This is a genomic window from Tritonibacter horizontis (assembly GCF_001518015.1).
GTDB lineage: Bacteria > Pseudomonadota > Alphaproteobacteria > Rhodobacterales > Rhodobacteraceae > Epibacterium > Epibacterium horizontis.
The window spans coordinates 1-57,401 of sequence record NZ_LPUY01000064.1 but is presented as its reverse complement, the minus strand read 5'-3'; the positions used below and the strand labels follow the sequence as shown (position 1 = coordinate 57,401).

Sequence of the window (57,401 nt, the reverse complement as noted above, 5' to 3'; positions counted from 1 at the left end):
GGTCGGCTCGGCAATGGCGCCCTGTTCCGTGTCGTCGAGATGCAGCCGAACGGGTTCCCCAAAGTGATCTTTCCCGGCATTCCCTATCCGGCGATCCTGTTGCTTTTGGTTGCAATCGCGGCGGCCTACATGTTGTCGCGTCGTCAGATCGGGCGTCATATCTATGCCACCGGCTCGCACCAGGAAGCGGCGCGTTTGTCAGGGGTCCGGGTCGATCAGGTCAAGCTCTACGCTTACGTTATGTCGGGGGCGCTGGCAGGTCTGGCGGGCAATGTCCTGATGTCGCGTCTGGTGACGGCCCAACCGAGCGAAGGCGTGATGTACGAACTCGACGCGATTGCGGCGGCGGTCATCGGCGGGGCGTCCCTGTCGGGCGGTGTTGGCACCGTGTCCGGCACCATGATTGGCGCGTTCATCATCGGCATCCTGCGCAATGGCCTGAACATGGCCGGGGTGTCGGCCTTTATCCAGCAGATCGTGATTGGCGCAGTGGTGATTGGGGCGGTCTGGATCGACCAGATCCGCAATCGACCCTGACGCAAAACGAAATCGGCGCCGCAGACGGAGGGCGGCGCCGGTCAACGAGAAGACAAGATTAACCAATATCTCTTCAGAGGAGGAAATGAGATGCGGTCCCTTAAACTTGGAATGTTTGCGTCGGTCATGGCCCTGTCCGCAGGGCTGGCCCAGGCCGGTGAAATCGCGGTTATCGTCAAGACCACGAGCTCGAATTTCTGGCAGAACGTCAACAAAGGCGCGCAAGCGGCCATTGAAGCCCAGTCCGAGCACAGCTTTACCTTTGACGGTCCCGCGACCGAAAGCGCGGTGGCCGATCAGGTCAACATGGTCGAAAACGCGATCAACCGTGGCGTTTCCGGCATCGTGCTGGCGCCGTCGGACCCCGAGGCACTTGCCCCGGCTGTCAAGCGCGCGTTCGAAAGCGGGATCCCGGTTGTGATCATCGACAGCGCCCTGACCGACAGCGCCAAAGGCACCTATCAGGCGTTCCTGTCGACCGATAACTGCGCGGCCGGCGAAGAAGTCGCAAAGCGGATGATTGCCGAGGCAGGCACCGAAGGCAAAGTCGCCGTGATGTCCTATGTTGCGGGTGTTGGCTCTGAAATTGGCCGGGTTGGCTGTTTCTCCGAGTATCTGGCGGCGAATTCCAACCTGGAGATCGTCGGGCCCTACTACTCGCAGAGCCAGATGGCGCTGGCGCTCAACCAGACCACCGACATCCTGGCCTCCAACCCGGATCTGGTCGGTATTTTCGGGGCGAACGAACCAACCGCAGTCGGCATGGGCCGCGCAATCATGCAGGCCGGTAAAGCCGGCGAGCTGGTGGCGCTGGGCTTTGACGGCAACGAGGACCTGCAGCAGTTTGTCCGCGAGGGCCTGATGGAGGCCACAGCGGTCCAGGGGTCTTTCGCCATGGGGGAATTGGGTGTGAACGCGGTCATCGACATTCTCGCAGGCGAGAAGGTTGACAGCTTTATCAACACCGGCGTGGTGTTGGTCGATCAGGAAAACATCGACACCGACAAGGCACAGAACGTTCTGTACTGAGCCCGAACAGCGAGGGCGTTCGATGAACGCCCTCGTCCCATTGATGTGCAGACCCAATACGGCAGAAAGGCAGCTCATGTCGCAAACACCCTTGGTCGAGATGACCGGTATCGAAAAACACTTTGGTGGGGTGCGGGCCGTCGACAGGGTCTCGCTCGATCTTTATCCGGGCGAGGTGGTTGGTGTGCTGGGGCACAATGGCGCCGGGAAATCCTGTCTGATGCGCATTCTGGCCGGGGCCATGACGCCAAGCGCGGGCGAAATCCGCGTCAATGGCCAGACCGTCAGTTTTGAGGACCCCAACGATGCCCGCGATGCCGGGATCGAGACGATCTATCAAACGCTGGCGCTTGCGGACCATCTGGACGCCCCGTCGAACCTGTTTCTGGGCCGCGAACTGAAAACCCGTTTTGGCAATCTGGACGATGCCCGCATGTTGGAGGAATCCCGCAAGGTGCTGGCGCGGCTCAATCCGAATTTCAAGAACCTGTCCGATCCGGTCTCGTCGCTGTCGGGGGGCCAGCGGCAGGTGATCGCCATCGCGCGGGCGATCTATTTTGACACCCGCGTGCTGATCATGGACGAACCAACCGCAGCGCTGGGGCCGTCAGAGACGGCCATGGTTGCGGATCTCATTCGTCAGTTGCAGGCCGAAGGGATCGGGATCCTGCTGGTCAGCCACGATATGCACGATGTGTTCGACCTGTGTGATCGGATCGTGGTGATGAACAAGGGGCGTCTGGTTGGCGCGCATGGCATTGACGAGGTGACCAAGGACGACGTGCTGAGCCTGATCGTCAAAGGCGAACTGCCGACCGATTGGTCCGCCCGCAATCTGGAGGTGGCACAATGAAGGATCTTGCCCAGGACATCATGACATGCGGTGTGTGTGTCGAACCGGGCAGCTTTGCGCTGGAGGAACGGCCCAAGCCGCAGCGGGCGCCGGATGGTGCGCGTCTGGTGGATATCGCCGCGATTGGGATCTGCGGCACGGATTATCACATCTTTGAAGGCAAACACCCGTTTCTGAATTACCCGCGCATGATCGGCCATGAGCTGTCCGGCCATCTGGTGGACGGCCCTGATGCTGGGCAGCTGGTCGTGATAAACCCCTATCTTTCCTGTGGCACCTGCCGGGCCTGTCGGCGCGGCAAGCCCAACTGCTGCAGCGCCATTGCGGTTCTGGGGGTGCACACCGATGGCGGCATGTGCGCCCGGATCGCGGTGCCCGAAAGCAACCTTTACCCGGCGACGGGGCTGACCGCCGTGCAGGCCGCGATGGTCGAATTTCTGGCCATTGGCGCCCATGCGGTGTCGCGCTCGGGCTGCGGGGCAGGGGATCAGGTGCTGGTCACCGGCGCCGGGCCGATCGGGCTGGGGACCGCGCTTTTTGCACGGATCGCCGGGGCAGAGGTGCATTTGATGGACCTCAGCGCCCAGCGACTGGCGGCGGCCACGTCCCTGTTTGGGTTTGACCAGACCCATCTGGTCGGGGATGACATTCTGACCGGAGACCTTGCCGAAGGGTTCGATCTGGTTTTTGATGCGACCGGAAATGCCCAGGCGATCGAAGCCGGGTTCCCTCTGGTGGCGCATGGCGGCAGTAGCGTGCTTGTGAGTGTGGTGAAGGAAAACATCACCTTTGCCGACGCGGAGTTCCACAAGCGGGAGACCCGGATCATTGGCAGCCGGAATGCGCTGAAGGCGGATTTTGACCAGGTCATGGACGCCATCCGCCAGGGGTTGATTCCGACCGATGCGATTGCCTCGGATGTGCTGCCGCTCTCGGTCTTGCCAGACCGGTTTGGTGAACTCGCCGCTTCCCGCGACCACCTGATCAAGGTGCTTGTGACACCGTGAAAGACACGCCCATGACTGACCAGCCTTTTGCCCTGTGCCTGCATGACGCAGACAACGTTCTTGTTGCCCTTCGCACCGTGCCCGACGGGACGGCGCTGCCCGGCAACGTCACCGCACGAGAGGCGGTGCCCGCCGGACATAAGATCGCATTGCGCGCGATCTCCGCTGGCGAAAACATCCTGAAATATGGCCAGATTATCGGGACGGCCCTCGTGGATATCGCGCCGGGGGCGCATGTTCATGTTCACAACCTCGGGATGGGCGCGCACAAGCAGGACTATCAGTTCGGGGCGGCGGCGGTGGCTCTGCCGGACCCGGAGGGGCGTGCCGAGTTTCTCGGCTTCCATCGCCCTTCGGGACGTGTCGGGACGCGGAATTATATCGGCATTCTGACCTCGGTGAACTGCGCCGGTTCCGTCGCGCGCTTCATCGCGGAGGCGGTGGCGCGGGAAAACCTGCTGGATGAGTTTCCCAACGTCGATGGTATCGTGCCCATCGTGCACGGCTCTGGCTGCGGCATGTCGGGGAAGGGCGAAGGCTATGAAACCTTGTTCCGGACCCTTGCCGGATACGGCCATAGTGCAAATTTCGGCGCGATCTTGATGATCGGGCTTGGCTGCGAGGTGATGCAGATCCCGGATCTGGTGGACCGCAAGGCGTTGAAGGACAGCGCGCGGTTCAGATATATGACCATCCAGCAGCAGGGCGGCACCCGTGCCACGATTGACAAGGGGCGCGCCATCCTGCGCGAGTTGGCCGCCGAAGCGAACAAGGCGGTGCGCGAACCTGCCGCGGCTGCCCATTTGGTGCTGGGGATGCAATGTGGCGGATCCGACGGCTATTCCGGGATTACGGCGAACCCCGCGCTTGGGGTGGCCTCGGATCTGCTGGTGCGCCATGGCGGCACTTCGATCCTGTCGGAAACGTCAGAGATTTACGGCGCAGAGCATTTGCTGACCCGGCGGGCGGTGGATGAACCAACGGGGCGCAAGATTGTCGATCTGATCGACTGGTGGGAAGACTACACAGCCCGCAATTTCGGCGAGATGGACAACAATCCCTCGCCGGGGAACAAGCGCGGCGGTCTGACCACGATCCTGGAAAAATCGCTTGGGGCAGTGGCCAAGGGCGGTAGCGCGCCGTTGGCCGGGGTCTATAAGTTTGCCGAACCGATCGACCAGCCCGGCTTTGTCTTTATGGACAGTCCTGGCTACGATCCCTGTTCGGTGACCGGGCAAATCGCCTCTGGTGCGAATTTGATCGCCTTTACCACCGGGCGCGGCAGCGTTTCGGGGTACCAGCCCGTGCCCTCGCTGAAACTGGCCTCCAACCCAGATCTCTGGCGGCGGATGGAACCGGATATGGACGTGAACTGCGGCGATATTCTGGAGGGGGTGAGCCTTGAGGCAAAAGGGCAGGAGATCTTTGATCTGATGCTCAAGGTGGCGTCTGGTGCGCAGACCAAGAGCGAGGCGCAAGGCTTTGGCGCGGTGGAGTTCGTGCCCTGGCAAATCGGCGCGGTGATGTAAGAGCTGCCTAGAAGGAGAATGAAGATGACGGTCGATCTGACGGGCCAGAGGGTCCTTGTCACGGCGGCGGCGCAGGGCATTGGCCGCGCCAGCGCCGAGGCGTTTGTGCAGGCGGGGGCCGAGGTGCTGGCCACCGACATCAACGCCGAGGGCCTGGCGACATTGGCGGGCTGCACCACGGCGCGGCTCGACGTGCTGGACGCGACGTCCGTGGCCGAGGTCTGCGAGGCCTACGGGCGGATTGATGTGCTGTTCAACTGCGCCGGGGTGGTGCATGGCGGCACGGTTCTGGAGTGCACCGACGCGGAACTTGATCTGGCCTATGACCTGAACGTCAAGGCGATGGTGCGGATGGTGCGGGCGGTGCTGCCGGGCATGCGAGAGCGTAAATCCGGCGCGATCATCAACATGTCCTCGGTGGCGTCCTCGATCAAGGGCGTGCCGAACAGGTTTGTCTACACCACGACAAAGGCGGCGGTTCTGGGGCTGACCAAGTCAATCGCCGCGGACTATGTGGCCGAGGGCATCCGGTGCAATGCGATCTGTCCCGGAACGGTACAATCGCCCTCGCTGGATGAACGTCTGGCGGCAACCGGGGACTACGACGCCGCCCGTGCAGATTTTGTGGCGCGCCAGCCGATGGGGCGCATCGCACAGGCGCAGGAAATCGCCGATCTCGCCGTCTATCTGGCCGGTGCGACCTACACAACGGGCCAAGCCTATTGCATAGATGGCGGATGGACCATCTGATTAATTTGGGGACAAGACTATGAAACTGCTTCGTTATGGCGCTCCGGGCGCAGAAAAACCCGGCCTCTTGCACACGGATGGCACCATCCGCGACCTGTCCGGTCTGATTGATGATCTGTCTGGCGCGAACCTGGCGCCGGAGCGTCTGAAAGCGGTGGCCGATGCCGATGCAGACGCGCTGCCGATCGTGCCGGGCGAGCCGCGCCTTGGTCCGGTGGTTGGCCAGACGGGCAAATTCATCTGCATCGGTCTGAACTACGCGGATCACGCCGCCGAAAGCGGCCTTGAGGTTCCGCCAGAGCCGGTGATCTTCATGAAGGCCAGCTCCGCCATTTGCGGCCCGAACGATCCAATCATCATCCCGCGGGGATCTGAAAAGACCGATTGGGAGGTCGAACTGGCGGTGATTATCGGCAAGCCCGCCAAATACGTCTCCGAAGCGGAGGCAATGGACTATGTCGCGGGCTATGCAGTCACCAACGATGTCTCCGAACGCGCCTTCCAGATCGAGCGGGCCGGGCAGTGGACCAAGGGCAAGAGCTGCGACAACTTTGGTCAGCTTGGTCCCTGGCTGGTGACACCGGACGAGGTTGGCGATCCGCAGAACCTCAGCATGTGGCTGACCGTCAATGGCGAAAAGATGCAGGACGGCTCCACCAGCACGATGGTCTACGGCGTTGCGCATCTGGTGCATTACCTGAGCCAGTTCATGACCTTGCACCCCGGCGATGTCATTTCCACCGGTACGCCTCCGGGCGTCGGGCTTGGCATGAAGCCGCCGCAATACCTCAAGGCCGGCGACGTGGTCGAGCTTGGTATCGAGGGATTGGGCACGCAGCGTCAGGACGTGATTGCGGACTGACCCTGACAGATCGGAACATGGCGAGGCAGCAGGCAACCTGTGTCGACTGCTGCCCGCCATGCGCCTGCGCCAGAAGCAGATTGTTTCTAACACTTCGTTAAATTTCTTCCCCCAAGCGCCCCAGGTGTCGTAGCGTTAGCTCAATACGTTTGAGCGACTACGATTTTTTGCATTTTGGGGAGACTGCGCCATGGGGACGTTTGACGTTAAGGGTGGAGAACTAAAAAGCCTTATTAAAATGGCACGGAAGAAACCGCTGGCCTTTGGGTACAACCCCGGCAGCGGACCCGCCGATGACTATTTCGGCCTCGACCTGCGCAAACCGGCCAAGGTGGTCGGGAAAGCTGCCAAAGACGAAGGTGTCGGCAAAAAAGCCGCGTTTGGCACGGTCACTGTCGAAGGCAAGCTGATGTCGCTGACCTGCGACAAAGAGCTTCCTTCGATGGCCAAGAAGCTGAAGAAATATCTGAAATCCCAAAAGGTAAACCTGAATATCCAGATCCTCGGCCCGGATGGCAGTATCCTCGACAGCGATGTCGAGGAGGGGCTGCCCGACGATCCTGATTTGGCTGAAGCCCCGCCTGCTGTGGCGCCGACCGAAGCGCCGGTCGGACCCGAAACAGCGCCGACCCCGCCTGCAGCAGTCAGCCCTGAGCCGCTGGCCGAGGGCGATGTTCTGGTTCGGATGAAGGGCGATCTGAAGGCGCTGGGCGCGCGGGTGCAGGGGCTTGATGCGGATGCCCGCAAACCCTTCACCAAACCCTATACCCAACTTGTGGAGATGCTGAAGGCCAAAGAGGTCGAGAAACTGGAAGCGGGCCTGGCCAAGGTCAGCGCCGCCCTGGACAAGATTGTCGCCTCGGCAGGGGCCGGGGCGCCGCCGCCGCCGGACGGCCCACCAGCGGGCGACGGAGAAGCAGATCCGAACGCGGCGAAATGGCTGGCGATCAAGTCCAAACTGGAGGGCGAAGTTGCTGCGGCCCTGAAGCGCAACGCCGGTGACGTATCAAAGATCCGCGCGGTTTGGGGCTACGCGCTGGAACAGGCTGACGGCAACAAATTTGCGGTCGCGATCAAGGCTGCGGCGGAAGTGAACAAGCTGCTGCGCGAGGCCGAGAGCGCAGCCCCCGAGGGCGCGCGCGAGGGCACCGTCGAAACCCGCAAAAAAGAATTGCAGACTGGCAAGGAAATCCTGGCGGCGTTGAAATCCCTTGGCCCGGACCTCAAGGCGGCGATCAAGGTTTTACCTGAAAAGCTGAACGAGGCCAAAGGCTTTGCCGGTGAAATTCAGTCGGCGGTTTCCAGCAATGATCTGGATCTGGCGCGGGTCACGCTGACCAAGGTTGAGCTGCTGATCGCAGAGGCGGCGCGGCTGCGCCAGCGGGCGGCAGACGAGTTGATCGAGGTCAGCAAACTCTTTGATGCGGCGATTGAAAAGGGCACAGGCGATCTGGATGGCTTGCGCGCGGCCTTTGCCTTTGCCCAGGGGAAGCTGGAAAACGAGGAGTACGCAGCGGCCCTGGCGTCGTTTGAAAAGGTGCGGGAGCTGGCGGCCGCGGCGGCCGCGGCAGACACCTCCGATCAGCAGGATGCGGCGGCCGCAGGCGCGGAGATGGCCAAGACCATCGCGGCGTTGGAGGATGCCGCGGCACTGCGCGCGGAGCTGGAGGCCTACAAGGTCCGAATGGATCTTGCCCTGCCATTCATGCCCTATAAATCGGGCGATGCTGCGACGCTTTATACCGATGCAACGGCCGCATCGCGCACAGATGACCTGACCGGTGCAAAGGCAAAAGTCACCGCTTATGCGACGCTTCTTGCCGAGATCGAGTTCGAAAAGACCGTCATCGAGAAACGCAAGAAGAACCTATTGGAGTCACTTGCGAAACTGACAACGCCCGAGGGCGCGACGGAGGACGAAGCTGCCGCATTCGAAGCGCAGCGCACGAAAGTCACCGAGGCGCTGGCCGCTGTCGCGCCAACGTCCGAAGATTTTGGCCGGGCAACGGATGCGTTGCGGGCCTTTGACCAGCTGATTGCGCCGGCACAGGCGCGGGCAGCACTGCGCGCGGCACTGGCCAAGGTGGTGGCGGATCGCGACGCCAAATCCGCAGAGATCGACCAGTTGAAAGCGCTTCCGGGGGACACCAAACTTGCCCTGAAATTGCAGCGCGCGCTTGTGTTCCAGTCCGCCCAGATCGACAAGCTGACCGGGGCCGAGAAGCTCAAGCCCGCAGAGGCGATGCTGAAATCGCTGCTTGCGACCATCACGCAACTGCAGGCTGAAGAGGCTGAGATCACCAAGGCCGCAGCACTGAAGGAGCAAGCGCTGCGCGAGCATGGGGCGCTGAAGGGCGACCTGGATGTGGCCCGCACGATCTACGAGGTCTCGGCGGAGTTCAAAGCGGATGTAACCGCCTTCCAGAACGCCGATTCGATTGCGGGTCTGCGCCTGAACGGAAAAGAGTATGGCCGGGCACTTGCGGCGATTGACGTCCTGCGGCGGGCAACGGCCAAGCTGTTGGCTCGAAAAGCGGAATTCGATGTGCTTGTGGCCTTGCGCAAGACAGTCCTAGCCAAGTCTGGTGAGTTTGCCGTCAAATACGCCGAGGCCCAGCTGACTTTGGAGAACACCACCGAGGCTGCCCAGTTGTTCAAGGACACCGAAGCGGCAGCCAAGGCGGCAGAAGAAGCCGCGAAAGTGAATGACTGGCCAACGGTAGACGCCCAGATCAGTCAGGGGCTGATCGACGCGCAGCGCCTGATCGACCTGAAAGACACCTGCGCCGCCTTGCAGGCGGATCGGGACGACGCATTGCAGCGCTTTGTCGCAGTCCGCGACGGGACCGATGCGACACGAAGCAGAACCGGGGCGACACCTGACTTTTTGGCCTGTGTCGCGTCGATGAACGCGAAAATCGCAAGCTTTGTCGAGGCCTATAACACCGCCGGGGATGTGGCCAAATGCGTCGCACTGGTAGGCGAACTGGAAACGCTGGCGCAGGAACTGACGGGTCTGGACGCGGCAGATCAACAAGCTCAGGCGGACCGCCGCCTGATGCGTGATGAATACGCCAAGGTGCAAGCCAAGCTGAACGACGCCCATGCGGTCAAACCCTATACCGACAAGATGATGGGGCTTTTTGCTGCCTTCACGGCGGCATGGGATGTGTTGCTCGCTGCGGATAAAACGGCCGCGCCTGGTGCAATGGATGCGCTGACAGATGCCGTGGCGAAGGCCGATGCGGTGCTGGCGGAAAAGGCGGAGAGCGACAAGGCAAAAGCGGCGGCGCGGCAGGCCTGCGCGGACCGGGTTCTGGTGGTCGAGCCGGATGTCGATGATGCGTTGGATGAGACCGCGGACAATGCCCCGGATCTTGACACGTTCGACAGGCGACTGAATGACAAGTGGGTGCGATACGAAGACTTGCTGGCCGATGAACGATATCTCGAAGCGGTTGCCGTCCTAGACGAGCTAGCGGTGATTTCTGCGGAGACACAGGCCGCTGTCGCGGGGGCACAAGCGGCAAAGGGTCTGCGTGAAACCGAATTCGAAGCGAAATACAACGATGTGTTTGTCGCGCGTGTGGCAGCAGTGCTCCAGTTCAGTGACATCAATGATGAGATCAAAGACCTGAAAAAACAGGTCGATGACCTCTCGGATGAGTGTGATGACGCTGATGTAAAAGACAATTTCGTACTTGGCCTTGAAAAATTCGCGGCACTGGAACCGGTTCTGGTGAAGCTGGAAGGATTGAAGGCGGATCATGACAGGCTGGTCGCGGACAGAAAATGGTTCTCGGATGAATGGACGGCGCTGAAGACCGATCGGGATCTCGCAGATGCAATGGAGCCGGTTGACCGTGAAACAGAGGATAAAATCACGGTGTTTCGCGCCAGCCTCTCAGCCGCAGTTGGTCTCTTTCAGGCCAAGGAATACACCAAAGCCCGCGCCGCTTTCGCAGCCCTGAAAACCGCCCTCGCAGAGCTTTTGACGGTGAAGGCGCAGCACGATCTGCTCAAACCGAAACGCGATGCGGTTGCGGCCGAGTGGGCGAAGATCAGTGCGACCTATACCAAAGCGAATGCGATGCGTCCCCTGACGCCTGAGCTGGAAAAATTGGTTGCCCGGTTCGACGAGGTCATGGGGCTCTATCGCAAGGCCTTTTTCGGTCACGACTATGACGCGGCGCTGATCTTTGTTGCCGATGTCGGCAAGGCCGCAAATGCGCTGGTTGCAAAGGAAACCGATCATGCGGCGGCGGATCTGGCAGCCGCGCAAAAGGCGACCGTGGCCGAAACCCAGCTTGATGCCATCGACCCGGCCGATCTGAAAACAAAGACGACGGAAGAAAAAATCGACTTGCTGAACGCGCTTCGCGGTCAGAAAAAGAGCCTGACCCAGAAGCAGCGCGAATTGCAGATCAAGGTCTATATGTCGATGGAACTCGATCCGGATTTCATCAAGGTGGATGATGAACGGCGCGACAAGCTGAAGGAGGCGATCCGCGACGATCAGGAACTGCAGGCGGCGCGCGCCAATTGGGCAGATACCGATCCCGGCACGATGATTTCCGCCGAGCGCAAGGTCGCGTTGCTGACCAAGACGTTAAAGGCGGAATGCGAGATCTACGGAATGCCGGTGCCAACGGTTCAGACCTTTTCGGAGCCACCGGGCGATCTTGGGTCGTTCAACCCGTCGACCAATGTGATCAATATCAATACCCACGAAGAGGCGACGTTCGATGACTTCTTCGATACGATTGACACCATCGTGCATGAAAACGCCCACAACTATCAGGACTATCTGGTGCAGCGGTTGCAAGAAGGGCTGATCCTGCCGGGCGACCCCGAATACAAACAGGCGCTGATGTTTGCCGCCAACTCCGATCCCTACGGATATGTGGTCGGCAAGGAAGACAGGGATTGCTACCTGAAACAGCCGCTTGAGGAACACGCCTGGAAGACCGGTGGAGATGTGCAAAAAGCGCTGAAGCAAGCCCCGACCGTTTGACGCGGTTGCCGAGCAAAATGAACGAAGGAAAGCTGTTATGACAACAACTTCTATCGAGATCACCTATCTGTTTGACGACGGGCGTCGGGTTGCATTGGGAACTGGCACCATCGACGCGGCGGGTCACATCGACATCACCACCCCTGCGAGCGGTCAGGAGGCCTATATCGCGGCGGAAGTGGCGGAGCTGAACGCGCGCAGTTACGTGATCCTGAAGGAAATCCCGACCGATCCGGATTTGCCGCAGTTTGCCCTGAGCAAGCGAAAAGTCTACCGGGGAGATCCTGCGTTTCTGTCGGCGCTGAAGGATTATGGTCAGCGCGTCTATGCGATGGATTTTTCGTTTGATATCGAGGCGTTGCAACCGCCTGCGCCAGGGTTGACGGAGCTGCCGGCGGAGGAGGCACCGCAACCAGAAGCCGATATCAGCCCGTTGCAGCCTGGCCCTGATCCTGCGCCCGACACGGGGCCGGTCGCCCGTAAAAAGCGCAGCACGGCCTGACGGCGCTTTGACAGGGGGCGGGGCGTTGCGATCTGGGGCCACCGTCAGCCCCTAGCGGCGGCCCGGCTTGCATCCACATGGGGCGTCGGCGCGTCTGTCGGGCAGGCAAAACCGGCACAGGGGTTGAATTCGCGCGCAGTCGCCGTATTGCTGGCAGCTGACCGGTTGCTGAACCGGTTCTCATGACAGGGCTGGCAAAGGACGACGACATGAAGGCGAATCCGATCTCTCCGACCATTCCGCTGGATCAGGACGGCGTGCATCATGGCTTTCTGAAGCTGCCCTACAGCCGTGACGACAGCGCCTGGGGGTCGGTGATGATCCCGCTGACGGTGATCCAGAATGGCGAGGGCAAGACGGCGCTGTTGACCGGGGCCAATCATGGCGATGAGTACGAGGGTCCGGTCGCCCTGCAGGAACTGGCGCAGACCACCCGCGCCGAGGATGTGACAGGCCGCCTGATCATCGTGCCCTATTTCAATGCTCCGGCGTTTCGCGCCGGGACCCGGACCTCGCCCATTGATCGGGGGAACCTCAACCGGTCCTTTCCAGGGCGGCCAGACGGCACGGTCACGGAGAAGATCGCGGATTATTTCCAACGCACCCTGTTGCCGTTGGCGGATATCGCCGTGGATTTCCACTCGGGCGGCAAGACGCTGGATTTTGTCCCTTTCGCAGCCGCGCATATTCTTGACGACAAGCCCCTGCAAGTGGCCTGCTACGCCGCAATGAAAGCCTTCAACGCGCCCTATTCGGTGCAGTTGTTGGAGATCGACAGCGCGGGCATGTATGACACTGCGGTCGAGGACATGGGCAAGGTGCTGGTGACCACAGAACTGGGCGGCGGCGGCAGCTCGTCCGCGCGCAGCAATGCAATTGCCCGTAAAGGGCTGCGCAACGTGCTGATCCATGCCGGTATCCTCGCCGGAGAGATGCAGATCGCGCCGACCGTCAACCTCGATATGCCGGATGGCGATTGTTTTCTCTTTGCCGAAGGCGATGGGTTGTTCGAGATCATGGTGGATCTGGGAGAGACGGTCGAGGCTGGTGCGCTGATCGCACGGGTCTGGCCACAGGATCGGACCGGTGTTGCGCCGACCGGGTATTATGCCCGTCGCAGCGGGATTCTGATCAGCCGCCATTTCCCCGGACTGATAAAATCCGGCGACTGCGTGGCCGTGATCGGCGTGGTTGAGGACTGATATGCTTTTGGATCAGCGCGACCTGGAAATTCTGCGCGTTCTGTCTCATGATGGCCGCATCACCAAGGCGGCGCTGGCAGACAAGGTGGGCCTGTCGCCGACACCGTGCTGGGAACGCCTGAAAAAGCTGGAAAAAGCAGGCCTGATCGAAGGGTACAGCGCCCGGATCAACCTCAAGAAACTTGGCCCCCATGTGACGGTTTTTGTCGCCGCGGAACTGGCGGATCACACGGCTGCCAGTTTTCGGGCTTTCGAGGCCGGCATGCAGCGCTACGACGAGGTAACAGCCTGCTGGGCGTTGGGCGGCGGCTTCGATTACCTGCTACAGATTGTGACCTGTGACATCGACGCCTACCAACGTCTGATTGACGCGATGCTGGATGCCCGGATCGGGTTGAGCCGCTATTTCACCTATATCGTGACCAAGCCGGTCAAGGGTTTGGGCGCGCCTCCGTTTGAAATCTTGCTCGGTACAGGGTGAATCCTCTGCCGGGACGGGGATGTTCAGTCACATCTTCTGTTTCACAGGTGCAGACTCGCGGCATGTTCAAAGGAGGCTTCGACATGTCGGTATCTGCTCTTTCCGCCCGCGCGGAGATCCGTGATAAATCGCTGGTGCGGTCCTTTTCCTACGTGAATGGAAAATGGTGCGCATCCTCCACGGGCAAGGTCATCTCGGTAACGGACCCCGCGACGGGGGATGTCATCGGCGATGTCACAGCCATGACGGCCGAGGATTCCACCGCCGCTGTTGATGCAGCCCAGGCCGCATTTGCCGATTGGGCCGGTATTTTGCCGCAAGAGCGCAGCCGCATCCTGCGCCGGTGGTTCGATCTGATGATCGAACACAAGGAAGATCTCGCCCGGCTGATGGTGCTGGAACAAGGCAAACCCCTGTCAGAGGCGCGCGGCGAAATCGACTATGGCGCGGCCTTTGTCGAATTTTATGCCGAGGAGGCCAAACGGCCGAACATCGAAGGCGTCACCAGCCATCTGCCGGATGCCGAGGTGGAGCTGTGGCGCGAACCTGTCGGCGTCGCCGCGCTGATCACCCCGTGGAATTTTCCTGCGGCCATGCTGACCCGCAAGGCGGCGGCGGCGCTGGCGGCGGGCTGCACCGTGGTGGCACATCCTTCCGGCGAAACCCCGTTCAGCGCGCTGGCCTTGGCGGAGTTGGCGGAACGCGCCGGCATCCCCAAGGGCGTGTTCAACGTGGTCACCGGCCATGCGCCCACCGTGGTCGAGCCCTGGACACGGGATGCACGGGTGCGGGCGCTGTCCTTCACCGGCTCCACCGAAATCGGAAAATTGCTCTATCGGCAATCTGCCGATACGGTCAAACGGCTGGTGATGGAACTGGGCGGACATGCGCCAGTGATCGTGTTCAAGGATTGCGACCTCGACCGCGCCGTGGTGGAAACAATCAAGGCAAAATTCGCCACCTCCGGTCAGGATTGCCTTGGCGCCAACCGGATTTTTGTCGAACGCGAAATCTATCAGGTCTTTTGTGATCGGTTCGTTGAGGCGACAAAGGCGCTGACGATCGGCAAAGGGATGGACGACCCGGATATTGGCCCGCTGATGAACGAAAAGGCTGTGTTGAAACAAGAAGAACACGTCGCCGATGCACTGGCCAAGGGCGCAACGCTGGCCTGCGGCGGCGAGCGGCATGCGCTGGGACCCCTGTTTTATCAGCCGACCGTTCTGACGGATGTGCCGGCCGGGGCCCTGATCCTTGCCGAAGAAACCTTTGGGCCCGTGGCCGCGATTGTGCCGTTTGACAGCGAGGACGAGGTGATCGAACGGGCCAATGACAGCGAATACGGTCTGGTCGCCTATGTGCACAGCCATGATCCGCGCCGGATCTATCGACTTAGCCGTGCGTTGCAATTCGGTATGGTGGCGGTGAACCGCACCAAAGTCACCGGCGCGCCGATCCCCTTTGGCGGCACCAAGCAATCCGGGCTGGGGCGCGAAGGCGCGCGTCTCGGCATGGAAGAATTCACGGACGTCAAATATGTCTGCCGCGACTGGGGATAAGGTACCGGGGACCCGGGCAGGCCGACCAAAGCGCCCTGACATCAAAATCACGCTCGCCGCGCCGCCGTTTGGCCGCGCTGGACAGAATACCAAGTAAGGACATGACATGCTGAAGAACGATCAACTGGACCAATGGGATCGCGATACCTTCTTTCACCCCTCGACCCATCTGGCGCAGCACGCCCGTGGCGAAAGCCCAAGCCGGGTGATCAAGACCGCCTCTGGTGTTTTCATCGAAGACCGCGACGGCAACAAACTTCTGGATGCCTTTGCCGGGCTTTACTGTGTCAACGTTGGCTATGGCCGACAGGAAATCGCCGAAGCGATCGCCGATCAGGCCCGCGAACTGGCCTATTATCACTCTTATGTGGGCCATGGCACCGAGGCATCCATCACGCTGGCCAAAATGATCCTGGACCGCGCGCCCAAGACCATGTCGAAGGTCTATTTCGGCCTCGGCGGGTCGGACGCGAATGAAACCAACGTCAAGCTGATCTGGTATTACAACAACATCCTGGGCCGCCCGCAGAAGAAAAAGATCATCTCGCGCTGGCGGGGCTATCACGGCTCGGGTCTGGTGACGGGATCGCTGACCGGGTTGGAGTTGTTTCACAAGAAGTTCGATCTGCCGGTCGAGCAGGTCATTCACACCGAAGCGCCCTATTACTATCGCCGCGAGGATCTGAACCAGACGGAAGAGCAGTTCGTCGCCCATTGCGCCGCCGAACTGGAGGCGCTGATCGAGCGGGAAGGCGCGGACACCATTGCGGCCTTCATCGGCGAGCCGATCCTCGGCACCGGCGGCATTGTCCCGCCGCCCGCTGGCTATTGGGCCGCCATTCAGGCGGTGCTGAAAAAGCATGATATTCTGCTGGTCGCGGATGAGGTTGTCACCGGGTTTGGCCGTCTGGGCACGATGTTTGGCTCCGACCACTACGGGATCGAGCCGGATATCATCACCATCGCCAAGGGTCTCACCTCTGCCTATGCGCCGCTTTCCGGCTCTATTATTGGCGACAAGGTCTGGCGCGTTCTGGAACAGGGCACTGATGAGAACGGTCCCATCGGCCACGGCTGGACTTATTCTGCGCACCCCATTGGCGCGGCGGCGGGTGTCGCCAACCTGAAGCTGCTGGAGGAACTGAACCTCGTCAGCAACGCCGGTGAGGTTGGCGCCTACCTCAATAAAACAATGGCCGAGGCGCTGGGCGACCATCCGCATGTCGGTGACATTCGCGGCGATGGTATGCTCTGTGCGGTCGAATTCGTAAAAGATCGTGACAGCCGGACCTTTTTTGACGCGGCCGACAAGATCGGGCCGCAGGTCTCGGCCAAATTGTTGGAACAGGACAAGATCATTGCCCGTGCCATGCCGCAGGGGGATATTCTGGGCTTTGCTCCGCCGTTCTGCCTGAGCCGCGAAGAGGCGGATCAGGTGGTGGCCGGCACGCTGCGGGCGGTCAAGGCGGTCCTGGGCTAAGCGCGTCCTGCCGCAACGCGACCTGCAAGTGGCCCGTTCGAACCGTGCATTGGTTCGGGCGGGTCATGTTTTTTCACATCTCAGGTCGCGGGCGCGGGCTGGCCTTCGCTTTCGCGACTGATTTAACGCTACTTTTCCGGGCTGTTAACATCTCTTGTGGCACTGTCCGGGCACTTGCTGCCCGGATGGTCCGGGCGCATCCCCCAGAGGCACGTCAGAGCGGAACATGGCCACCTATGTCGTAACAGACACCACCTATGACGATGCGACGTTCTGGTCTTCGATTGTCGAGGATTGCGCGGGGCATGTGCTGGATTTCAGCCAGTTGCCCGCTAAATTTGAGATCAGCATAAACCCACGCACCTGCACCCTGTCCATCTGGAACGGGGCGCGATGGTTTCTGGTTGGCGAAGATGGCGCACAGGGGCGACAGGCCTGTTTCGGCGCCTTGACGCAGCTTGCTTTTTTCACCTCTCTCATCGCGGTCGACGGACGGCGCTATGGTGAAACCGATGGGGCTGATCCCGATCCGTCGGCTGCAGAACAGATCAGGCCAGCTGAGCCGAACCAAACCGACGCTGCGCTCCTTGCCGGGGACGGGACGGAGCCTCGAATGCCGCCCCTGGCTGCGGCGAAACCCGAGGCGCGGGCCAAGGCGCGGCTTGAGGACGCGTCGATGCCGGTGGCACCGCCCATCCGCCCAGGTGCGACCCCCAGAACGCTCACGGTGCAGAACACCAGCGACGCCCCTGTCGATTTGTGCTGGATCGACGCGGGGGGCGGGCGACACCGCTTTGTCACCCTGTTGCCAGGCGACATCCGCCATCAGAATATCTGGTCCAGCGACAGATGGATCCTGCGCAAATCCGGGTAAATTCCGGTTCCGGCGATCGCCGTGGTCTCTGCATCACGGCGTCATTCAAATTTTATGATGCATTGACAGACGGGCGCTGATCTCCTGATACTCGCCACGGGATCTGGGATGGACTGCGAGCGAAACGGGTGACGGAGACACATACATTTCACGTCAATTTGTACGGCCCGTTCGAAGTCACGGCGTCGGATGGCACAGTCGTGCATGTTCCAAGCAAACGCGGAAAGGCGCTGATCGCGGCGCTTGCCACCGGGCGCAAGGGGCAGCGCACGCGGGATTGGCTGCAGAACCTGCTCTGGCAGGGGCGCGGGAAAACGCAGGCCTCTGCTAGTCTGCGCCAGGAGCTGCGTCTGATCCGCAAAGCCTTTGATCACCCGGATGTGGTCTTGTCTGAACATGGCATGCTGAGCCTGAACGGCGCCCTTGTGACAAGCAATGCCGCATGTCCGCCGAAGGATGCTTGTGCAGGGGATTTTCTCGAGGGGCTGGAGCTCCCGGCGCCCTTTGACAGCTGGCTGACCGAACAGCGCGACCCGCCGGATCGGATCCTTGCCGCCCCAAATCGTGACGATGTTGCGGGACGCGCAACGTCGACCGGAACCGGGGAACCGATCGTTTTTTTCAATCGGATCTCCTCTGACGAACTGGCGCTTTCTGTTGCGAGCGAGGTGTTCCAGAACCGGATCGAGAAAGGCCTGTCGGATCTGGCGCCATTGGACATACGAACCGCACCAACGGACGCCGATGCCGCCAGCCACACGCTGATCAAATCGCAGATCCTCGAGGCAGGGCAAGAAACGCTGTTGCGGGTGGTGATGCCGGGCAGCGGCGCAGGGCAGCACAACTGGTCGGCACATTGGCGTGGAAAGCAGGAGCTGCTTTTGGGCTGCGACACCGAGGAGCTGCTGCAACTCGCCTATCGCGCTCAGGAGGCGGCAGTTGACGCGCTGACACTGAGTGAAAGCCGCAAGTCCCGGATCAACGCCAGCCTCCTTGGGTTTCGGGCGTTGCGAAATATATTCAGCATGGATCAGCCGGATCTGGAACAGGCGAATGCAGATTTGCAGGCCGCTTATGAGCTTGTGCCAAAAGGCGTGTTTCTGGCCTGGCGGGCGTTCATTCAGGCAAACCTGATTGTCGAGAACACTGATCTGGATCCCGGCTATCAGGCGGATCTGGCCGCGAACCTCGCGCGGCGCGCCTTGCAGGAAGAGCCGGAGAATGCCGCGCTCAAGGCGGCCGCGTCGCATGTGTTCCTGTTGACGGGCCAGGATTTTCTGGCCGCCGGCGAGCTGGCGCGCGATGCCACGGCGCTGAACCCGGCCAATCCCTTGGCCTGGGCGTCGCGGGCGAATGCCGAAATCGCGGCGGGCCAGATCGAGGCCTCGGTCGGGTTTTCGCGCCGGGCCCTGCAGATCGGGCGTTTCTCGCGCTCTCGGCATTGGTGGGAAATGCAGGCGGGTGTATCGGCCGCGCTTGCCGGGAATTTTGAAGAGGCCCGGGTCCACAGCCGCATGGCGCATTCGTTGGTCCCAAGTTTTCGCCCACCGCTGCGCTATCTTGCGGCGCTGGAACATCAGCGTGGTGATGGCGATGCGATGGAGCAGCTGGTTGAAAAGATCCGCGATCTGGAACCGGGGTTCGAGATCAAGGACCTTGCGGAGCCGGAGTATCCTTCAGGCAATCTGCGCCGCGCCGGCCTTGCCTGACCGACCTGCAACTGTCGGATTTCACGAATTTTTCACGAAGGCTGTTGAGGTCTCGCTGGTTTGCTCCTCGGCGAAACCATTTTCGATGCATGGCAGAATTTCAAACTCAAAGGACTGGGGACAATGGCGAGATTTGGGCACACGGGTCATACCGGACACACGGGTCATACTGGGCATACGGGCCACACAGGTCACACCGGACACACGGGCCATACTGGGCACACAGGTCACACCGGACACACGGGTCATACCGGACACACGGGTCATACTGGGCACACAGGCCATACAGGCGCCTCGTTTTCCGGATCGGGTCATAGCGCGGCGATGATGACGGCCCTGATGCTGGCCCGCGAAGGGATCACCGGCAGCTGGCAACCGCCAGAGGTCACGGCCCGCAGCGTGATCGACAGCCCCGATCTTGGCCATCTTTCCGGTCCGCCGCAGACGGCGGTAATCGACTATGAACTGATGGCTCCGTTGTTCATTGATTTCGAACAGGTCGTTCCCGAGGATGGCCCGCTGCGAGGGGTGGCATATCTGTGCCACTCGGACGCCCTGCACCCAGGACCATTGGTCGAACTGATGCGGCTGGCGGCGCCGGGCCCAGATGTCTTTGCGCAGCAACTGGACTACCTCCACCACTACGCGGATCTGCGTGCCGATCGCATGGAAGAAATTGATGTTCAGCTTACGGATCTGACGTCCTTTTTTGCCGCTCTGGCGCATATTCACCCGGCTCGGAACAAGGCCACGCTGGCGTTTATTCAGGCGGCCCTGCGGTTTTGCGCGATGGTTCAATTCCGCATCAAACATGGGTTTGGCTGTCCACGGCCCTCCTGCCTGTCGCCGCAGATCCAGCCAATGATCCAGACGCCTGCACATGGATCGCTGCCAAGCGGTCACGCGACCGAGGCGATCTTTCTCGCAACACTGTTCAAGGCGCTGGCAGAGGAACTCTCCCAGGGTCTTGAGGGAGAGCGGGCGGCCTGGCTGCAGCAGTTCAACACTCAATGTGACCGTCTCGCGGTGCGCATCGCGGCCAGCCGGACAGTGGCGGGGGTCCATTTCCCCGTCGACAGTGCGGCAGGGGCGGTGCTGGGCGATACGCTTGCCCGATATGTCCTTGCGCGGGTAAAAGCCCCCGCGCCGGGGGATCCAGCCGCGGAAACGCCGGTGCCCTGGCGCAAGTTGGATGCCGATATGTCTGCCTTTGGTGCGGCGGATTACACTGTGGATACAATGGCATCACTCCGCGATGGCGGGGCGATCAACGGTCAGACCGTCACGACCGTGACCACAGGCGAGCTGCCCCTGCGCTATAGCCCGCAGCTGAATTGGCTTTGGTCTGCCTGTCGTGCGGAGCTGCGGCGCGGTGCCCCGGAACAGGAGAGCTGAGCATGCCCCTGTACTGGCGTACTGAAACGGCAGGCCCAACCAACCCGCTGCCGCGCCACCCGGCAGCGCATTGGTGGTATACCTTGCAAGACGAAGCTCAAGCCGTGGGACAGGGGGAGGCTGCGAGCCTGCTGGCGCTGGACCTGGAGGACAGCAACGAAGCGGCGCCCGCCCGTCCCATTCTGATGTCGCCGGAACAGGCGCAGGCGCTGCATCGCGGGGGCGCGATCCCGGATCAGGCCGACCCTCTGGCCGCCCTGCTGGAGCGGGTTCGGGACGGGCTGCGCGACCGGACACTGTTTGCCCCGATCCTGCCGAAAGCGGCGCAATGCGGGTGTGCCCCGCTTGGAACGACGCCGCCGCTGGAGCTTCCTGCCGTGCCGTCGGACAGCACGGTCATTGGTGTTATTGACGACGGTATTGCCTTCGCACATCCCAACTTTCGCATGGGGCAGGGGCGGCGAAGTCGGTTTGCCTCGGTCTGGCAGCAAGATGCACAATGTCTGCGGGGCACGACGTCCGATGTGCCTTTTGGCCATGTTTTCGGGCGGACGGAGATCGAAGAACGGCTGGCCCGGGCGGATTTCGACGAGGACCGGTTTTATCAGGCCTTGCCCGTGATCGGACAGGCCGGGCACAGCCCGTTTCGTCACCGCCGTCTGCATGGGACGCATGTTGCCGATCTTGCGGCAGGGGCCGGGCGCGGCGACGCCATCGACACCGATCCGGAGAAATTTCCGATCCTTGCGGTCAACCTGCCGACGGCACTGGTCAGCGATACCGGGGCCACCTTCATGGCGGGGGCCATGATCCTCGGGGTGCAGGATATCATGCGGCGGACCGAAACGATGATGGCTACGGCGGGACAGGCGTTTCCCTTGGTGCTGAACCTCAGTTTCGGCCTTGGCGGGATTGGCAAAAACGGCGGCCATCTGATTGCCGCGGCGCTCGAGCAGGCGATGGACTATTGGCACCAGACCCATGGGGCGCCGATGAGGGTGGTGCTGCCTGCGGGGAACACGCTGCAATCCCGCCTCGTGGCGCGTGCTGAAATTGCACCCGGTGCGCCGCACCGGGCAACCTTGCGGGTTGCGCCGGAGAACAGAGGCTCGACCTATCTGGAAATTGCCGTGGCGCGGCGGGCACAAAAGCCGACACATGCGTCCCTTCTGGTCAAGGTTACCCCGCCAACGGGGGCGGGGCTTTATCCTCCGGCCTTGCCACAAGGGCCGATGGCACTGGACAGCGCCTTGCAGCTGGTCGAACAGACCGACAACAATGGCGCCAACGGGTTGGCGCAATTCGGGATCTACTACGGGTTCCAGCGCGATTTTGCACCAGAGGGCGACACCGCACCGGGCGATGGGGTGGAAATTGTTACCGTGGCCTTGCCACCAAATGCCGCCAAAGACCCCTATCGTCCGCTGCCGCCCTGTGGCGACTGGACCGTCGAAGTCTCTCTCGCCCCGGGAGAGAGGCAGCTGCGGGACATTGAGCTGCGGGTGTTGCGAAACGATGTGCCCAACCAGATCAACCCGGTCCGTCAGCGGTCCTGGCTCGAAGACAGCGCCTATGTGACTTATGCGGCTGACGGTCATATGTCGGTCGAACTGGAATCAGCGGGCTGTGCGGTCAGCCGGGCGGGAACGCTGAACGCGCTTTGCGGTGGGCGTGATATCGTCACAGTGGCGGCGGCGGTCGGAAATCGGCAGGCGTTGTCCAATTACTCCGCCGCGGGTCCGGGTGGCCCGCTGGCTGAGGGCGCGAACGTGACCTTACATGCCTGCGCCGATGACGCTGCGGTAAACCCAGGTCGGCGGGCAGCGGGGGCGCGCGCGGGATCGGTCGTACGCATGTCCGGCACCAGCGTTGCCGCGCCGATTGTTTCTCGCCAGTTGGCGATCGCCCTGTCCTCGTGGCACCAGTCAGCGCAGGACGATCCGGCAGGATTTGCCCCAATCGATGATCTGATCAGTCGCGGCCCCTATCGCCCGCAGGACCGTGCAGGCCTTGGGGGGATTGCTGCGCCAGACCCGGTCGGGGCGGCGGTGGCCACGGAGGAGCCCGGTTGAGGGCTGGCGCTGCAGGGCCTTAGGTATCGGCCTGTCAAAAGTCCTGCCCAGAGCCCAGGCAAACGGCGCATTCAATGTCCTCAATCGCGAAGTTTTCACGCATTCATCACAGTGCTGCAGGTGCACTCAGCGCCAACCAATGCGATGATCACGGAGTGAGTGCGGGAGAATGTTGAGTGAAAATTTCTTTAAGAATGTCATCTTTTTAACCGAGTATTTGAGTGTTCCGCAAACAGGCGTGACCCGAAAATGCGGTGTTTGGTGTGGTTGGTGTACATCAGGCTCGCAGGGTGGCGCTAAGTCGGCGATCCCCTGTCCCCTTTAGTTGGGGGTCGCCGACCCCCTCCCTGCTGTCAGCGGGAGGAGATCATCTTGTTAAAGAGTGTTTTGTTTCCCCCGGGTGATGGGACCGAGGCCGCTATTCCGACGCGGTTGGCGGTCTGGAGTAGAGTGACTGTGTGGTGGCGGAAAGAGTATGAGTGACGCTTATCCAGGTCCTCCGGCGGATCGATTTCCTTCGAACGCCGAAGCCCTCGCACAGGCATTCGACAATATGGAAAAACAGGCGCTGGCTTTGAAACACGCGCAGGCGCGCGGTGATCAGGCTGCGTTTTCCACGGCGAGCCGCCTGTTGCGCGAAGCACAGGTGATATTTCTGCGAATCCACAACAGATTTCCCGCCGAGACCGCGACGTTTCTCGCGGCACGTCAGGAGGAAGTGTTGGATGGTGTCGCGTTTGACCCTTTTGCGCCGCCATTGCTGACGGATGGCACGCCGGATGCGAAAGACGACTGACCCTGCGCGGCCTCACCGGTGCCGGGTTGCAATCGCCCCCGTTGCGCATGGCTGAGACTATGGTCAACTACCACGTTGACATGGCAGAAGGAATTGACCGATACAGCGGGATAGGACGGGCCGTTAGCTCAGCTGGATTAGAGCAGGGAACTTCTAATTCTCAGGTCGGGGGTTCGAGTCCTCCACGGCTCGCCATACACTTCTTTTTATCTTTCAAAGTGTTGCCTTCGGGCAGGGCGAGGTCTTTGAGACGTTCGCCATGCCTTGTTCATTTTTTTCGCGCACAAAGGGCTGGTGCACCAGAGTCGGCCCCGCCGTCGTGACCTCTGACGTCAGTGACGCGGCAGGCGCGCCAGAGGTTTGGCGCCAGAGGTTTGAGGCCTGTGGTTTGAGACCGGTGGTGGTTGCCATGGTGCGCTGCACGCTGCGGGCCTCAGACTGCGCGCCCCTTCGGCCCCGCGAAGAACCAGATGATAAACCCGAGCAGCGGCAGAACCAGAATCAGCAAAGTCCACAAGATCTTTGCGCCGGTACTCGCGCCACTGCTCCATGTCTTCAAAATTGCATAGATGTCCGCGACCAGTACCAGTAGGCCGAAAATGCCATATTCCATGTGTCGTCTCCTTGGATGTTGTTGACACATGAACGCTTTGAGATCGCAAATCGTTCCCGAAAATACGTGATCATGTGGCCCGGAGAGGCATCGGCGGGCGCGCGGAATGGTCCCGAAAAGGGGTTGATGCCCGGTCTTCTCAGCGTGAATGTAGCCCCGAACGTCCATCCAGACCTTCAGATCCCATCCCCTTGCGAGAAGATCCGCCCCGTGAACCTCTATCTTCGCTCTCTTCGTCCGGTGCAGTTGCGGCTGATCACCGCCATCGCGCGCCATGGCAAACTTCGCCTGGCGGCGGATGCCTGCGCAATGACCACACCCGCCGCATCGCGGATGTTGGCGGATATGGAAGAGCAGATCGGGTCGGAACTGTTTGAGCGCACACCAAAAGGCATGGTCACCACCCCTGCGGGACAGGTTCTGGCCCGACATGCGCAGAAGCTGGTGCATGATATCGACCAGATGTCGCTGGAATTTGCGTCCCATCTGGACGGCAAGGGCGGCGCGGTCCGGGTCGGGGCGGTCACCGGGGGCGCACTGGCCGCCTTGATCCCCGCGATCCTGGAACTCAAACGCCAGGCCCCTGGGGTCGATGTCTCGCTTGATGTGTCATCCTCGTCGAGCCTGATGTGGGGGTTGGAGCGGGGGGATTATGATTTCACCCTCAGCCGGGTCGGTCCCCACGATTATTCCCGCGATTTCGACATCCAACCGGCACAGGATGAGGTTGTCCTGCTGATGGTGCGGCGCGATCATCCGATGGCGGCAGCCGGTCAGGTGACGCTTGCCGATCTCGGAGACTATCTCTGGACCATGCAGGATCGGGGTGCCCCTATCCGCCATGCGCTGGAGATCGCCTTTCACGAAGAAGGAACGGATCTGCCGAGAAACCTGATCAAGACGGCGTCAGTGGTCGCGATCATGGCCCTCTTGCGGGAATCCGACGTCATTGCCGTGGTGACCCAAGAGGTCGCTGACCTGTTGCTGTCGCCACCGTACTGCGCGGATCTGGTTCTGCTTGACACCCTGCGCCCGATCACGATCGAGCCCTATCACATCCTGCGTCCTCGCGACCGGCTGATGCCTGCAGCCGCAGAACGCCTGGTGGGCTTGGTCCGGGACAGGTTGCGTCAACGGGCTAATTGAGAACGCCTTTGCCCCTTTCGTTACCAATGCTATCAACGCGATAGAGGTAAATGTAAATTGATTGATAACCTTTCGCCCGCCTAGGGTCACTCCAGACATGGAATGACGCCTCGGAGGGGACATGAAGGGCAACGCAGCGATACATCGGGATTTTACGGTCGCGCAGATCGACAACCGCCTCTACTCGGCGTTTATCGAGCATATGGGGCGGGCGATTTACAGCGGCATCTACGAGCCGGATCATCCCACAGCCAATGCGGATGGATTCCGCAAGGATGTTCTGGAACTGGTGCGCGGGCTTAAAATCCCGGCGATCCGTTATCCCGGCGGCAATTTTGTTTCCGCCTATAAATGGGAGGATGGCATCGGGCCACAGGCAGAGCGTCCGGTGCGTCTTGATCTGGCCTGGCGGTCGAAAGAGACCAACCAGGTCGGCATCAACGAATTTGCCCGCTGGGCGAAGGATGCCGACATCGAAATGATGCTGGCGGTCAATCTCGGCACGCGCGGCATCGAGGAGGCGCGCAACTTCGTCGAGTACTGCAATCATCCCTCGGGCACCTATTGGAGCGATCTGCGCCGCAGTCACGGGGTCGAAGACCCCTATGGCGTGAATATGTGGTGTCTTGGCAACGAGATGGATGGCCCCTGGCAGATCGGCCACATGGAGGCCAAGGAATACGGCCGCCTCGCGGATGAGACCTCAAAAGCGGTCAAAGCCTTTGGCAAAGGCATTGAAACCGTTGTCTGCGGGTCGTCAAATGACCAGATGCCGACCTATCCTGACTGGGAACGGCAGGTGCTGGAGGAATGCTACGAGAACGTCGAATACATCTCGCTGCACAAATACTTTGGCAACAGCAGTCGCAACAGCCTGAACTATTTCTCCAAGATCGAGGAAACCGGGCGCTATATTCAGGCCATCGGCGGCGTGATCGACTATGTCAAAGCCAAGAAACGGGCAAAGAACGACGTCTATATCTGCTTTGACGAGTGGAACGTCTGGTACCATAACCGCGAGCAGGACAGCAAGAACTGGCACGAATGGGACTGGCCCGAGGCGCCGGCGCTGCTGGAAGAGGATTACAACCTCGAGGATGCGATCTTTGTCGGTGGGCTGCTGAACGAGTTCATTCGCCAGTCTGATCGGGTCAAGATTGCCTGTATTGCGCAGCTTGTGAACGTCATTGCCCCGATCCGGACCAAGGCCGGCGGCAGCGCCTGGGCGACGTCGATCTATTATCCCTATCAATTCGCCAGCCTTTATGGGCGCGGCACGGCGTTGAATGTGGCGGTGGACTGCCCGCGCTACAGCGAGGATGCCGCGCAGGATGTGAACTATCTCGATGTGGCCGGGGTGCTGGCGCCGGATGGGAAATCCATCACCGTCTTTGCGATCAACCGCAGCCCGGACGAGACGATGGAGTTCAATCTGAGCCTCACCGGGTTCGAAAACGTGCAGCTGATCGAACACAAGGTCATGGGCGGGGACGCCAGCGAAGCGCGCATCGCCAATACCCACGACGCCCCCAATCGCATTGTCCCGCGTGCCGGGGAAAAGCTCGGTGTTGTTGATGGTGCGGTGGCGGGCGAATTGCCGGCCTTCTCCTACAGCCTGATCCGGCTGTCGGTCGCGTGAAACACATCTCACCGGCGGGGTTGAAATGAACAAGGGGGGAGCCGCCATGGAGGACACTGGCGTGCATCTGAGAGGGGTCAAAAAGAAATTTGGCGCCATCGATGTGATCCGAGGGGTGGATCTGGATGTCGGCAAAGGCCAGTTTGCGGTCTTTGTCGGCCCGTCGGGCTGCGGCAAATCAACATTGCTGCGGATGATTGCCGGACTCGAAGATACCACCGAGGGCAAGATCGAAATCAGCGGTCGCGATGTAACCCATGCTGACCCGGCCGACCGGGGCGTCGCCATGGTGTTTCAGTCCTACGCGCTCTATCCGCATTTATCGGTCTTCGAGAACATGGCCTTCAGCCTGCGACTGGCCAAGAGACCAAAGGCCGAGATTACCGAAAAAGTCCGCGCTGCGGCGGGGATCCTGCAACTGGTCGACCACCTGGACAAGAAACCCGCGCAGCTGTCGGGCGGCCAGCGCCAGCGGGTCGCCATCGGGCGGGCCATCGTGCGGGCCCCGGATGTGTTCCTGTTTGATGAACCCCTGTCGAACCTTGATGCGGAATTGCGGGTCCAGATGCGGCTCGAGCTGGCCCGCCTGCACAAGGCGCTCGGCGCGACGATGATCTACGTAACCCATGATCAGGTCGAGGCGATGACCCTCGCCGATACGATCTTTGTGTTGCAGGGGGGCTACGTCCAGCAAAGCGGCGCGCCGCTTGACCTCTATGATGACCCGTCGAACCGCTTCGTGGCGGGATTTATCGGCTCCCCGTCGATGAATTTCTTCGACGCGACCGTGGTCGATCACAGTGCCGCCGCTGTTGTGGCGCAGCTCGATGGTCAGCCGGATCTGGTGCTGGAGGTGCCGGTGTCAGATCGCCCTGAAACCGGCACCCGCATCGTGTTGGGGATAAGGCCGGAACATCTGAACGTGACGGCATCCAACGGCCTGCGGGTCACCGTGGACGTGGCCGAAGAGCTCGGCGGGGTCTCCTACCAACATGGCACGCTCGAGGGGGGAGACGCAGTGATTTTTCAACAGGCCGGAGCGCGGCACGGCATGCATGGGACGGTTCAGACCGTCATGCCGGAGCCGGGGCGCATCTTTGTGTTCAGCGCCGACGGCGCGCGCATCCGCTAACAGATTACGACACCAGGAGGAGGACTGAAAATGAAACATAAAATCGGAAAACTAGCCGCTGCAACCGCATTGGCCACTGTGCTTGCCGGCCCGACATGGGCCCAGGTCGACGTGGAGTGGTGGGACTTTCTCGGCGGCGGCGACGGGGTGCGGATGAAAGCCCTGATCGAACAGTTCAATGACGAACACCCCGACATCCAGATCAGCGCCACGACGCTGGAATGGGGTCTGCCCTTCTACACCAAGGTGCGGACGGCGGTTGCGGTCGGGCAGGGGCCTGACATCATGACCTACCATCTGTCCCGCCTGCCGCTGGCGCTGGAAGAGGGCGTGTTGTCACCCATCACGGCCGAAGATCTGGAAACCGCAGGCCTGTCGACCAGCGATTTCTTCGAGGCAACGATCACCGCAGCCTCCACCGATGATGGCGCGCTGATGGCAATCCCTTTCGACATCCACGCGGTGGTGACTTACTACAACCGCACCGCGCTGGAAGGCACGGAATGGATTGATGCCGACGGCAACCTGACCAATCTCAGTTCGGTCGAGGATATGACCGGGTTGCTGACCTGGGCCAAGGACAACGGTTTCTCTGATCCGTTGAGCTTTCAGTCCGAAGGGGGCGGTGGCACCTGGCGCATGTTCTATACGCTGCTGCGGCAGCAGGGCGGCGAGATGCTCACCGATGGTGAGGTTCTGGCCGGCGACAACATGGACAAGGCTGTCAAATCAATTCAGGTTCTCGCCGATTGGCGCGCCGCCGGGTTGATCCCCGAACAGGCGTCCTATGAGGCTTCGGTGGGTCTGTTCTCGGGCAAGCGGTCGGTGTTGCACATCAATGGCGTCTGGGAAGTTCCCACCTTCAAAGACAGCGCCGAGGCAGACACGCTTGGCTATGAATGGTTCGCCAACGAAGTGCCGCAGCTGCTCGACAGCCCGGCCACCTGGGCGGATTCCCACGCCTTTGCGATCCCGAACGATGACGATATGAGCCAGGAAACCCGCGACGCGGTGCTGACGATCATCGGCTGGATGGAGAAACACTCCCTCGCCTGGGCCGGTGCGGGTCATATTCCGGCTTATAAGCCGACCGTGGACAGTTCGGAATACGCAACCCTGCAACCCAACGCGACCTATGCGTCGCTGGCGAACAACGCAGCCTTTGACCCCCGGTCGAAAATTGCCGGCGTTGGCTCGCCCATCTACGATGCGGTCGACAACCTGATCGCGCCTGCGGTTCATGGCTTCCTCAGCCCGGAAGAGGCCGCTGGACAGATGAAGGATCAACTTCAGTCCCTGCTGGATTGATCATGTCCTGGCCGGGGGTATGCCTGTCATACCTCCGGCACCACACCGATGGGTCCGGGAGGCCGTCATGTCTATAGCGAACCGCCGCCGTCGCGAATTGAGGGCTGCGATCCTGTTGATCGCCCCATTTGTGATCGTCTTTGCGGTGTTCTTTCTCTACCCAACCTACAAGGTTGTAGCCCTCAGTTTCACCAATGCGCCATTGATCGGCGAAGGCGACTGGGTGGGGCTTGCAAATTATACCAAGTTGCTGAGCGACAAGCTGTTTTTCACCTCGCTTTGGAACAACCTCTACTTTGTCTTGCTGACCGTGATTCCGACGACGGTGATCGCGCTGCTGATCGCGCTGACTGTCAGCAAGCTTAGGGGCCGTATGCAGGCTCTGGCTCTGACGCTGTTCTTTCTGCCATATGTGCTGCCGGTGTCGGTGGTGACGATGATCTGGTCCTGGATGCTGGATTTCCAGTTCGGTGTCCTGCAGCCCTTGATCATGGCGGTGACCGGCAAGGCGGTTCCTGTCTTCAAGAACCCGCATTGGGTGATGCCGATGATCGCGGTGGTGACAATCTGGTGGACCAATGGGTTCAACGTGCTGTTGCTGATTGCCGGCCTGCGCAATATCTCGCCCGATCTATACGAGGCGGCAGCGCTGGACGGGGCCACGCCCTGGCAGCGGTTCTGGCGGATCACCTGGCCCTTGCTCTGGCCGGTGACGGCATTGGTGCTGACGCTACAGCTGATCCTGCAACTCAAACTGTTTGACCAGGTCTATCTGCTGTCCAACGGTGGCCCGTTCAACCAGTCCTATGTGGTGCTGATGCAGATGTACCGCGAGGCGTTCCAGCTCAATCACGGTGGCTATGCCTCTGCGATTGCGATGGTCCTGTTCCTGGTCATTGTCATCGTTTCGGTGCTGCAATTCCAGCTGCTGCGCATGGGAGGCCGCAAATGACCGCGAAACACGCCCGCAATATCGCCTTTTCCGGCATCGTTCTGATTGCCGGTGCGATCTGGATCTTTCCGCTCTACTGGGCGCTGACCACGTCGCTGCGCAGCGAAAACCGCATTATTGCCAACACTGGTATCCTGCTCGACGAGCTGAATTTCTCTGCCTACGCTGCCGTCCTGTCGAATTCCAAACTGCCGATGTGGTATCTGAATTCTGTCGGCACCTCGCTGATCATCACGGCCATCGTGCTGGTCATCGGCATGATGTGTGCCTATGCGCTGTCCCAGCTGAGCTTTCCCGGCCGCCGGGCGTTGTATCTTCTGGTGGTGGCCAGTTTCATGGTGCCGGTTCCGGCGCTCTACGTGGCGCAGTTTATCCTGATGAGCGACATGAACCTGGTGAACACCTGGTGGGGGATCATTCTGCCGCAGCTGATCGTGCCGGTGGTCGTCATCGTCTACAAGCAGTTCTTTGACGCCATCCCCAAGGAAATGCGCGAGGCAGTCCTGCTGGATGGTGGCGGCGAATTTGTGCTGCTGTTCAAACTCTACCTCCCGCTCAACTGGGGCATTACGGCGGCCCTGGCCATCATCACCTTCATTTCGGCGTGGAACAATTTCTTCTGGCCCTTCCTCGTTGTGACCAGCGAAGACATGATGACAATCCCGGTGGGGATCACCCAGGTGAACGACAACTTCGGGGTGGCCTATGCAAGAATGATGGCACTGGCGCTGCTGGCCGCCGCACCGGTGATCATCGGGTATCTGCTGTTCCAGAAACGCGTGACAGAGGCGGTGATGATCTCGGCCGGTGTCAAAGGCTAGCCTGCCTCCGGTCGGGCCCGCCCGGCGCATTTTCTGATCCTCAAAACGATGGACGCCCGCGCATCCCCTGCGCGGGCGTCTTTTCGCCGACCGCTCAGGTTGAAACATTTCTTATCACACCCACACATTCGATGACATCGCGCTGTGGGAAGACAGGGACGGGACGGACCTACTGATAGAGTTTGAAATGAACATGTTGAACAGAACCGCAGCATTTGCAGCCCTCGCGCTGACCACCGGATATGCCGAGGCGCAATCTGACGAAACCCCCACGGCAGGGGCATCCCCGGAATGGCGGGTGGTCCTGGGGGGCGGCGCCATCTATCAGCCGAGGTATGAAGGCAGCGATGAAACCGAAGTTGTGCCGGTGCCGTTTGTCATGTTGCAGTATGGCCGGTTCCGGTTTGGCCCGGAGGCGTTGGAGTACCAGCTGTGGCGCGGGCCTTCGGCCGCGCTTGGGCTGACGTTGGGCTATGACGGCGGGCGCGATCCGGAGGATATCGATTCCGGTATGCTGGACGGGCTGGCGACAATTGAAGGCGCGGCTCGGATTGGTGCAAATTTTGACTATGACCTGGGGGCGTTTTCGCTGGGCGAGGTTGCTGCCTTTGCGGAGCTGGAACACTCCCTAGGTGGCTCTGACGGCACCACACTGGAGCTGGGTCTTCGCACCAGGAAACATCTCAACGCGCGTTTCTCGATCCATGCCAGTGCCGCCGCGACGGTGTCGGACAGCAAATACATGGGGGCCTATTTCGGGATCTCGGCGGCGGATGCGGCGGCGAGTGGCTATAGCGTGTATGAAGCGGGCGCGGGCCTGCACCGTGTCGATATCGGTCTGGGAGCCACCTATCTGCTGGGCGATCATTGGTTGCTGCGGGGCGAGATGGCCGTTGGAAAGCTGCTCGGCGACGCTGCCGACAGCCCTATCGTTCTGGATGATGTCCAGCCGAGTGTGGTGGTCGCTGTCGGCTACCGGTTCTAGGATCTTGTGTGGCAGGGGGCGTCGCGGGCGCCCCCTCGTGTCGGCCTGATCCTCGGGTGCGCTGATCACGCCATTCTAGCCGGTGATTGTGTTTGCGGCAGGCGGACACGCACCAAAAGGCCTTTTGGCTCGTTCTGCAAAAGCTCCAGCACCCCGTTGTGCCGCGCGATGATTTCGGCGGCGATGGACAGCCCGAGGCCAAAACCGGCAGAGCCGCGCGCCAGATCCATTTTGACAAAGGGCTGCAGCATGTCCTCGCGCAGATCGACGGGAATGCCGGGACCATCATCGGCGATGTCGATGAGGACCTCTGCCCCCTGCAAGGCCGCCGTGACGCGGACCGAAGTGCCGAATTTCAACCCGTTTTCGCAAAAGTTGTTGATCGCCCGCGTCAGGTCGTTCACGGAACACTCCGCGACAAGGTGCCGGGGGCCTGTGTAGTGGATGATCGCGCCGGTATCGGCAAAGTCAGCGCAGATTGTTTGCAGCAGGCTGGCAATGTCGCTGCGCTCGAAACAGGATGGGGCGGGACCGACCCGCAGGTACTCCAGCGTCGTGTCGATCATATCGTCGATTTGCCGCAGGTCCTGCAACGCTGAGTTGCGCAGGCTCGGGTCTTCGATCCGGTCAAGACGCAGGCGCAGGCGGGTCAATGGGGTGCGCAGATCGTGGCTGACATTGCGCAACATCGCGGTGCGCGCTTCGAGCAACGCCCGGATGCGGCCACGCAGGTCGTTCATGCCCCGCGCCAGTTCACGAATCTCGCGGGGGCCGTTTTCCGGGATCGGTTGATCGCTCGCCAAAAAACTGTCAGTCGCCTTCATTACCCCGGCCATATGCCGCACCGGCGCCGCGATCCCTCGCACAGCCAAAACGGAGAACCCGAGCACCAAGGCACTGGCGGCGGCCAGGTAATGGATGGTGCCGTCATCCAGCAGGGAATGCACCGGGGGAGCGAAAACGAGCACTTGCTGGTCACTGATGGGATAGGTCAGCACCGTCGCGTCGTGGGTCTGAACGATATCAAATCCGGGCGAGAGCGTTTCAGGCACTTGTCGCAGCCATGCACTCAGCCGGGCCCAGAGGGTCGGCGCGCGTGCCATTTCGATGGCTTCCTTGGCCGAAATCAGCGTTACATCTATTCCGATCTCGCGCCATTTTTCGAGGTTTTCCGCACGCGCCTGCGTCGGCAGCGACTCGACCATGCGCGCCACGGAGGTCATCGCGAAGGTGTAATCCTCCACCCCCATCGGCCCCATATGCATGTTCTTGAGCGCGTTTGCCGTAAAATCGCCGGCAAGGGAAGCAAACACCACCGCACAAAGAATAATCGCCATCATCTGGCGACGGATGGAATGCGGCCAGATCAGGTTTAGAACCCTCATGTCGCGCTGACGGCCGGGGTGAAGAGATAGCCGCCCAACCGCACCGTCAGCACGTATTTCGGGTCTTTCGGATTGTCTTCGATCTTCTGACGCAGGCGGCTGACATGCACGTCGACACTGCGGGCGACCGGGCCTGCCAACCCGGCATGGGTGAGCGACAGCAGCTCTTCTCGCGACAGAATGCGTCCGGGATTGCGGCAGAACCCAAGCAACAGATCAAACTCCGCAGTTGTCATGGAAACCCGTGCATGATCCGGGCCATGGACCTGCCTGCGGACCGGATCAACGCGCCAGCCATCAAAGCGCAAGGGCCCCGACGACCCTGGAACCACGCCATAGGACGTCCTGCGCATCAGGCTGCGGACCCGGGCCAGAACCTCACGCGGGCTGAATGGCTTGGTCACATAATCGTCGGCGCCAATCTCCAGACCAACGATCCGGTCGGTCTCTTCTCCCAGCGCGGAGAGGATGATGATCGGCACCGTGGTCTCTGCCCGTAGCCGACGGCAGAGGCTGAACCCATCCTCGCCGGGCAGCATGATATCCAGAATGATCAGATCGGCGGGGGCGGCCCGCAGGTGGGCGTCCATCTCGCGGCCATCGGCGGCTATTCGAACGTCCAGTCCATTGTCTCGCAGCACCTGTGCGAGCAGGCCGGCCAGTGCCGCGTCATCTTCGACGATCAGAATGTTGTTCTTCATTGCCCTTCGACCTCCAACCTGCCTTCTCCGGGCGAAAGACACGCCCTGCCTCGCTGCCGATATAGCGGGAGGATCCTCACATGAATGTGATTTACCGCACGTAGAGGAAAGTTGCAGCCATAAAGAGCCGACTTTGTTACCCATATGTGCACCGGGCCGGGGGGGGGACGCCGGGCAGGGAAGCTCCGACCCGTGCGGGCAATGAACCGCCAAGGGGGCTGGCGGCACTTGCAAGTTTCGGCCTTATGATCAGGCGTTTGGACGAATGAACCCGGTGATGGGATAAACGCTTCCATAGGCACCGGGATTGCTTTCCAGGCGCACTTTCGACCAGTCATTCTCGGCCGAGACATCAATAACATTCATGCCGAGTGAAACCTTGTTGCGGTGCCAATTGGCGTGATCGACGCGCATCATGCGGTCTGACACCAGCTCGGAGACTACGGCCACATGGCCAAGTGGCATCGAGGACGTGGCGCTAAAGGCCATCACGGCGCCGACAGTGGGGGTCTTGCTGACCTGAAATTCATCCTGCGCCTTGCCCCACCAGGTTTTGGCGTTGCCGCGAATTTCGACACCGGACAGGTTGCGTGCGAATGGGACGCACCAGACCCGTGCCCCGCGCGCCTGAAGGTTCTGCGCTTCGCTGACGGCAAAGGCACGGCGGTGGGGATCAATGGCGCTCTCGTTGCCGTTCGGCATTTCGCCGCAGGCCGTCAGGCCCAGAACTGCACACAGCATAAGCCCGCTCAGCATGGGCTTCCGGCGAAAAATTCGTCTAAAATTTTGCAAAGCGATCTCAACTGTCCGTGATTTTGTGATTTTCCGAAACTTTGTTTCAAGAACGTGTGCCTGCCAAGTCTCTTGATTCTGGTTGGCAAAAATCCGCCGCTTGCCGGGGTGGTATGGAACCATCCTGCCCTTGGTGCGTTGGCGCGCCCCGTCGAGGCCGTGGGGGCCGGATCACGGGGCTGGGGGGCTGGTTTTCAGTCAGAAGTTGTGGCCTCGCGACCTGTGTGCGCCGGGAAATCAGGGCGACAGGACAAAAGGGGGCGTGGCTGTGCCGCTGCGCCGATGATACCAGGCGTCCCGAGCTTGGCGACGGGGCAATGGTGGGGATCCTCCTGAGTAAAATCGGAATTTAGTACTTTGTTTCAGATTGTTATGCCGGTCTCGCTGCGGCCTGAATGGGTGTGCCGAGGGCAGGGCCAACACCCTGTCCCGGACACCGTCCCAGTACGAATTCGCGGAGAAATAACCGAAGATCCGGTTTTGGGGCTTGTGTTTTGCCTGCATACGGCCCATCTAGGGGGGGCTAAGCTTCTTCTTACGACCTTCTGTTTCCTCACGGCCCAGTTGTTCCTATGATGACACTAGGCCGGGCTATCGCGTTGTGTGGGTAGCATTTTTCTAGGAGACGACACGATGGCTAATGGCACCGTGAAATGGTTCAATTCCCAAAAAGGTTTTGGTTTTATCGCACCCGAGCATGGATCGCGCGACGTTTTCGTCCACATCTCTGCTCTTGAGCGCGCTGGCATCCAGCAGCTCGACGATGGTCAAGCTGTCACTTTCGACATCGAAAGCGGCCGTGACGGACGTGAATCCGCGAGCAACCTCGCACTGGCATAAGCCCTTACCGGTTTTTGCGTAAGAATTCGGAGAGCACCTTTCGGGGTGCTCTTTTTGTTTGACGCCCTTTGTTTGTCGTCGTTCAGGCCTTGGTGCGCGCACAGGGCGCTTGCGGCATCGCTGCGAAGTGGGTCACAGGTCGTCGTGATTGATCGCGGGAGGCGGTGTGCTTGGTCGCAGCAGGGCTGAGTGGCGGGGCAGGGCGCGCAACGGCAGGGGTGACAGCACTTGCTGGCAGGCGCTTCCCGGTTGCGGCCCTTGGCGCGTAATTACGTCAGACGGTCGCCCATCTTGATCTCGCCGGTGGTCAAAACCGGTGCGGCGTCAATGTCATCCGCGTCCAGCATCGCGGCGACACGCTCCAGCGATGCCAAAAGCTGAGCCTGCTCCCAATCCTTCAGTTTTTCAAAGGCGCGGACATAGCGCTGTTGCAGCGCATCCGGCGCGGCGATGACCGCTTCCTGGCCGCTGGGGTTTAGGACCACATTGGTCTGTCGCCGATCCGCTTCGGACCGCATGCGGGTGGCCATCCCCCGCGAGACAATCTTGTCCACGAGTGATGTGACCGTCGCCTGCGCGACCCCCATCCGTTGCGCCAGCGCCTTGGGTGTTGCGCTGCCGCCCTGTGACGCCAGAATCTGAAGCACGCGCAACTGCGCCGGCGTCAGGCCGGAGGCCTGCGCCAGGTTGCGGGAATACAGCTCTGTTGCGCGCAGAATACGTCTGAGCGCGATCAGGCTGTCATCTGTTCGGTCACGCGGTTGATCAGTCATGGCGGTGTAAAATGCCACGAAACCCCAAATCCTTCAATGGGCTAAGTAACGGGGCGATATGCGCAGGATGTGAAGAATAGATCACCCTTGATAATTCGGCTTGCGAATGGAAAAAGTTGTTAGAATATAAAATACTACCTGATCGGGGAATAATATTGCTCAGGTTCTTGAAGTTTTTACATCTGTACTATACTTAGAAAGGCGAACGAAACTTGGAGACACAGAGCGATGCCCAAAGACATCATGCAGACCGAGACATCTAAACCCCGAACGCGTCAGCCCTTTCTGCGCAAACCAAATGCGACGGACGGGGCCGCAATCTGGGAGCTTGTCAAGGCCAGCGAGCCGCTCGACCGTAACTCCATGTATGCTAATTTGATCCAGGCGGATCATTTCCGCGACACCTGTATTGTCGCGGAACTCGACGATGAAATCGTGGGCTGGATCTCTGGCCATATGATTCCAGGTGATGACGCGTTTTTTGTCTGGCAGGTTGCGGTGGGTGAAGCCGCGCGCGGCCTTGGCTTGGGCAAGCGTATGCTGTCCGCGCTGACGGCGCGCAAAGAGGTGCGTGACGCCGCCCTGCTGAAGACAACCATCACCAAAGACAATGCGGCCTCCTGGGGTCTCTTTCGCAGCTTCGCCCGTGATATCGGTGGCGAATTGCGCGATGAGCCGCATTTCGAAAAAGAGACCCATTTCGACGGCGCGCATGACACGGAACACATGGTGACGATCACCCTCGACGGAAACGTCAAGGCGATGCAACGCGCGGCCTGATCTCCCCCTTCCCCCCATTCAAAGTTTTCCAATCCGGAAAGGATTTCCCCATGCCCAAAGACATGGCAAAAGAGACATCAATTTATGAGCGCCGCGAAAGCAATGCACGCTCCTACTGCCGTTCGTTCACCGCCTCCTTTGATACGGCGCGCGGCTCCGAGCTGTTCACTGACGACGGCACCCGCTACATCGACTTTCTGGCTGGCTGTTCGTCGCTGAACTACGGCCACAACGACCCGGACATGAAAGACGCTCTGGTGGAGCATATCCTGAAGGATGGCATCACCCATGGGCTCGACTTTCACACCGAGGCGAAAGAGGCGTTCCTGCATGCGTTCAACGATCTGATCCTGGCCCCGCGCAACATGGACCATCGGGTCATGTTTACCGGCCCGACCGGTGCCAACGCGGTGGAAGCGGCGATGAAAATCGCGCGCAAGGTCACGGGGCGCACCAATATCATTTCCTTCACCAACGGGTTCCATGGCGTGACCATGGGGGCGCTGGCGGCAACGGGGAATGGCTACCACCGGGGCGGCGCCGGGATGGACAAGGCGGGCGTCACCCGCATGCCATTTGACGGCTATGCCGAAGGCCTGGACAGCGCCGCCTTGCTGGACAAGATGCTGTCGGACCCGTCGGGTGGCATCGACGCCCCTGCGGCGATCATGTTTGAAACCGTTCAGGGCGAGGGCGGTCTCAACGCCGCCTCCGCCACCTGGGTCAAGAAGATCGAAAAAATCGCCCGGGATCACGGCGCGCTGCTGATCATCGACGATATCCAGGCTGGGTGTGGCCGCACGGGGACCTTTTTCTCCTTCGAGGAAATGGGCGTCACACCGGATCTGGTGACGATGGCGAAATCGGTGTCCGGCTTCGGCCTGCCGATGGCCTTGGTTCTGGTCCGTCCCGAGCATGACATCTTTGGCCCGGCCGAGCACAACGGCACATTCCGGGGCAACACCCATGCCTTTGTGACCGCCCGCGTTGCGATCGAGAAATTCTGGGCCGATGACGCGTTCCAGACCGAGCTGACCCGCAAGGCAGAACTGGTGACCAGTGCACTGCAGGAAGTCGCCAGCCATATCCCCGGAGCGACCCTCAAGGGCCGGGGCCTGATGCAGGGCGTCGATGTCGGCTCTGGCGAGCTGGCAGGCGAGATCTGTGCCCGCGCCTACGAGCTGGGTCTGGTTGTCGAAACCTCCGGCCCGCGCGACGAGGTGGTCAAGATCCTGGCTCCGATCACAACGACCGAAGCCGTTTTCTGCGAAGGGTTCGCAATCCTGAGTGCCGCTGCCCGCGACGTGGCCGCGCGCACCAAGTTCGCAGCACAATAATTCGAAGACCGGAGTTTTAGACCCATGATCGTACGCGATTTCAATGAACTGATGAAAACCGACCGCACCGTTGCCGATGCGCGCTGGACCTCGACCCGCATGCTGCTTGCAGACGATGGGATGGGGTTCTCGTTCCACATCACCGTGCTGGAAGCGGGCTCGGAGCATCAGTTCCACTACAAGCACCACTTCGAAAGCGTCTATTGCATGAAAGGCAAAGGCTCGATCACCGATATCGCCACGGGCGAGACGCACGAGATCAAGCCCGGCGTCATGTATGCGCTGAACCTGCATGACAAGCATATCCTGCGCGCCGAAGAAGAGCTGCACATGGCCTGCTGCTTCAATCCGCCGGTGACGGGCACGGAGGTCCACCGCGAGGATGGCTCCTATGCCCCGGCGGAGGAACTGGCCTGAGGTCTAGGTGAAACATGACACATACCGTTGAAAAAATTGGCGGGACCTCGATGTCCCGCGTGAATGAACTGGTGGATGCGCTGTTCGTCAGCGACCGCAAGGGCAAGGATCTCTACGGTCGCGTCTTTGTGGTGTCCGCCTTTGGTGGCATCACCAACCTCTTGCTGGAACACAAGAAAACCGGCGAGCCGGGCGTCTATGGCCGCTTTGCTGATGCGGATACCGACCATGGCTGGCATGACGCGCTGTCCCGCGTTGGCGAGGAAATGCGCAGCGCGCATAAGGCGGTGCTGGACAATGCCGGCGATGTGGCCCAGGCGGATGCCTTTGTGGCCGAACGGATCGAGGGCGCCCGCAACTGCCTGATCGACTTGCAGCGGCTGTGCAGCTACGGCCACTTCCGGCTGGCCGAACATATGCTGCAGATCCGCGAGCTGCTTTCCGGTCTCGGGGAGGCGCATTCCGCCTTTGTGACCGCGCTGTTGTTGCAGCGATCCGGCGTCAATGCGCGGTTTGTCGATCTCTCCGGGTGGCGGGACGAGGGCGATGTGACGCTGGAACAGCGCATTTCCCAAGCCTTGGAAGATGTCGATACCACCACCGAGATGCCGATTGTCACGGGTTATGCGCAATGTGCAGAAGGCCTGATGCGGGAATTTGACCGGGGTTATTCCGAGGTGACGTTTTCCTGCCTGGCCGCCCTTACCGGCGCGTCGGAGGCGATCATTCACAAGGAATTCCACCTGTCCTCTGCCGACCCGAAACTGGTGGGCGAAGGTGTTGCGCGCAAGCTGGGCCATACCAACTATGATGTGGCCGACCAGATGTCGAACATGGGGATGGAGGCGATCCACCCCAAGGCGGCCAAGACATTGCGCCAGGCGGATGTGCCGCTGCGCGTGACCAACGCCTTTGAGCCTGACGATCCGGGGACGCTGATCGACGACAAGCCGGCCGATACGCCTGCGGTGGAAATGATCACCGGTCTGGACATCATCGCGCTGGAACTCTTCGAGCAGGACATGGTCGGGGTGAAGGGCTATGATGCGTCGATCCTGGAGGTTCTGACCCGCCATGATGTGCGGATCGTCTCCAAGACCTCCAACGCCAACACCATCACCCACTATCTCGATACCTCACTGACGGTGATGAAGCGGGTGGAAAAAGATCTGGCGCGGATCTATCCCAATGCGGAAATCTCGGCGCGGTTGTTGTCCATGGCCTCGGCCATCGGGCGCGATCTCAAAGGGCTTTCGGTGCTGACACGGGGTCTTCAGGCCATCGCGGATGTGGGGCTTGCCAGCCTCGGCGCGTCGCAGGGGCCGCGCAGCGTCGATGTGCAGTTCATCGTCGAAAGAGAAGACCTGAAACCGGTTATCAGCGCGCTGCACAAGCAGCTTGTTGAGGGGCGCCAGGCGCCCACCCAGGCCAAGCCGATCAAAGCGGCAGCCTGATCCGATCGCCGCAGTCTGACAGGGACAAGGTGAGAAAAGGGGAGCGTCTTGGCGCTCCCTTTTTCGTTTGCACGAGGGTCTTCGCGGCACAGGTTTTTTTCGGCGTCACGGCACCAGCCCCGCTCACAGCGGGATTTTCGCCAGTCCCTTGCCATGGATCGGCCCGGTGGGAAGCCCGCTGGGCGATCCTCCATCCTGTTCAAAGGTGATCTCGTAGAGCTGCATCGGACCCGGCGGGGGCAGGCCGTTGACATCCAGCGCGGTGCCGCGATTGTCCGCCAGCAGGCCCAGTGACACCGGCGGCCCGTCTGCTTGGGGTTTGGTCCAGACCTGCATGACCTGACCGTCGGGAACCGGGGCGGGGCCGAGCAGGGTCACGCGGGTGTAGTTCTCCTCGGTGCCTTCGATCAGTGCCACAGCTTCGCCCATGTCGTTGATCAGGACCGCGATCACGCTGGGGTCGGGGCGGGTCAACATGGCCCAGCCAAGCGCCACGGCCAGCACCAGCGATGCCGCAAGCCCGGTACAGGCCGCCAGAAACCAGTGGCGCGGGCCAAAGGGCACGCTGACCGCTGGGTCCGCCGTCGGCACGACCGCATGGGTTTCCGCATCGAATTCCGGCCCGAGGACAATCGTTTCGTCTGCCTCGGCTGCCGCCGCGTCCAACCGTGCGGAAATGCGGTCCCACAGCCCGGCCGGGAGCGCCAGATCCGTCGCCGTATCGTCGAGTTCGGACAGCCGGGCCCGGGCGTGCTCCAGCGCGGCGGCGACCTCGGGCTCGCGTTGGGCGCGGGCTTCAAGTTCTGCCACCTCAGCGTCTTCGGCCAGGCCAAGCGCCAATTCCATCGCCCGATCCTGAAGCGTGCGTTCCTCTGTCATGACAGGCACTCCCGCAGGCTGCTCAGGCCACGCCGCACCCAGGATTTTACCGATCCGAGGGGGGCTTGGAGACGACCGGAAATCTCGCCATGGGTATAGCCCAGCACATAGGCCTGCAGGATCGCCACCCGCTTGGGCGCATCGAGCCGGTCCAGGCAGCGCCGCAGGTCGCTGTTGATATCCAGTCGATTGTAGGCGTCCATCACGATTGTCTCATCCTGTCGACGGTCGAGGCTGTCGGCGTCGGTGGCAATTTCCCAACTTTCCTTGCGGAGCATGGTCAGGCATTGATTGCGCAGGATCGTGGTGACCCAGCCCTGCGCGCTGCCTCTGGCGGGGTCATATTGTCTGGCTTTGCGCCAGATGGTCAGAATGCATTCCTGCACGGCATCCTCGGCCAGATCCTGCCGCCGCAGCATCCGGCGCGCGATCCCCAACAGGCGCGGTCCTTCACTGTCCAGCAAGCGCCGCAGCGCAGAGGTGTCCCCGGCCGCACACTCCCCAAGTCGTTGCGCAAGTTCGCTCAATTGCCTGTCCTCATTCCCGCGCGCGTTCTCCGCGGCCCTGGCCGCGCGCCCGGGCGACCCCGGTGCTGCACAAGCGGCGCGTGTGGCGGGAATGCTATGGGTGTCGGAATAACCGGTCAACGGACTGTCGCCATTTCTTTGGGATGGGGGCGGGGAAACCTGCATGGTCCGCTGGGCTTCCCCGGAGAAACAAGGCCCCCCGGGGCGTTTCCCTCGGGGGGCAGAGAGACGTGCAGGCTGCAGCACTGTGGTGGCTTGCAGCCTGCGACGCGCCTTGGTTGGTTACTTGGCGGTCAGGATTGTGATATCGCGCAAGGCCGCCTCGGCGCCGGAAATCTCCCAGCTTTCCATGATCTTGCCGGTTTCCAGCGAGACGGTATTCAGGGTGCCGCCAGTGGCGAGCCATGCGGTGTTGGTGCCCTCGGCGTCGGTGGCAATGTCAAAGGCATAGGTCTCGCTGGCCTCGATCCCGAGCTTGCCGATGGCGGCGAGGGTGCCATCGTTGGGCGAGGTCTGCTGGATCAGCGCAACGATGGTGGAATCGATATCGAACATCGCCGTCTTGTCCGGTGTCCCGTAGGAGTTGATGTAGGCCGCCGCCGCGATTGCCGGGGCTTCGCCGGCATGCATGTCGGCCCCCTCAAAGGCAAGGCTGCCATCCACGGTCACTGCTCCGCTTTCGATATCGACGCGGTGATTGGTGGTGCCGCTCATGAACCGCAGCTTGTTTGCCATAGGATTGAAGTCGACGATAACGGGCGCCCCGTCGGTGACCGGCAGTTCCTTGTCCATGGTGGAGATCACGGTGGCGTCGCCGGTTGCGATGTCGATCTCGACAATATCAAAGGTCGAGGTGACGCCGATCAGCTGGCCGGTGGCAGGCCGCAGGTCAATGCCAAGAAGCCTGTCGACGCCCTTGACCGGCATGGAGGCGGTGACCGTGGCGGTTTCGGTATTGATCACATGCAGCATGTTGTCGCCGCTCAGACCAATGGCCTGCAGGCTGGCGGTGCCGGAGGCCGGTGCGACCTGTGCGGTGGCGATCAGGGAAACGGTGGCAAATGCGGTCTTGAGAAAATGCATGAAATAGCTCCTCGCTGTCAGACGGGAGGCGCGGACCATCCGCACGCCGTCTAATAGGAAGACTCCGCCAGGGCCGCATTTGGATGCAGCGCCTGAAACTTTTTTCCGTTTTCTTTTGAGATGCCGTTCAGCCGGCGTCAGGTGTCTCGCCGATGCGGGTGATGGCGCGGACCTGCTGTGTCGCGCGGGTCAGGGCGGCGCCGGTGCATGTCATCATCGTCGGCAATACCATCCATTCCAGCGTCCACATGGCGCCAGAGCGTTCCTGTTCGTGGACCAGCGCCTGGTGCATCAGCGGCAATTGGGCGGCGTTGAACCGGGCCAGTGTCACCAACAGTTCCGCCGTTACCGGGTTCTGTTTATGGGCCATGGCGGAACTGGTGCCGCCACCGCTTTGGGCCAGGTCATCGACGCCTTGCTGCACCATCAGGCAAATGTCCTGGCCCATCTTGCCCAGGCTGCCCGTCAGGGAAGAGAGCCATCCGGCATAAAGGGCCAGCCCGTCGCGCTCCGTATGCCAGCTGGCTGGGGGGCACTGCAGGTCCAGATGCCGGGCGAGCCGCGTCGCCAGCGCATCCGCAACCGGCGCGCTGCGCTGGCGGTCGCCCACCGGGCCACCGAACTGCAGTTGCTCCACTTCCGGTCTGAGCGCCGCGAGACGGGATTGCGCCCGCGCGCAGGGCGCTCGCCAGGTTGCAATTCTATGCGCCGCGTCGATGGGCAGGGCGGCCTGCATCCGGGTGCGCCCCATCAGCCGATGGCCCGCCTGCGTCGTCGCCAGATCATCCAGCGCCAACAGCAGCGCCGCAAGGCGGTGCTGGAAAATGTCGTTTGCGGCCCGGATCGACAGCGCCAGGGCGGTGTCGATCAGGTCTTGGCTGGTGGCTCCGGGATGCACGGCTACCGCCAGATCCTTGCCCACATGGGCCTTGAGTTGCCGCACATAGCCCGGCACCGCCATGCCATCGGTGCTGAGATCAGGGAGCAGGGCGGCGATATCGGGTTTGAAATCCGCCATGGCTGCGGCCGCACGGTCGGCCAGTTCCGGCGCGATCAACCCGGCCGCGCCTGCCGATTGGCTCAGCGCGATTTCAAAGGCCAGAAACGCCCGTGCCGTTGCCTGCTGCGAAAAAAGATCCGTGATCTCTTCGTCCGCAAAAAGGCCGGAAAAGAACGGGTTGGTCGCGGTCAATGGGTTCACGGTAGCGGTCTTTCATGCAGGGTCGCGGATGTGTCAGAGCCTATGGCGGTGCCCGTGGCGCGGCAAATCAAAACCGGGGGCTGGGCGCGCGCCCCCGGAGGCATCAGATATCGAAAAAGATCGTCTCGGTCTCGCCCTGCAGGTGAATGTCGAAATGGTAGTGACCGTCGCCCTCGGCCGTGGCGATCAGGGTGTTGACCCGGTTCTGATGCTCGATCCGCGACAGGATCGGGTCGGCGGCGTTGGCCTCTGCCTCGTCCGGGAAATACATCCGCGTGTGCAGGCCGAGGTTGATCCCCCGCGCCACGACCCAGAGCGTCACATGGGGCGCTTGCAGGCGACCATCCACGAACGGCACCGCGCCGGGTTTGACCGTGTCGAAGGTAAACGTGCCGGTGGTCATGTCCGACGGCGCGCGCCCCCAACCGGTGAAATCGGGGTCCGCTTGCCCGCGCGTCTCGCTGGGGCTGTTGAACAGGCCGGCGGCATCGGCCTGCCAGATTTCGATCATCGCATCGCGCAGCGGGGTGCCGGTGCCGTCGATCACCCGCCCGGTGATGCGGATGCGCGGGCCAGCCACGTCACCGGTGATCATCTGTTGACCAAGGTCATGCGGGTAGACGCCGGTGATCTCGGCGAAATTCGGCGTGCAGCCGATATGGACATAGGGCCCGGCGGTCTGCGACGGGGATTCCTTCAGGTGGTTCAGCGGCTGGACCATGGCTCAGAGCCCCTCCATGCGGTTTTCAAACAAGGTCTGGCGGCGGCCGCGCAGGGTGATGTCGAACTTGTAGGCCCGCGCATCCATCGGCACCGTCCGCGCCATATCCAGCGGCGCGACAAGGCTTTCGATCCCCTCACGGGTGGGGATGGTGTCAACGATGGGGCAATGCCAGATCAGCGGGTCGCCCTCAAAGTACATCTGGGTGATCAGACGCTGGGCAAAGGCCTGTCCGAAAATCGAAAAATGGATATGCGCGGGCCGCCAGTCGTTCATGGTGTTGGGCCAGGGGTAGGGGCCGGGCATGATGGTGCGAAATTCGTAAAACCCCTGCGCGTCGGTCATGCAGCGGCCACAGCCGCCGAAATTCGGATCCAGCGGCGCCAGATAGCTTTCCTTCTTGTGGCGATACCGGCCGCCCGCATTGGCCTGCCAGACCTCGATCAGCGTATTGGGCACGCCACGCCCGAATTCGTCACGCAGCTGCCCATGGACGATGATGCGTGGGCCGATCGCCATTTCGCCCTGGGGGCCGAAATTCAGGATCAGGTCATTGTCCAGCGCGCCCAGCATGTCGTGCCCAAAGACCGGCCCGGTTTCCTCGCCCAGGGTGGTGGGAAAGGACAGCGGTGCCAGACGTGGGCCACGCGCGACGGATGTCTTGTAGTCCGGGGTCACCGCCGCCGGATGCCAGCGCCGGTCGCGGTTCACAAAGCCATTGGTCATGCGGATCGTTCCTCTTCTTCCATCTCGGCATAGGTGTCCTTGGCCAGCTTCAGCGCGTGATTGGCCCGTGGCACCCCGGCATAGATCGCGACATGCTGAAAGGCTTCCAATACATCGGTCTTGCTGGCACCGGTGCGGGCGGTGGCGCGAATATGCATCGGGATCTCGTCAAAATTGCCAAGCGCCGCCAGCAATGCCAGCGTCAGCATGGAGCGTTCCCGGTCGCTGATCCCGTCACTGGCCCAGAGGTTGCCCCAGGCGGCTTCGGTGATCAATGTCTGAAAGGGCTCGTCAAAGGCGGTTTTCTTGAGTTCGGCCCGCGCCACATGGGCTTCGCCCAGTATCTTGCGGCGGACTGTCATGCCGGTGATGTAGCGGTCGGTGGGCGGCTGTTTAGACATGGCCTAGCTCCTTCAGGAAGTCGGTCAGCGCACCGGCAAAGGCGTCGGGCGCTTCGACACAGGGCAGGTGGCCCGTGTCTTCGATCAAAGTGAAACGACTGTCGGCGATCAGATCTATCGTCGCCTCGACCAGCGCCGGCGGGCTGGCCCCGTCAAGGCTGCCCGCAATCCCCAGTGTCGGCTGGGAGAGCTGCTGTGTCGTTGCGGTCAGATCGGCGCCGGCGAGGGCCTGACAGCAGCCGATGTAACCGGCGCGCGGGGTGCGTTCCAACATGTGCCGCCAGGGCAGATGGGCCTGCGAAGCCAGAAAGCCAGGCGCGAACCAGCGCTCCATCACGGCATCCGACAGCGCTTGGATGCCGCCCGCGTTGATCGCGTCAATCCGCTGCTGCCACATGGCAGGATCGCCCATCCGGGCGGCCGTATTGGACAGCACCAGCGCCGTGATGCGCTCTGGCGCCTGGGCCGCCAGCGCCTGGGCGATCATGCCGCCAATGGACAGCCCGACAAAGGTGCATTGCGCCACCGCCGCATGGTCCAGCAGCTCCAGCGTGTCCGCTGCGAGGTCGTCGATGCTATAGGGACCGGGCGGGCAGGCAGACAGCCCGTGGCCGCGTTTGTCAAAGCGGATCAGCCGCAGATGTTTGGGGAGCCGGTCGACCACCGCGTCCCAAAGCCTCAGATCGGTGCCCAGCGAATTGGCGAACACCACGACCGGCCCATCCGCCGCGCCATCCTCGCGCCAATGCAGCGCCGTGTGTTTCAGTTTTGCCATCCGCATCAGTAGGGTAGCCCGACATAGTTGGTTGCAAGCACGCGCTGGGCGTCTTCGTTGTCGCGCAGAAAGGCCATTTCAGCGCCCTGCATCCGCAGATCAAAGGGGCTCTGATCCGGGAACCGGTGCAGCAGCGAGGTCATCCACCAGCTGAACCGTTCCGCTTTCCAGACCCGCGCCAGGGCTTTTTCGGAATAGCGGTCGATGCCGTCGCTGTCCTTGTCCTGATAAAACTGGGTCAGTCCGGTATAGAGATAATGCACATCCGACGCCGCGGTGTTCAGCCCCTTGGCGCCGGTCGGCGGCACGATATGGGCGGCATCGCCACAAAGGAACAACCGCCCCCAGCGCATCGGTTCGCTGACAAATGACCGCAGCGGCGCAATGGATTTTTCAATGGAGGGACCAGTGACCAGCGCCTCGCCCACTTCGGGCGGCAATCGGTGCCGCAGCGTGTCCCAGAACCGGGTGTCGGTCCAGTCGCCGACATCATCGCCAAGACTGCATTGCACGTAGTACCGGCTGAGATTGGCATTGCGCATGGAGCAAAGCGCAAATCCATCCGGAGAATTGGCATAGATCAGCTCATCGTTCACCGGTGGGGTCTCGGAGAGAATGCCAAGCCAGCCAAAGGGATAGACCTTTTCGTATTCGCGGCGCACCGAGGCCGGGATGCTGCGCCGGCTGACACCGTGGAACCCGTCGCAACCGGCAATGAAATCGCAATCGATCCGCTCTGTCCTGCCATTTCTGCGAAAGGTCACATAGGGATGGTCGCGCTCGGCATCGTGGATTTCCGCATCCTCGACGTCGAACAGGACATCGCCGCCCACCTTTTCGCGCGCGGCATAAAGATCGCGGGTCACTTCGGTCTGGCCATAAAGCACAACGGATTTGCCGATCAGCTGCTGGAAATCTATTCCGAACATCTCGTGATTGTGGGAAATCAGCGTGCCGTTGTGCAGATAGCTTTCCTGCTCCAGCCGCGCGCCGACACCGGCCTTGTGCATCAGCTCCACCATGCCCTGCTCCAGAATGCCGGCGCGGATCCGGCTGAGGACATGGGCCTTGTTGCGGCGCTCCAGGACCACCGTGTCAATCCCGGCTAGGTGCAGCAACTGCCCGAGCAGCATGCCGGACGGCCCGCCACCAATGATCACCACCTGTTTTCGCATCTCGCTCTCCTCGTTGAAGACACCGTAACATGCAGTTTGCGTATTCAAAAATGAGAAATATCCCATTATGAATACCGATATGGGTAACTATAAACTGAGCCGACAAGTCAAAATTCGCCATCTGCAGTGCCTGTCCGAGGTGGTCGCGCGCGGCAGTCTCAAGGGGGCAGGGGACCATCTGGGGCTGACACAGCCGGCGATGTCACGCACGCTGAAAGAGCTGGAAGAGATCCTTGGCACCCGGCTGTTGCTGCGCAGTCGCGCCGGGGTCGAGCTGACCGAGGCCGGCGAGGTGTTTTCGCATTTTGCCCGCATGAGCCTTGCGGCGCTGGATCATGGGCTGGAGGGCGTGGATCGGTCCCGCGGCGGGTTCTTGCAACAGGAGGTCACGGTCGGGGCCCTGCCCAGCGTTGCGGCGGGGTTGCTGCCAAAGGTGGCCGAGGGCTTTCGGCGTCTCGCCCCCGTGGCGGTGTTGCGACTGTCGGATGGACCGCACGGCATGCTGATGGATCTGTTGCGCAGCGGGGCCGTCAACATGGTGATCGGGCGCATGGGCGATCCGGCGAGCATGCAGGGGGTCTCCTTCACACAGCTTTATACCGAAGAGGTGGTCTGCGTTGTCCGGCCCGAACACCCCTGTCTGGGTGCGCCGGACCTGAGCGATCTGGCGCGCTGGCCGGTGATCTTTCCGCCGACCAGCGCCGCGATCCGCCCCTTGGTGGAGCGGTGGCTGGTCAGCCATGGCCTGTCGGAGCCGCCGCAGCGGATCGAGACGGTCTCTGGCGCCTTCGCGCGGGTCTATGCCCGGGACACCGATGCAATCTGGATGATCTCGCAAGGGGTGGTGCGCCAGGAGCTGGGCGACGGCCGGCTGGTCCGGCTGCCCTTTGACACCACGCTGACCAAGGGGCCGGTGGGCTTGATGCAACGTCAGGACGCGGCTCCGGCGCCATTGGAGCGGCTGTTCGTCAAGGCGCTGCAACAGGCCATAGAGGCGCTGGATTACGAGGTAACCTGAGGCGGCGACGTCAGCGCGGCGCGGGGCCGACGTATTTCGCTGCCAGCTCCGGATCCGTGTCGCTTTCCTCGTATAGACCGAGCAAAATCCCCTTGCGGCGAGAGGCGCCACGCCCGGCCTCGATCTGCGCATCCGACCGGGTCACCCGCTGCGACATCCGCCGCCCCCATTGGCCAAGCCGGTCATACATCCGGTCGCGGATGGCTTGATGGTCCGGGCTGCGGCCGAGGTCGTTGAATTCCTGCGGGTCCTGCTCCAGATCGAACAGCATCGGTGGCAGGCCGCCTTCGGCATGCATGAATTTCCAGCGCCCGTCGGCCACCATGAACAATCGGGCATCGCGTGGTGCGATCCCAAGTTTCACCGCCATCGGTGTCGCACTGTAGTCATATTCACTGATCGCGTATTCGCGCCAGGTCTGCGGCTTCTGGCCATGCAGCCAGGGGGTCAGCGAACGCCCCTCTAGGATATGATCGGCCACCGTGCCCCCTGCCGCCTCGACAAAGGTCGGCAGCAGGTCGATGTTTTCCACCAGCGCGTCCACCGTGGTGCCACGGGTCCCGTCGGCCTCTGGTCGGGGATCGCAGATGATCATCGGCACCTTGACCGAAGGGTCGTGAAACAGGTCCTTTTCGCCCAGCCAGTGATCGCCCAGATAATCACCGTGATCCGAGGTGATCACGATCATCGTGTCCTGCATCCGTCCGGTGTCCTCGAGATAGGCAAACAGCCGTCCCATCTGGTCGTCGCATTGTTTGATCAGCCCCATATAGGCCGGAATGGCGGCGGCGCGGACCTCTTCGCGCGAAAAGGCCTGGCCAATCGCATTGCCCATGAAGGCGCCGTAAACCGGGTGCGGATCCACACGTTCGCGCGGATCCTTGACCGCCGGCAGCACATGTTCGGGACCGTACATATCGTGGTAGGGCGCGGGCACGATATAGGGCCAATGGGGTTTGATATAGCTGACATGGGCGCACCAGGGCGCGCTGGCCTGTTCGATGAAATCAATCGTCCTGCTGGTCAGCCATGGCGTTTCGCTGTCGTCTTCGGCGATGTTTGCAGGCTTGCCGGCATTGGCCATGAACCAGCCAGAGGCCATGTCGACTCCGTCCAGCCCGGCATTGGCAAAATCGTGCCAGGGGTTGGTCCCGGCGTAGCCCTTTGATTTCAGATAGGCATTATAGGGGCTGCGTTTGGTGTCGTAGAACCCGTCCGGCCCCTCAGCCCAGAGGCCATCATCGCGGATCCATACGTCAAAGCCACATTCGGCCTGCCGGGCGCCGATGACACTGTCGGGGGCCAGGCCGAGGCGCGCCATGCCTTCCACATCGGCGTTCATATGGGTCTTGCCGATCAGCCAGCACGCCATGCCGGCCTGACGCAGGTGGTCGCCCATGGTCCATTCCCCCACCCGCAACGGAGAGCCATTCCACTGCGCTCCGTGGCTCGAGGCATAGCGCCCGGTGTAGCAGCTCATCCGGGCGGCGCCGCAGATCGGGGATTGCACATAGGCCTGGGTAAAGCGCACCCCCTGCGCTGCCAGCCGGTCGATATGGGGTGTCTCAAGATGCGGATGGCCGCTGCAGCTCAGGTAGTCGAACCGCAACTGATCAAACATGATAAAGAGAATATTCATCGCCAGCCTCCCCGAGGTCTCTGCCCAAAACCTAAGAAAGCCGTGGGCGCGCAGAAAACCTTTGTCAAATCGTGCCGTAGAGTGGCATGACTTGCGCCATGCTCAAGGAAAATCGTTCCCTCGACCGTGGCATTGAAATCCTGGAAACCCTCGCGCGCGAGGGGGCGATGTCGCTGGCGGATCTGCACCGGGCCACTGGCCTGCCCAAGAGCACGTTGCGGCGGTTGTTGCAAACCCTGATCGCGCGCAAGATCGTGCGGCGGTCGCTGGCGGATCAGCTCTATCGCACGTTGGTGGTGTTTCCGGATATTTCGGGCGATGTGATGCCCAAGGGAATGTTGCAGGTGGCCGATGCGGCAATCCCGCGCACGCTGGCCCTGACCGAAACCATCGGCTGGCCGTCGGATATCCACATCCGCGAGGCCCGCGCCATGCGGATCATCGACAGCACCCGCAAGGCCAGTCATTTCCATGTGGAACAAGGTCAGATCAACCGGCGCGTCAGCCATTTCGGCTCTGCCACCGGGCTGGCCTGTCTGGCGGCGCTGCCTGATCGCGAGATCGCCGCCACCTATGAGGCGTTGAAATCGGATCTGCACTGGGGGCCGGTCAGCTTTGGCCTTGATCTGGCGGCGCTGATGCGACGGATCAATGTGATCCGGGCCCAGGGCTATGCCGAACGCTCGCCCGCCTATCTGGGCGACCGCGAATGGGACACCGACCTCTATGCCATCGCGGTGGCGATCACCGTGCGGGGGCAGGTGGTCGGCGGCCTGTCGGTGCTCTGGCTGCGGACCTACAAACCGGTGGCGGCCTTCGCGGCGCAGCATCTGGCGGCGCTTCAGGCGGCTGCGGCGGATATCAATGCCCAGCTGGAACAGGTCTGGGACAGCTAACCTCTCGCCTTCCAGGGGCGTGCCTGGCTTTCGTACTGCCCGCCGCCGTGCCGGTCAGATCAGGCTTTCGGCGGCCTGTTTGGCAAAGAACGCCGTGCGGTAGGCCTGCATTTTCAGCCCGCGGCCCCGGTCCGGCACCAGATCGCTGACCGGCACCGGCAGGCTGTCCTCGGAGGCACCGGCAAACAGATCCGCCAGCGCGCGCCCAAACAGCGTGCCGGTGGTGATGCCCCGCCCGTTATAGCCAATTGGCGCATATAGCCCGGCCGCCAGCCGGTGAATGCGGAACAGATGGTCGGGGGTAAAGGCGATGTCGCCATGCCAGGCATCCTCGAACCGCAGCGGGCCAAGCTCTGGAAACAGGCGGTGCAGCTTGCGGTCCGCCCAGCGGCGGGTCAGCCCCTCGGTGCCACCAAAGACCGATCCCATGGAGCCAATGATCAAACGCCCGGTCTGATCCCGGCGCAGGGACAGCATGATCTTGCCGGTGTCCCACAATCCCTGTCCTTCGGGCAGGATATGGGCCGCGTCGTCGCCCAGCGGCTGGGTGGCGATCTGAAAGAACCGGATCGGGGTGAAGCTTTGCGCCAGGCCCGGCCAGAGGTCCGCAGTATAGGCATTGGTGGCGATCACCACATGCGGGGCGGTGACCATGCCGCGATTGGTCTCCACCCGCCAGAGGGTCCCGTCGCGGACCAGCGCCCGCACCTTTGTCCCGGTGGAGATCTCCGCCCCGGCGGCACGGGCGGCACGGGCCAGGCCGCGCACATATCCCATCGGGTTGATCGTGCCGGCGCGGGCATCCAGCAAGCCACCGTGAAACTTTGCGCTGCCGGTTTTCTCGGCGACCTCGGCCGCGTTGAGCAACCGGACCGGCGCGCCCAGAGCCTGCCACGCGGCGGCGCGGCGCTCCAGATCGCGCAGGCCCGATGGGGCGTGGGCCGCGTGCAGCGTCCCCGTCCGGGTGGCCTCGCAGCGGATCTGATGCTGTTCGATCAGGGAAAAGACATAGTCCGGTGTGCGGCCAAGTTCGGCCACAAGGCGTCCGCCGATCTCATTGCCCAGAAGCGCGCGAACCTCCTGCGGTGGCAACCAGAGACCTGCGTTGACCAGACCGACATTGCGCCCGGATCCGCCATGGCCGATGGTCTCCGCCTCCAGCACATGACAGGCCAGCCCCTTCTGCGCCCCATGCAGCGCGGTGGACAGGCCGGTGAAACCGCCGCCCACGATGGCCACATCCGCCTGCCTGTCCCCGGACAGCGGTTGCGACTGATCCGATTCGTCCGACGACCGGTCCCAGAGCGAGAGAGACGCCGACAGGCGGGGGGAAATGGACGGATCTGCGGTCACCGGGCGGGCCTCATGCTGTTGGATGTTGGGGGCGAACCGGGAACCGTCCGGCCATGCCACGGGCGACACTGCGGCAGGCCCGCGCAGCTGTCAATCCGGCGTGGTCGGCGCCGAATTCTTTGCCTAGACTGGCGGTCGAGTTTGCGGAGAAGGAGACAAGCCATGGCCCCGCTCAAGGTAACATCGGCGCAGATGGTGGCGCAGGCGCGCGCCCGCATCGAGGAATTGGACAGCGCCACTGCGATTGCTCGCGTCGACGACCCTTCGGTGGTATTTGTCGACCTGCGCGATGTGCGTGAACGCGAGCGCATGGGGTTTATTCCGCGCAGTTTTCACTGCCCCCGTGGCATGCTGGAATTCTGGGTTGACCCCGACAGCCCCTATTTCAAAGAGGTCTTCGCCGCTCAGGACAAGACATTCATCTTTCATTGCGCCTCTGGCTGGCGCTCGGCGCTGTCGGTGGCGCTGTTGCAGGACATGGGATTCGCGGCGGCGCACCTGCGGGACGGGTTCTCCGGCTGGGTCAAGGCGGGGGGACCGGTCGTGCCGCCCGCCGGGTGATTTGCCGCGGCGCGGCGATCAAGCTGCGCGGGATTGGATCATGCCCCATTGACACCACGCGCGGTTGCTATATACGCCCGGCTTCATTGGTGTTGGTGGCCCCTGCAAGGGGATGCCTGTCATGGGGGCGGACCGGATGGTTCAACCTCAAGAGGACAACGCCCTTCATAGTGGCCAAGCCTGGCCTCGATCCAACGAAGGAGATCAGCCGTGACCAAACGCACGTCTGCCAAGTACAAAATTGACCGCCGCATGGGCGAAAACATCTGGGGCCGCGCCAAATCCCCGGTGAACCGCCGTGAATACGGCCCCGGCCAGCACGGCCAGCGCCGCAAGGGCAAACTCTCCGACTTCGGTATCCAGCTGCGCGCCAAGCAGAAGCTCAAGGGCTACTACGGCGACCTGACCGAAAAACAATTCCGTCGCATCTATGGCGAAGCCGAGCGTGTCAAAGGCGACACCGGTGAAAACCTGATCGGCCTGCTCGAAAGCCGCCTGGACGCCGTCGTCTACCGTGCGAAATTCGTGCCGACCGTCTTTGCGGCCCGTCAGTTCGTCAACCACGGCCACGTTCTGGTCAACGGCCAGCGCGTCAACATCCCGTCCTACCGTGTCAAGGAAGGCGACCTGATCGAAGTGCGCGAGAAGTCCAAGCAGCTTGCTGTCATTCTCGAAGCCGTTCAGCTGGCCGAGCGCGACGTGCCTGACTACATCGAAGTTGACCACTCCAAACTGACCGCCACCTTCGTGCGCGCGCCCTCGCTCGCCGATGTGCCGTACCCGGTCATCATGGAACCGAACCTCGTGGTCGAATTCTACGCCAAAAACTAATCCCGCCGCCCTTCGGGGGGCCGGATTGGACCACATGGAAAGCCGCTCCCGGGATTGGGGGCGGCTTTTTCCATTTTGCAGCTTGCAAAAGGGCGGGGCAGGTGCGGGCGGCGACAGGAATCTCTTGGGCACAGGGTGGTTTAGGGACTAAGCTGTCGGCAACATCTCGGCCTTTGGCCGCGCGGCCCACAGGGGCGGATACTTCGGGAGAACATCATGTCGATCAGAACCTTCGTCCTTGCCTTCGGGTTTTTGTGTGGCGGCGTGGTTGCGTCCGTCGCCGCGCCGCTGGCGTTGCAACCCGCCGATCCGCAACCGACCGGGCTGAAACCCGGCCTGTCGGTCTACTATGCCTATCCCTCCGACGTCAAAAGCCTCGGTGCGGCCCGCAGTGCCTTGAATTACAAGCGTATCCCGGGCCCGCCCCTGAGCGGACTTGACTATCGCGACACCGAGCTGGGCCAGGCGGTGCTGACCTCGGAACGGGCAGAGCGGGTGGTCGCTGACATCAGCGGCTACGTGCGGTTCGACAAGCCGGGGATCTATACCATCGACTTCCTTACCAATGACGGGCTGCACGCCGTGGTCGGCGGCCAGCTGGTCGGAGAGTTCGACGGCCGTCAGGCCTGCGAAGAGACCTTCGCGGTGGAGGTCGAGGTGCCAAGCGCAGGATGGTATCCGCTTCAGGCGCTGTGGTTCCAGCGGACCAATACCGCCTGTCTGCATATGCGGGCCGGGCCCAAGGGCAAACGCCCGAAATGGATGCCCGACGCGGCATTCGGGCACTAGGCTGACCGCCTCCCGGAGCCTCTGACCCGGTCTTGGCCGCCCCGCCGGCTAGACCGGCAGGGGCCGCCCTTCGGCAATCGCCTCCATCGCGAAATACGAGGTGACGCTATCCAGCTCTACCCCGGCGATCAGCCGCTGATAGACCTTGTCATAGCTGGTCATGTCGCGGGTGACGACCTTCAGCTGATAGTCATAGTCGCCGCCGATGCGGTGAAAATCCACGACCTCGGGAATGGTCAGCACATGGCGCCGGAACTGCGCCAGCCACTCGCTGGAATGATGCCGCGTGCGCAGCATGACAAAGACCACAAGCCCCAGATCAAGCTGATCGCGATCCACATCGGCGCGGGTGCCGCGCAGGATGCCCTTGTCCTGCAGCGCCTTCAGGCGCCGCCAGCAGGCATTCTGCGACAGGCCGACTCGCTCTGCCAGGTCCCGCTGCGACAGGCTGCCATCCCGTTGCAGGACGTGCAGGATGTCGCGGTCGATTTGATCTATCCCTGCTCTCATTGTGCGATCATATGATAGCACAATGGGCCTGTCACCCTATGAAATCAGAGGAAAATCGCGCGTTTCATCAGGTACCTTGCCTGAGACAACCAAAAAGGGCGCAATTATGATCCTCGACGACTTCAGAACATCACTCACCGAGGCCGCCAACCAGGGCACGCTTGTTCAGGGTCTGATTGGCGAAGGGCTGATGATCCCCGGTCTCTACGGCGATGTGCCTCTGGTCTACGCGGATTATGTCGCCTCGGGGCGGGCGCTGCAGCAGGTCGAGGATTTCATCGCGACCAAGGTGCTGCCTTACTATGCCAACTCCCACACAGAAGCCTCCTATTGTGGCCAGTACATCACCCGCCTGCGCCGCGCGGCCCGGGCTGAAATCGCCCGGCTGACCGGTGCGGGCGACGACTGCGAAGTGATCTTTGCCGGTTCCGGTGCAACGGCCGGGCTCAATCGGCTGGTGACGCTTCTGGGGGTGCCGGAAGCAGAGCGCCCGGTGGTCTTTATCGGCCCCTATGAACATCATTCCAACATCCTGCCCTGGCGGGAAAGCCGGGCGGAGGTGGTCGAAATCCCGGAAGCCGCCGGGGGGGGCGTCGATCTTGCCGCGCTGGAGGCAGCGCTGGTCGCCCATCAGGACGCGGACCTGAAGATCGGCAGCTTTTCTGCGGCCTCCAATGTCACTGGCATTCTGACTGACCCCGACCCGGTGACGCGGCTGTTGCGGGCACATGGCGCGCGCGCGGTCTGGGACTATGCCGGGGCCGGGCCCTATGTGCCGATCGACATGGGCGGGCAGGGCGCCGCGCCGAAAGACGCGGTGGTGGTCTCGCCGCACAAGTTTGCCGGCGGCCCCGGTGGGTCCGGCGTACTGATCCTGCGGCGCGCGGCGGTGCGGGCGACGGTGCCCTCCTGGCCGGGCGGCGGCACCGTCAGTTTCGTGTCGCCCTGGTCGCATCGCTATTCTGACTGTCTCGCCGCGCGCGAGGAAGCTGGCACCCCGAATGTGATCGGCGACATCCGCGCGGCCCTCGCCTTTCTGGTCAAGGAGGCCGTGGGACAGGCGGAGGTCGAGGCCCGCGAGGCGCATTATGCCGCCAAGGCGCGCGCGGTCTGGTCGCAGGTGCCGGGGCTGACCCTGCTGGGGCACCAAAGCGCCCATCGCCTGCCGATCTTTTCGTTCACCGTGCGGGGAGCGTCCGGTCAGCCGGTGCATCAGCAGCTCTTCACCCGGATGCTGAGCGATGTCTACGGCATTCAGGCGCGTGGGGGCTGTGCCTGCGCGGGGTCTTATGCGCACCGGCTGCTTGCGATTGATCGCGACCACTCGCAGGCCTTGCTCGGGGATCTCCTGGCGGGGCAGGAGCTGCAAAAACCGGGCTGGGTGCGGCTCAATTTTTCCTACCTTATGGCAGAGGAAACGGTGGATTACATTCTGGCAAGCGTGGCCGATCTGGTTGCACGGGCCGAGGAGCTTGCCACCGCTTATGAGGTGGATCCGGCTACGGCGCGTTTCCAGCCCCGCGCGGCCTGATCCAGGGCGACCTTTCGGGAAAAGAGGTGTTTCGCCTCGGGCTTTGCCCGAGGCGACCG

Annotated in this window: 53 protein-coding genes and 1 tRNA gene (1 of these 54 running past the window's edge); 37 read left to right on the top strand and 17 right to left on the bottom strand. The window is 61.8% G+C overall.

The window, feature by feature from the left end; translation table 11 throughout:
• From TRIHO_RS11035 to TRIHO_RS10940, 19 genes are all read left to right on the top strand, one after another.
• A protein-coding gene (locus TRIHO_RS11035; protein ID WP_082705108.1) for an ABC transporter permease crosses the window boundary here: on the top strand, positions 1-537 show its 3' portion. Its footprint begins 498 nt before the window's first position; 537 of the gene's 1,035 nt are visible here — the last part of the coding sequence; the start codon falls outside the window, past its left edge; its stop codon occupies positions 535-537.
• Positions 538-627: 90 nt separating this feature from the next.
• A complete protein-coding gene (locus TRIHO_RS11030; protein ID WP_068243226.1) occupies positions 628-1,566 on the top strand; it encodes an ABC transporter substrate-binding protein in 939 nt (312 codons plus the stop codon).
• Between the two features lie 76 nt (positions 1,567-1,642).
• Positions 1,643-2,419, top strand: a complete 777-nt coding sequence (locus tag TRIHO_RS11025; protein WP_068243223.1) for an ATP-binding cassette domain-containing protein — start codon at positions 1,643-1,645, stop codon at positions 2,417-2,419.
• Entirely contained in the window at positions 2,416-3,426 is a 1,011-nt protein-coding gene (locus TRIHO_RS11020; RefSeq protein ID WP_068243220.1) for a zinc-binding alcohol dehydrogenase family protein, read from the top strand. The genes TRIHO_RS11025 and TRIHO_RS11020 overlap by 4 nt, the downstream gene beginning before the upstream one ends.
• Before the next feature lie 11 nt (positions 3,427-3,437).
• Positions 3,438-4,955, top strand: coding sequence for a UxaA family hydrolase (locus tag TRIHO_RS11015; RefSeq protein ID WP_068243217.1), 1,518 nt, complete (start codon positions 3,438-3,440; stop codon positions 4,953-4,955).
• Between the two features lie 18 nt (positions 4,956-4,973).
• Positions 4,974-5,705 (top strand): SDR family oxidoreductase, encoded by a 732-nt coding sequence (locus TRIHO_RS11010; RefSeq protein ID WP_207498675.1) that lies wholly within the window; start codon positions 4,974-4,976, stop codon positions 5,703-5,705.
• A gap of 19 nt (positions 5,706-5,724) precedes the next feature.
• A complete protein-coding gene (locus TRIHO_RS11005; RefSeq protein WP_068243214.1) occupies positions 5,725-6,567 on the top strand; it encodes a fumarylacetoacetate hydrolase family protein in 843 nt (280 codons plus the stop codon).
• Between the two features lie 238 nt (positions 6,568-6,805).
• A complete protein-coding gene (locus tag TRIHO_RS11000; RefSeq protein ID WP_068243211.1) occupies positions 6,806-11,581 on the top strand; it encodes a hypothetical protein in 4,776 nt (1,591 codons plus the stop codon).
• Between the two features lie 37 nt (positions 11,582-11,618).
• Complete coding sequence (locus TRIHO_RS10995; RefSeq protein ID WP_068243208.1) at positions 11,619-12,083, top strand: hypothetical protein; 465 nt, start codon at positions 11,619-11,621, stop codon at positions 12,081-12,083.
• Between the two features lie 209 nt (positions 12,084-12,292).
• Positions 12,293-13,285: a N(2)-acetyl-L-2,4-diaminobutanoate deacetylase DoeB gene (gene doeB, locus TRIHO_RS10990; protein ID WP_068243305.1), complete on the top strand. Its 993-nt coding sequence runs from the start codon at positions 12,293-12,295 to the stop codon at positions 13,283-13,285.
• A 1-nt stretch (position 13,286) separates the two neighbouring features.
• Entirely contained in the window at positions 13,287-13,766 is a 480-nt protein-coding gene (locus TRIHO_RS10985; protein ID WP_068243205.1) for an Lrp/AsnC family transcriptional regulator, read from the top strand.
• Positions 13,767-13,849: 83 nt separating this feature from the next.
• Positions 13,850-15,325, top strand: a complete 1,476-nt coding sequence (locus TRIHO_RS10980) for an NAD-dependent succinate-semialdehyde dehydrogenase (RefSeq protein ID WP_068243303.1) — start codon at positions 13,850-13,852, stop codon at positions 15,323-15,325.
• 106 nt (positions 15,326-15,431) lie between these two features.
• The gene (locus tag TRIHO_RS10975; RefSeq protein WP_068243201.1) at positions 15,432-16,805 is read left to right on the top strand and encodes an aspartate aminotransferase family protein; all 1,374 of its coding nucleotides are present in this window, start codon (positions 15,432-15,434) and stop codon (positions 16,803-16,805) included.
• A 226-nt stretch (positions 16,806-17,031) separates the two neighbouring features.
• Entirely contained in the window at positions 17,032-17,679 is a 648-nt protein-coding gene (locus tag TRIHO_RS10970; RefSeq protein WP_068243198.1) for a hypothetical protein, read from the top strand.
• Positions 17,680-17,807: 128 nt separating this feature from the next.
• The gene (locus TRIHO_RS10965) at positions 17,808-19,388 is read left to right on the top strand and encodes a transcriptional regulator, sarp family protein (protein ID WP_232367770.1); all 1,581 of its coding nucleotides are present in this window, start codon (positions 17,808-17,810) and stop codon (positions 19,386-19,388) included.
• A gap of 324 nt (positions 19,389-19,712) precedes the next feature.
• Entirely contained in the window at positions 19,713-20,783 is a 1,071-nt protein-coding gene (locus tag TRIHO_RS10955; RefSeq protein ID WP_068243188.1) for a phosphatase PAP2 family protein, read from the top strand.
• A 2-nt stretch (positions 20,784-20,785) separates the two neighbouring features.
• Positions 20,786-22,855 carry a S8 family serine peptidase gene (locus TRIHO_RS10950; protein WP_068243185.1) on the top strand — a complete coding sequence of 690 codons (2,070 nt, stop codon included), beginning with the start codon at positions 20,786-20,788 and terminating at the stop codon, positions 22,853-22,855.
• A 475-nt stretch (positions 22,856-23,330) separates the two neighbouring features.
• Positions 23,331-23,651, top strand: coding sequence for a hypothetical protein (locus TRIHO_RS10945; RefSeq protein WP_068243182.1), 321 nt, complete (start codon positions 23,331-23,333; stop codon positions 23,649-23,651).
• A gap of 117 nt (positions 23,652-23,768) precedes the next feature.
• A tRNA-Arg gene (locus TRIHO_RS10940) sits at positions 23,769-23,846 on the top strand.
• A gap of 238 nt (positions 23,847-24,084) precedes the next feature.
• On the opposite strand, the gene TRIHO_RS10930 is transcribed toward TRIHO_RS10940, so the two are convergent.
• A complete protein-coding gene (locus tag TRIHO_RS10930; protein ID WP_068243177.1) occupies positions 24,085-24,264 on the bottom strand; it encodes a PLDc N-terminal domain-containing protein in 180 nt (59 codons plus the stop codon).
• A 210-nt stretch (positions 24,265-24,474) separates the two neighbouring features.
• Between TRIHO_RS10930 and TRIHO_RS10925 the strand changes: the two genes are divergently transcribed.
• The 7 genes from TRIHO_RS10925 to TRIHO_RS10895 all read left to right on the top strand — a co-directional run bounded on the left by TRIHO_RS10925 (position 24,475) and on the right by TRIHO_RS10895 (position 32,247).
• Positions 24,475-25,410, top strand: a complete 936-nt coding sequence (locus TRIHO_RS10925; protein WP_068243301.1) for a LysR family transcriptional regulator — start codon at positions 24,475-24,477, stop codon at positions 25,408-25,410.
• A 121-nt stretch (positions 25,411-25,531) separates the two neighbouring features.
• The gene (arfA, locus tag TRIHO_RS10920; protein ID WP_068243174.1) at positions 25,532-27,049 is read left to right on the top strand and encodes an arabinosylfuranosidase ArfA; all 1,518 of its coding nucleotides are present in this window, start codon (positions 25,532-25,534) and stop codon (positions 27,047-27,049) included.
• Between the two features lie 46 nt (positions 27,050-27,095).
• The gene (locus TRIHO_RS10915; RefSeq protein WP_165595908.1) at positions 27,096-28,181 is read left to right on the top strand and encodes an ABC transporter ATP-binding protein; all 1,086 of its coding nucleotides are present in this window, start codon (positions 27,096-27,098) and stop codon (positions 28,179-28,181) included.
• Between the two features lie 30 nt (positions 28,182-28,211).
• Complete coding sequence (locus TRIHO_RS10910) at positions 28,212-29,489, top strand: extracellular solute-binding protein (RefSeq protein ID WP_068243170.1); 1,278 nt, start codon at positions 28,212-28,214, stop codon at positions 29,487-29,489.
• Between the two features lie 67 nt (positions 29,490-29,556).
• Positions 29,557-30,441, top strand: coding sequence for a carbohydrate ABC transporter permease (locus TRIHO_RS10905; RefSeq protein ID WP_068243168.1), 885 nt, complete (start codon positions 29,557-29,559; stop codon positions 30,439-30,441).
• On the top strand, positions 30,438-31,262 hold the full coding sequence (locus TRIHO_RS10900; protein WP_068243165.1) for a carbohydrate ABC transporter permease: 825 nt from the start codon (positions 30,438-30,440) through the stop codon (positions 31,260-31,262). The genes TRIHO_RS10905 and TRIHO_RS10900 overlap by 4 nt, the downstream gene beginning before the upstream one ends.
• Before the next feature lie 187 nt (positions 31,263-31,449).
• Positions 31,450-32,247 carry a MipA/OmpV family protein gene (locus TRIHO_RS10895; RefSeq protein ID WP_082705107.1) on the top strand — a complete coding sequence of 266 codons (798 nt, stop codon included), beginning with the start codon at positions 31,450-31,452 and terminating at the stop codon, positions 32,245-32,247.
• Between the two features lie 65 nt (positions 32,248-32,312).
• On the opposite strand, the gene TRIHO_RS10890 is transcribed toward TRIHO_RS10895, so the two are convergent.
• The 3 genes from TRIHO_RS10890 to TRIHO_RS10880 form a co-directional block, all read right to left on the bottom strand.
• Positions 32,313-33,632 (bottom strand): ATP-binding protein, encoded by a 1,320-nt coding sequence (locus tag TRIHO_RS10890; RefSeq protein WP_068243160.1) that lies wholly within the window; start codon positions 33,630-33,632, stop codon positions 32,313-32,315.
• Positions 33,629-34,333 carry a response regulator transcription factor gene (locus TRIHO_RS10885; RefSeq protein WP_068243157.1) on the bottom strand — a complete coding sequence of 235 codons (705 nt, stop codon included), beginning with the start codon at positions 34,331-34,333 and terminating at the stop codon, positions 33,629-33,631. The genes TRIHO_RS10890 and TRIHO_RS10885 overlap by 4 nt, the downstream gene beginning before the upstream one ends.
• Positions 34,334-34,582: 249 nt before the next feature.
• The gene (locus TRIHO_RS10880; protein ID WP_068243154.1) at positions 34,583-35,089 is read right to left on the bottom strand and encodes a CHAP domain-containing protein; all 507 of its coding nucleotides are present in this window, start codon (positions 35,087-35,089) and stop codon (positions 34,583-34,585) included.
• A 669-nt stretch (positions 35,090-35,758) separates the two neighbouring features.
• Between TRIHO_RS10880 and TRIHO_RS10875 the strand changes: the two genes are divergently transcribed.
• Positions 35,759-35,965, top strand: a complete 207-nt coding sequence (locus tag TRIHO_RS10875) for a cold-shock protein (protein WP_068243151.1) — start codon at positions 35,759-35,761, stop codon at positions 35,963-35,965.
• Positions 35,966-36,234: 269 nt separating this feature from the next.
• Here TRIHO_RS10875 and TRIHO_RS10870 read toward each other — a convergent pair whose 3' ends face one another.
• The gene (locus TRIHO_RS10870) at positions 36,235-36,738 is read right to left on the bottom strand and encodes a MarR family winged helix-turn-helix transcriptional regulator (protein WP_068243147.1); all 504 of its coding nucleotides are present in this window, start codon (positions 36,736-36,738) and stop codon (positions 36,235-36,237) included.
• A gap of 228 nt (positions 36,739-36,966) precedes the next feature.
• On the opposite strand from TRIHO_RS10870, the gene ectA reads away from it, so the two are divergent.
• The 4 genes from ectA to TRIHO_RS10850 are packed head-to-tail and all read left to right on the top strand — an operon-like array spanning position 36,967 to position 40,726.
• Positions 36,967-37,518, top strand: a complete 552-nt coding sequence (gene ectA / locus TRIHO_RS10865) for a diaminobutyrate acetyltransferase (protein ID WP_068243144.1) — start codon at positions 36,967-36,969, stop codon at positions 37,516-37,518.
• Between the two features lie 50 nt (positions 37,519-37,568).
• Complete coding sequence (ectB, locus tag TRIHO_RS10860) at positions 37,569-38,855, top strand: diaminobutyrate--2-oxoglutarate transaminase (protein WP_068243140.1); 1,287 nt, start codon at positions 37,569-37,571, stop codon at positions 38,853-38,855.
• 24 nt (positions 38,856-38,879) lie between these two features.
• Entirely contained in the window at positions 38,880-39,272 is a 393-nt protein-coding gene (locus tag TRIHO_RS10855; protein WP_068243137.1) for an ectoine synthase, read from the top strand.
• Between the two features lie 14 nt (positions 39,273-39,286).
• Entirely contained in the window at positions 39,287-40,726 is a 1,440-nt protein-coding gene (locus tag TRIHO_RS10850) for an aspartate kinase (RefSeq protein WP_068243134.1), read from the top strand.
• 123 nt (positions 40,727-40,849) lie between these two features.
• Here the strand turns inward: TRIHO_RS10850 and TRIHO_RS10845 are convergent, their stop codons facing one another.
• The 9 genes from TRIHO_RS10845 to pobA form a co-directional block, all read right to left on the bottom strand.
• Positions 40,850-41,605, bottom strand: a complete 756-nt coding sequence (locus tag TRIHO_RS10845; protein WP_068243131.1) for an anti-sigma factor — start codon at positions 41,603-41,605, stop codon at positions 40,850-40,852.
• A complete protein-coding gene (locus tag TRIHO_RS10840) occupies positions 41,602-42,132 on the bottom strand; it encodes a sigma-70 family RNA polymerase sigma factor (protein ID WP_068243128.1) in 531 nt (176 codons plus the stop codon). Before TRIHO_RS10840 ends, TRIHO_RS10845 begins: the two co-directional genes overlap by 4 nt.
• 282 nt (positions 42,133-42,414) lie before the next feature.
• Positions 42,415-43,215: a DUF4394 domain-containing protein gene (locus TRIHO_RS10835; protein WP_068243125.1), complete on the bottom strand. Its 801-nt coding sequence runs from the start codon at positions 43,213-43,215 to the stop codon at positions 42,415-42,417.
• A 127-nt stretch (positions 43,216-43,342) separates the two neighbouring features.
• Positions 43,343-44,416, bottom strand: a complete 1,074-nt coding sequence (locus tag TRIHO_RS10830) for a 3-carboxy-cis,cis-muconate cycloisomerase (protein ID WP_068243121.1) — start codon at positions 44,414-44,416, stop codon at positions 43,343-43,345.
• A 103-nt stretch (positions 44,417-44,519) separates the two neighbouring features.
• A complete protein-coding gene (gene pcaG / locus TRIHO_RS10825) occupies positions 44,520-45,137 on the bottom strand; it encodes a protocatechuate 3,4-dioxygenase subunit alpha (RefSeq protein ID WP_068243118.1) in 618 nt (205 codons plus the stop codon).
• 3 nt (positions 45,138-45,140) lie between these two features.
• Positions 45,141-45,863, bottom strand: a complete 723-nt coding sequence (gene pcaH / locus TRIHO_RS10820) for a protocatechuate 3,4-dioxygenase subunit beta (protein WP_068243115.1) — start codon at positions 45,861-45,863, stop codon at positions 45,141-45,143.
• Positions 45,860-46,264: a 4-carboxymuconolactone decarboxylase gene (pcaC, locus tag TRIHO_RS10815; protein ID WP_068243113.1), complete on the bottom strand. Its 405-nt coding sequence runs from the start codon at positions 46,262-46,264 to the stop codon at positions 45,860-45,862. The genes pcaH and pcaC overlap by 4 nt, the downstream gene beginning before the upstream one ends.
• Positions 46,257-47,045, bottom strand: coding sequence for a 3-oxoadipate enol-lactonase (gene pcaD, locus TRIHO_RS10810; RefSeq protein WP_068243110.1), 789 nt, complete (start codon positions 47,043-47,045; stop codon positions 46,257-46,259). Before pcaD ends, pcaC begins: the two co-directional genes overlap by 8 nt.
• Positions 47,045-48,214, bottom strand: a complete 1,170-nt coding sequence (pobA, locus tag TRIHO_RS10805; RefSeq protein ID WP_068243108.1) for a 4-hydroxybenzoate 3-monooxygenase — start codon at positions 48,212-48,214, stop codon at positions 47,045-47,047. The genes pcaD and pobA overlap by 1 nt, the downstream gene beginning before the upstream one ends.
• Positions 48,215-48,293: 79 nt before the next feature.
• On the opposite strand from pobA, the gene pcaQ reads away from it, so the two are divergent.
• Positions 48,294-49,232, top strand: a complete 939-nt coding sequence (pcaQ, locus tag TRIHO_RS10800; protein ID WP_068243298.1) for a pca operon transcription factor PcaQ — start codon at positions 48,294-48,296, stop codon at positions 49,230-49,232.
• Positions 49,233-49,242: 10 nt separating this feature from the next.
• Here pcaQ and TRIHO_RS10795 read toward each other — a convergent pair whose 3' ends face one another.
• Positions 49,243-50,871 carry a sulfatase-like hydrolase/transferase gene (locus TRIHO_RS10795; protein WP_068243105.1) on the bottom strand — a complete coding sequence of 543 codons (1,629 nt, stop codon included), beginning with the start codon at positions 50,869-50,871 and terminating at the stop codon, positions 49,243-49,245.
• Positions 50,872-50,969: 98 nt separating this feature from the next.
• On the opposite strand from TRIHO_RS10795, the gene TRIHO_RS10790 reads away from it, so the two are divergent.
• Complete coding sequence (locus TRIHO_RS10790; RefSeq protein WP_068243103.1) at positions 50,970-51,767, top strand: IclR family transcriptional regulator; 798 nt, start codon at positions 50,970-50,972, stop codon at positions 51,765-51,767.
• Positions 51,768-51,821: 54 nt separating this feature from the next.
• Here the strand turns inward: TRIHO_RS10790 and TRIHO_RS10785 are convergent, their stop codons facing one another.
• Entirely contained in the window at positions 51,822-53,120 is a 1,299-nt protein-coding gene (locus TRIHO_RS10785; protein WP_068243295.1) for an NAD(P)/FAD-dependent oxidoreductase, read from the bottom strand.
• Between the two features lie 162 nt (positions 53,121-53,282).
• Here TRIHO_RS10785 and TRIHO_RS10780 point away from each other — a divergent pair, with 162 nt between their 5' ends.
• The 3 genes from TRIHO_RS10780 to TRIHO_RS10770 all read left to right on the top strand — a co-directional run bounded on the left by TRIHO_RS10780 (position 53,283) and on the right by TRIHO_RS10770 (position 55,301).
• Entirely contained in the window at positions 53,283-53,681 is a 399-nt protein-coding gene (locus TRIHO_RS10780) for a rhodanese-like domain-containing protein (protein WP_068243100.1), read from the top strand.
• Positions 53,682-53,891: 210 nt separating this feature from the next.
• Complete coding sequence (rpsD, locus tag TRIHO_RS10775) at positions 53,892-54,512, top strand: 30S ribosomal protein S4 (RefSeq protein WP_068243097.1); 621 nt, start codon at positions 53,892-53,894, stop codon at positions 54,510-54,512.
• A 216-nt stretch (positions 54,513-54,728) separates the two neighbouring features.
• The gene (locus TRIHO_RS10770; RefSeq protein ID WP_068243095.1) at positions 54,729-55,301 is read left to right on the top strand and encodes a PA14 domain-containing protein; all 573 of its coding nucleotides are present in this window, start codon (positions 54,729-54,731) and stop codon (positions 55,299-55,301) included.
• Positions 55,302-55,349: 48 nt separating this feature from the next.
• Here the strand turns inward: TRIHO_RS10770 and TRIHO_RS10765 are convergent, their stop codons facing one another.
• The gene (locus TRIHO_RS10765) at positions 55,350-55,811 is read right to left on the bottom strand and encodes an Lrp/AsnC family transcriptional regulator (protein ID WP_068243092.1); all 462 of its coding nucleotides are present in this window, start codon (positions 55,809-55,811) and stop codon (positions 55,350-55,352) included.
• 106 nt (positions 55,812-55,917) lie between these two features.
• Between TRIHO_RS10765 and TRIHO_RS10760 the strand changes: the two genes are divergently transcribed.
• Complete coding sequence (locus TRIHO_RS10760) at positions 55,918-57,342, top strand: aminotransferase class V-fold PLP-dependent enzyme (RefSeq protein ID WP_068243293.1); 1,425 nt, start codon at positions 55,918-55,920, stop codon at positions 57,340-57,342.
• Positions 57,343-57,401 lie beyond the last annotated feature (59 nt).

Coding starts and splice junctions, on each gene's coding strand:
- TRIHO_RS11030 (WP_068243226.1), top strand. CDS start 628: ATGCGGTCCCTTAAACTTGGAATGTTTGCGTCGGTCATGGCCCTGTCC.
- TRIHO_RS11025 (WP_068243223.1), top strand. CDS start 1,643: ATGTCGCAAACACCCTTGGTCGAGATGACCGGTATCGAAAAACACTTT.
- TRIHO_RS11020 (WP_068243220.1), top strand. CDS start 2,416: ATGAAGGATCTTGCCCAGGACATCATGACATGCGGTGTGTGTGTCGAA.
- TRIHO_RS11015 (WP_068243217.1), top strand. CDS start 3,438: ATGACTGACCAGCCTTTTGCCCTGTGCCTGCATGACGCAGACAACGTT.
- TRIHO_RS11010 (WP_207498675.1), top strand. CDS start 4,974: ATGAAGATGACGGTCGATCTGACGGGCCAGAGGGTCCTTGTCACGGCG.
- TRIHO_RS11005 (WP_068243214.1), top strand. CDS start 5,725: ATGAAACTGCTTCGTTATGGCGCTCCGGGCGCAGAAAAACCCGGCCTC.
- TRIHO_RS11000 (WP_068243211.1), top strand. CDS start 6,806: ATGGCACGGAAGAAACCGCTGGCCTTTGGGTACAACCCCGGCAGCGGA.
- TRIHO_RS10995 (WP_068243208.1), top strand. CDS start 11,619: ATGACAACAACTTCTATCGAGATCACCTATCTGTTTGACGACGGGCGT.
- doeB (WP_068243305.1), top strand. CDS start 12,293: ATGAAGGCGAATCCGATCTCTCCGACCATTCCGCTGGATCAGGACGGC.
- TRIHO_RS10985 (WP_068243205.1), top strand. CDS start 13,287: ATGCTTTTGGATCAGCGCGACCTGGAAATTCTGCGCGTTCTGTCTCAT.
- TRIHO_RS10980 (WP_068243303.1), top strand. CDS start 13,850: ATGTCGGTATCTGCTCTTTCCGCCCGCGCGGAGATCCGTGATAAATCG.
- TRIHO_RS10975 (WP_068243201.1), top strand. CDS start 15,432: ATGCTGAAGAACGATCAACTGGACCAATGGGATCGCGATACCTTCTTT.
- TRIHO_RS10970 (WP_068243198.1), top strand. CDS start 17,032: ATGGCCACCTATGTCGTAACAGACACCACCTATGACGATGCGACGTTC.
- TRIHO_RS10955 (WP_068243188.1), top strand. CDS start 19,713: ATGATGACGGCCCTGATGCTGGCCCGCGAAGGGATCACCGGCAGCTGG.
- TRIHO_RS10950 (WP_068243185.1), top strand. CDS start 20,786: ATGCCCCTGTACTGGCGTACTGAAACGGCAGGCCCAACCAACCCGCTG.
- TRIHO_RS10945 (WP_068243182.1), top strand. CDS start 23,331: ATGAGTGACGCTTATCCAGGTCCTCCGGCGGATCGATTTCCTTCGAAC.
- TRIHO_RS10930 (WP_068243177.1), bottom strand. CDS start 24,264: ATGGAATATGGCATTTTCGGCCTACTGGTACTGGTCGCGGACATCTAT.
- arfA (WP_068243174.1), top strand. CDS start 25,532: ATGAAGGGCAACGCAGCGATACATCGGGATTTTACGGTCGCGCAGATC.
- TRIHO_RS10915 (WP_165595908.1), top strand. CDS start 27,096: ATGGAGGACACTGGCGTGCATCTGAGAGGGGTCAAAAAGAAATTTGGC.
- TRIHO_RS10910 (WP_068243170.1), top strand. CDS start 28,212: ATGAAACATAAAATCGGAAAACTAGCCGCTGCAACCGCATTGGCCACT.
- TRIHO_RS10905 (WP_068243168.1), top strand. CDS start 29,557: ATGTCTATAGCGAACCGCCGCCGTCGCGAATTGAGGGCTGCGATCCTG.
- TRIHO_RS10900 (WP_068243165.1), top strand. CDS start 30,438: ATGACCGCGAAACACGCCCGCAATATCGCCTTTTCCGGCATCGTTCTG.
- TRIHO_RS10895 (WP_082705107.1), top strand. CDS start 31,450: ATGAACATGTTGAACAGAACCGCAGCATTTGCAGCCCTCGCGCTGACC.
- TRIHO_RS10890 (WP_068243160.1), bottom strand. CDS start 33,632: ATGAGGGTTCTAAACCTGATCTGGCCGCATTCCATCCGTCGCCAGATG.
- TRIHO_RS10885 (WP_068243157.1), bottom strand. CDS start 34,333: ATGAAGAACAACATTCTGATCGTCGAAGATGACGCGGCACTGGCCGGC.
- TRIHO_RS10880 (WP_068243154.1), bottom strand. CDS start 35,089: ATGCTGAGCGGGCTTATGCTGTGTGCAGTTCTGGGCCTGACGGCCTGC.
- TRIHO_RS10875 (WP_068243151.1), top strand. CDS start 35,759: ATGGCTAATGGCACCGTGAAATGGTTCAATTCCCAAAAAGGTTTTGGT.
- TRIHO_RS10870 (WP_068243147.1), bottom strand. CDS start 36,738: ATGACTGATCAACCGCGTGACCGAACAGATGACAGCCTGATCGCGCTC.
- ectA (WP_068243144.1), top strand. CDS start 36,967: ATGCCCAAAGACATCATGCAGACCGAGACATCTAAACCCCGAACGCGT.
- ectB (WP_068243140.1), top strand. CDS start 37,569: ATGCCCAAAGACATGGCAAAAGAGACATCAATTTATGAGCGCCGCGAA.
- TRIHO_RS10855 (WP_068243137.1), top strand. CDS start 38,880: ATGATCGTACGCGATTTCAATGAACTGATGAAAACCGACCGCACCGTT.
- TRIHO_RS10850 (WP_068243134.1), top strand. CDS start 39,287: ATGACACATACCGTTGAAAAAATTGGCGGGACCTCGATGTCCCGCGTG.
- TRIHO_RS10845 (WP_068243131.1), bottom strand. CDS start 41,605: ATGACAGAGGAACGCACGCTTCAGGATCGGGCGATGGAATTGGCGCTT.
- TRIHO_RS10835 (WP_068243125.1), bottom strand. CDS start 43,215: ATGCATTTTCTCAAGACCGCATTTGCCACCGTTTCCCTGATCGCCACC.
- pcaG (WP_068243118.1), bottom strand. CDS start 45,137: ATGGTCCAGCCGCTGAACCACCTGAAGGAATCCCCGTCGCAGACCGCC.
- pcaH (WP_068243115.1), bottom strand. CDS start 45,863: ATGACCAATGGCTTTGTGAACCGCGACCGGCGCTGGCATCCGGCGGCG.
- pcaC (WP_068243113.1), bottom strand. CDS start 46,264: ATGTCTAAACAGCCGCCCACCGACCGCTACATCACCGGCATGACAGTC.
- pcaD (WP_068243110.1), bottom strand. CDS start 47,045: ATGCGGATGGCAAAACTGAAACACACGGCGCTGCATTGGCGCGAGGAT.
- pobA (WP_068243108.1), bottom strand. CDS start 48,214: ATGCGAAAACAGGTGGTGATCATTGGTGGCGGGCCGTCCGGCATGCTG.
- pcaQ (WP_068243298.1), top strand. CDS start 48,294: ATGGGTAACTATAAACTGAGCCGACAAGTCAAAATTCGCCATCTGCAG.
- TRIHO_RS10795 (WP_068243105.1), bottom strand. CDS start 50,871: ATGAATATTCTCTTTATCATGTTTGATCAGTTGCGGTTCGACTACCTG.
- TRIHO_RS10790 (WP_068243103.1), top strand. CDS start 50,970: ATGCTCAAGGAAAATCGTTCCCTCGACCGTGGCATTGAAATCCTGGAA.
- TRIHO_RS10780 (WP_068243100.1), top strand. CDS start 53,283: ATGGCCCCGCTCAAGGTAACATCGGCGCAGATGGTGGCGCAGGCGCGC.
- TRIHO_RS10770 (WP_068243095.1), top strand. CDS start 54,729: ATGTCGATCAGAACCTTCGTCCTTGCCTTCGGGTTTTTGTGTGGCGGC.
- TRIHO_RS10765 (WP_068243092.1), bottom strand. CDS start 55,811: ATGAGAGCAGGGATAGATCAAATCGACCGCGACATCCTGCACGTCCTG.
- TRIHO_RS10760 (WP_068243293.1), top strand. CDS start 55,918: ATGATCCTCGACGACTTCAGAACATCACTCACCGAGGCCGCCAACCAG.